This window comes from Prauserella shujinwangii (genome assembly GCF_003001955.1).
In the GTDB taxonomy this organism is placed as follows: domain Bacteria; phylum Actinomycetota; class Actinomycetes; order Mycobacteriales; family Pseudonocardiaceae; genus Qaidamihabitans; species Qaidamihabitans shujinwangii.
Genome location: NZ_PVNH01000008.1, coordinates 336,698 through 385,219, shown reverse-complemented (window position 1 = coordinate 385,219; position 48,522 = coordinate 336,698). Strand labels below are relative to the sequence as shown.

Below are 48,522 nucleotides of genomic sequence, written 5' to 3'. Positions count from 1 at the left end.
CCCGGACCCATCCCGAACCCGGAAGCTAAGCCCACCAGCGCCGATGGTACTGCACCCGAAGGGGTGTGGGAGAGTAGGACACCGCCGTACATAACTTCGCGGAGGCCCGTTAGGGTTGCCTGGTCGGCTTCCCTGACGGGCCTTTCGCATGCCCGGATCAAGAATGGTGACTGGAGGACAGGTGTCCGAGTTCGGCCGGCACGGCGCAGCGGACGATGAGGAGTCCGGCCGGCCGCGCGGCCAGGACCGGAACAGCAGCGGCCGGGGCCAACCGGACCGTGGCGGACGTCCCGAACGGCGCGGCCCCGACCACCGCGAGCACCGTGGCCACCGGAACGGTGGCTCCGGCGCGCGTCGCGACGACCGGCGGGGAGCACCCAGTCACGATCGCGGCGGCCGGTCCGGCCGGCGTGAAGACGAGCGCTCGCGAGACCGGCATCCCGGCCGCGACCGCAAGCCGTTCGAGCGGCGGGAGCGATCCGGTGATCGCGAGGGCAGGCCGTTCGAGCGGCGGGAACGATCCGGTGATCGCGAGGGCAGGCCGTTCGAGCGGCGGAAACGGCCCGGTGATCGCGAGGGCAGGCCGTTCGAGCGGAGAGAACGATCCGGTGGCCGTGAGGGCAGGCCGTTCGAGCGGAGAGAACGGCCCGGTGACCGCCAGGGACGCCCCGACCGTGACCGGGACGACCGCAGGGGCCACCAGGGCGGCCGGGACCGGCGCGAGCAGCGGGGTGACCGCCGTGGCGCGCCACAGGACCGGACAAACAGGCCGGACCGGCGCGACGAGCGTCCCCCGCGCCGCGACCCACGTCCGCCGCAGGCCGCCGAACAGCCGCAGGACGACGAGACCGCCGCGCGTGACCTGCTCGCCGCCCCCGAACTGCCGGAGGACATCGACTTCGCCGACCTCGACGCCGAGGCCCGGCGGGAGCTGCGCACCTTGCCGAGGGACCTGGCCGAGCGGGTCGGCAGGCATCTCGTGGCCGCGGGCTACCTGATCGACACCGACCCGGAGGCCGCGCTGGCGCACGCCCGCTACGCCAAGGCGAAGGCCTCCCGGGTGCCCATCGTCCGGGAAGCCCTCGGGCTGGCCGCCTACCACGCGGGCAACTGGTCGGAAGCCCTCTCGGAACTGCGCGCGATGCGCAGGATGGCCCGCACCGACAGCCACGTCGCCGTCATCGCCGACGCGGAACGCGCCCTCGGCAGGCCGGAACGCGCTCTCGACCTCGCCAAGGAGGTCGACACCGGAAGGCTGCCCAAGGAGGTCGCCGTGGAACTGCGGATCGTCGCCGCCGGTGCGCGCCGCGACCTCGGCCAGCTCGACGCGGCCGTCGTCGAACTGCAGGGCGACGACCTCCACCCCGCCCGGCGGGACCCGTGGAGCGCCCGCCTGTTCTACGCCTACGCGGACAACCTCCTCGCCGCGGGTCGCCGCGACGAGGCGCTCCGCTGGTTCCTGCACGCCGCCGAGGCCGACGAGGAGGAGGAGACCGACGCCGCGGAGCGGGCGGCGGCGCTGGGCGATGAGTGACCCTGCCCTGCTCGCCCGGCACGACGCGGTGCTCCTCGACCTCGACGGCACCGTCTACCACGGCGCGCGGCCGATCCCCTCGGCCGCGGAATCGATCGCCAGGGTGCGGGAACTCGGCACACCCGTCCGGTTCGTCACCAACAACGCGTCCAAGTCTCCCGGCGCGGTCGCCGCGCACCTGCGCGGGCTCGGCGTCGCCGCCGAGGCCGCCGAGGTCAGCACCAGCGCCCAGGCCGCCGCCCGGCTTCTCCGCGAACGGATCGCCCCCGGAGCGGCCGTGCTGGTGGTCGGCACCGAAGCGCTCGCGGCGGAGGTCGAGGCGGCCGGCCTGCGGCCCGTGCGGCAGGCGAGCGACGACGTGGCCGCCGTCGTCCAGGGACACTCCCCGGACACGGCGTGGGCCGACCTGGCCGAAGCCTGCCTGCGCATCCGCGCCGGTGCCGTCTGGGTCGCCTGCAACGCCGACGCCACCCTGCCCACCGAGCGCGGGCAGCTCCCCGGCAACGGCGCCATGGTGGCCGCCCTGCGCGCCGCCACCGGCCGCGAACCCGACGTGGCGGGCAAACCGAGGGCGCCGCTGTTCCGGACCGCCGCCGAGTCCGCGGGCGCGCGCGCCCCGCTCGTCGTCGGCGACCGGCTGGACACCGACATCGAGGGAGCCGCCGCCGCAGGCCTCGCCGCGCTCGCCGTGCTGACCGGCGTCGGCACGCCCGCCGCCCTGCTCGCCGCCGAGCCCGCGCAGCGGCCCCGGTATCTCGCCGCCGACCTGTCCGCGCTCACCGGGAAGAGCGGTGAGCTGGAGATCGGTCCCCGCCCCGGCTGGCGGGTCCGCGCCGACGGCCCGGAGCTCACCGCGACCAGCGACGGCGCCCGGGACGCCGTCGACCTGCTGCGCACGCTCTGCGCCGCCGCGTGGCGGCACGGCACGACCCGCGTCCGGCCGGGGGACGACCACGCCGGGGCGGCGCTCGCCGAGCTCGGCCTGGCCTGATCCGCCCGGACCGCCGGATCGGTTAGCGTGGGGACGTGCACGAAGAGACCACCCCGGCCGCGGCGGCACCGACGACACAGCCGCAGGACACCGACCCCCGCGCCGGCATCGACGAGGCCGTCGCCGCCCTGGACGACCTCGGCGACCTGCCCTTGAGCGAGCACGTGGACCGCTTCGAGGCGGTGCACACCGAACTGACGGTCGCCCTGTCGAGCATCGACAAGGTCTAGTGCGATGCCGCGCAAGGCGCGCCTGGACGCGGAGCTGGTGCGTCGTGGACTGGCCCGCTCGAGAGAACACGCCGGGAAGCTGATCAGCGACGGGCACGTCACCGTGCGCGGGCTCGTCGCGGCCAAGGCGGCCACCGGTGTCGACCCCGACACCCCGATCGCCGTCCGTGCCGGCGACGACCCCGGCTGGGCCTCCCGCGGCGCGTACAAGCTGCTCGGCGCGCTGCGCGCGTTCGAGAAGGACGGCCTCGCCGTCACGGGCAAGCGCTGTCTCGACGCGGGCGCGTCCACCGGCGGCTTCACCGACGTCCTGCTGCGCGAGGGGGCGAGCACGGTGGTCGCCGCCGACGTGGGCCGCGGGCTGCTCGACTGGCGGCTGCGCACCGATGACCGGGTGGTTGTGCTCGACCGGACCAACGTCCGGCACCTCACCCCCGAGCTGATCGGCGGGCAGGTGGACCTCGTGGTGGCGGACCTGTCGTTCATCTCGCTGCGGCTCGTGCTGCCCGCGCTCGCCGCCTGCTCCGCCGAGGGCGCCGACCTGCTGCCCATGGTGAAGCCCCAGTTCGAGGTCGGCAAGGACCGGCTGGGCAGCGGCGGCGTCGTCCGCGACCCCGAGCTGCGGGCACTCGCCGTGCTCGACGTGCTGACCGAGGCCGCCGGGCTCGGCCTGCACCCGCTCGGCGTCGTGGCCAGCCCGCTGCCGGGACCCTCCGGCAACGTCGAGTACTTCGCGTGGCTGCGCCGCGACACCGCCGACGCACCGCCAACGGACCTCGCGGAACTCGTCCGCACCGCCGTCCGGGAAGGGCCATCGTGAGCACAGGAACCGGCCAGCGCGAGGTGCTCCTCGTCGTGCATCCGGACCGGGACACCACCAAAGGCGCCGCCCAGGAGGTCGCCCGGCTGCTGTCGGCCGCGGGCGTCCAGCTCCGGGTGCTCGGCGAGGAGGTCCGCGACCTGATCGAGGGCGGCGGCGACGGGGTCTGCTGCACCGTCGTCGCGCCCGAGCGTGACCCCGCGGCGGGTACCGAGCTGGTGTTCGTGCTCGGCGGCGACGGCACCCTGCTGCGGGCCGCCGAGCTCGCCCGCCCCGCCGGGGTGCCGGTGCTCGGCGTCAACCTCGGCCGGGTCGGCTTCCTCACCGAGGCCGACTCCGACGCGGTCGCCGACACCGTGCGGCGCGTGGTCGACCGCCGCTACCGCATCGAGGAGCGGATGACCGTCGACGTCACGGTGACCCTCGCCGGGGAGACCGTCGCCCGCACCTGGGCGCTCAACGAGGCGAGCGTCGAGAAGGGCTCCCGGGAACGGATCCTCGACGCGATGATCGAGGTCGACGGCAGGCCCGTGTCGTCGTTCGGTTGTGACGGCGTGCTCTGCGCCACCCCGACCGGCTCCACGGCGTACGCGTTCTCGGCGGGCGGTCCGGTGATCTGGCCGGACGTCGAGGCGCTGCTCGTCGTGCCCAGCAACGCGCACGCCATGTTCTCCCGGCCGCTCGTCGTGTCCCGGTCCTCGGTGATCACCGTGCACGTGGACCCCGACGGCTTCCCCGGTGTGCTGACCTGCGACGGGCTGCGCCACATCGACCTGGACCGCGGGTGCCGGGTGGAGGTGGTCGCGGGCCGGGTGCCGGTCCGGCTCGCGCGGCTGTGGGACGACCCGTTCACCGACCGGCTCGTGCACAAGTTCTCCCTGCCGGTGAAGGGCTGGCGCGAGCGGCACGCCCGCACCGGCCCATGATGGGTGCGCCCACGTTGTCGGCCCGGGCCGCTACGGTGGTGTCGTGCTGGCCGAGATGCGAATCCAGGGCCTCGGCGTCATCGAGGACGCCCTGCTCGAACTGCACCGGGGACTCACCGTGGTCACGGGCGAGACCGGTGCGGGCAAGACCATGGTCGTCACCGGGCTCCACCTGCTTTCCGGCGGGCGGGCCGAGGCGTCGAAGGTGCGCACCGGCACCGCCAAGGCCACGGTGGAGGGCCGGTTCGAGGGCATCACCGCCGAGACCGCCGTGCGGATCGTCAACGACTCCGGAGCCGACGTCGACGAGGACGGCAGCGTCATCGCGCTGCGGTCGGTCGGCGGCGACGGCCGGTCCCGCGCCCACCTCGGCGGCCGGTCGGTGCCCGCCGGCGTGCTGGCCGAGCTGTCGGAGCAGCTGCTCGCCGTCCACGGGCAGAACGACCAGCTGCGCCTGCTGCGCCCCGCGGAGCAGCGCGCGGTCCTCGACCGCTTCGCGGGTGAGGTGGTCACCGCCCCGCTCGCCGACTACCGGCGGGTGCGGGACGAGTGGCTGGCCGTGGCCGCCGAGCTGGAGGAACGCACCAGCCGGTCCCGGGAGCTGGCCCAGCAGGCCGACCTCCTGCGGCACGGCCTCACCGAGATCGAGGCCGTGGACCCGCAGCCGGGCGAGGACGCCGAGCTCAGCGAGCAGATCAAGCGGCTCGCGGCGGTCGACGAGCTGCGGGAGACCGCGGGCGCCGCGCACGCCGCCGTCGCCGGGTCCGCCGAGGGCGACCCGGACGCCCCCGGGGCGCTCGGGCTGATCGCCGAGGCCAGGCGCCGCCTCTCCGGGGCGGACGACGCCGTCCTCAAGGAGCTGGAGCCACGCCTGGGCGAGGCCGCCGTGCTGCTCACCGACGTGGGCGGGGAGCTGGCCGCGTACCTGGAGTCGCTCGACGCCGACCCGGAGCGGCTGGAACAGGCGCTGGCCCGGCAGGCCGAGCTGAAGAAGCTGACCCGCAAGTACGCGGCCGACGTCGACGGCGTGCTCGCCTGGGCCGACGACGCGCGCGAGCGGCTGGCGAGCATGGACACCTCCGACGAGGCACTCGCCCAGCTCGCCGCCCGCCGCGACGAGCTCGCCGCCGAGCTGGCCGGGCACGCTGCCGCCGTGTCGGCCGCCCGCGCCACCGCGGCGGGCGAACTCGCGGGCGCGGTCACCGCCGAGCTGGCCGGGCTCGCGATGGGGCAGGCCGAGGTCGAGGTCACCGTGCGTGCCCGCGCCGCGGAGGCGGGGGACCCGCAGGCACTCGAGGTCGACGGCACGCGCGTGCACGCGGGCTCGGACGGCGTCGACGACGTCGAACTGCTGCTGCGCGCGCACCCGGGCGCGCCGCCGCTGCCCGTCCACAAGGGCGCCTCCGGCGGTGAGCTCTCCCGCGTGATGCTGGCGATCGAGGTGGTGCTGGCCCACGCTGACACCGTGTCGACCCTCGTGTTCGACGAGGTGGACGCCGGGGTGGGCGGCCGCGCCGCGGTCGAGATCGGCAGGCGGCTCGCCCGGCTCGCCCGCAGCCACCAGGTGCTCGTCGTCACCCACCTGCCTCAGGTGGCGGCCTTCGCCGACCGGCACCTCGTCGTCGACAAGGGCACGGCGGAAGGCGTCACCCGCAGCGACGTCCGCGTGCTCGCCCAGGCCGACCGGGTCGGCGAGCTCGCCAGGATGCTCGCCGGGCTGGACGGCACGGAGACCGGCCGCGCGCACGCCGAGGAACTGCTCGCCGCGGCCGCCGCCGACAAGGAACGGTTCGCCGCGGACGGTGACGGAACGGGCAAGCAGCCGAAGAAACGGGGTTCGACCAGGAAGACCGCGTGAGTCCAGGACGGACGGCGCGCGGAGAGAACTCCGGTGAGGACATACCACACAGCTGATTCGTCGGGCCGTTCCGGCGTGGCGGCCGGGAATTCCCGAAATCGTTTGTCACCATCGGCGCATGAAACTCACCGGCCTGCTCGCGCGCAACAAGGAGGAGCTGCCCGGGGTCACCGGCACGGCCCGGGTCGATCGCCGCACCCGGGAGCTGCTGCGCAGGGTGGGTCCCGGTGACATCGCCGTGCTCGACCAGGTGGACCTCGACCGCGCCACCGCCGACGCGCTCGTCCAGGCGGACGTGGCCGCCGTGGTCAACGCGTCTCCGTCCATTTCGGGCAGGTACCCGAACCTCGGACCGGAGATCCTGGTCCAGGCGGGAATCCCGTTGCTCGACCGCGTCGGCGCGGAGGTGCTGCACTCCGTCAAGGACGGCAGCCGCGTCCGCGTGCACGAGAACGCGGTGTACGCGGGCGACCGGCTCATCGGCACCGGCAACGTGCAGACCGCCGAGAGCATCGCCGACCAAATGATCGAGGCCAAGGCCGGGATGTCCACGCAGCTGGAGGCGTTCTCGGCGAACACGATCGAGTTCCTCCGCCGGGAGCGCACGCTGATCCTCGACGGCGTCGGCGTGCCCGAGCTGCGCGTTCCCATCCGCGACCGGCACGTGGTCGTCGTGGCGCCCGGCACCGGCCACATCGAGGACCTCCGGCGGCTCCGGAAATACATCGCCGAGCACCGGCCCGTGCTCGTCGGCGTGGACGGAGGCGCGGACACCCTGCGGGCGCACGGTTACCAGCCGGACATCATCGTCGGCGACCCGTTCGGGATCGAGGCGGGCACGCTGAAGGCGGGTGGCGAGGTGGTGGTGCCCGCGCAGCCCGACGGGTTCGCGCCGGGCATCGAACGCATCCAGGACCTGGGCATCGGCGCGGTGACGTTCCCCGCGTCGGGCAACCCGGAGGACCTCGCGCTGCTGCTCGCCGACGCGCACGACGCCGGGCTCGTCGTGACGGTCGGCTTCCAGGCCACCCTCCGGGAGTTCCTCGACCACGGCCGCTCCGGATCGAACCCGTCGACCTTCCTCACCCGCCTCAAGCTCGGTACCAAGCTGGTCGACGCGAAGGCCGTGGCGACGCTGCACCGCAACCGGGTCTCGATCGGCGCGATCGTGCTGCTCGTGGCCGCCGCGCTGGTGGTCGTGGCCGCCGCGCTGCTCGTCTCCGACGTGGGCGACGTCTACGTCGACACGGCCAGGGACGCCTGGCGGTCCTTCCTCGGCTGGGTCAAGGGGCTCTTCTCGTGATCTCTCTGCGTTACCACATTGTCTCGATCGCCGCGGCGTTCCTCGCCCTCGCGGTCGGTGTCGTCCTCGGCTCGACCGCGCTCAACGGCGCCCTGCTGTCCGGGCTCTCCGACGAGAAGAGCGAACTGGCGCGGCGGGTCACCGACCTGGAGGCCGAGCGGAACGCGCTGAGCGCCCGCCTCTCCGACGCCGACGCGTTCGCCGGCTCGGTCGGCGGCAAGGTGGTCAGCGGCATCCTCGACAAGCGTTCGGTGGTGCTGGTGACCACCGAGAGCGCCCGGCCCGCCGACCGCGACGCGATCAAGGACCTGATCGGCGAGTCCGGGGCCTCCGTCACCGGGGAGGTGCAGCTGACCTCCTCCTTCGCGGATCCGCGCAACGCCGACCAGCTGCGCGAGGTGGTGACCCGGCTGCAGCCCGCGGGCGCCCAGTTCCCGACCGCGGGTGACCCGGGCACCCTCGCCGGGGCCTTGCTCGGCTCGGTGCTGCTGCTCGACAAGGACACGGCCAAGCGGCAGTCCTCCCCGGAGGAGCTGGCCGCCGCGCTGTCCGGGCTGGCCGACGGCGGCTTCGTCAAACCGCCCGAAGACGTCGCCCCCGCCCAGCTCGCGGTGGTGCTGACCGGTGGCGACGAGACCGGCGACGGTGCCGGTGACCGGGCCGCGACGCTGGCCAGGTTCGCCACCCAGCTGGACCGCTCCGGCGCGGGCACGGTGCTGGCGGGCAACCCGGCGTCGGCCGACGGGACCGGCCCGCTCGGCTTCGCCCGCGCCGACACCGCCTCCACCTCGATCCTGTCCACTGTGGACAACGTGAACACGTCGGCGGGCAGGGTGGCGACCGTGCTCGCGCTCAGGGAGCAGCTGGAGGGCGGCTCGGGCCGCTACGGCGTCGCGGGCAACGCCGAGGGCCCGGCACCCGGCGTGCGCCAGGACCACGGCTGACCGGCGCACCGGGACGGCTCAGCGGCTGACCTCGGTCTCCCGCTCCAGGTGGGCCAGCTTCTCGGGGTTGCGCACCGAGTACAACCCGGTGACGAGGCCGCCCTCGACCCGCATCGCCACGACGGCGTCCAGCTCCCCGCGCCGGCGGAGCAGCAACGCGGGCCAGCCGTTGACCTGGACCGGCTCGGCCGAGAGCCCGGCACCGGCCCTGCTCAGGCCGAGGGTCAGCAGGCGGGAGACCTTCTCGGCGCCGACGACGGGCCGCGGCAGGGCCTGCTTGACCCCGCCGCCGTCGGTGAGGACCACGACGTCCGGCGCGAGGATGTCGAGCAGGCCCTGCAGGTCGCCCGTCTCGACCGCCCGCCGGAACGCGTCCAGGGCGGCGCGGGTCTCCGCAGGGGAGACGACGTCGCGTGGTCTGCGCGCGGCGACGTGCGCCCGCGCCCGGTGGGCGATCTGCCGCACGGCCGCGGCGCTCTTGCCGACGGCGTCCGCGATCTCGTCGTGCCCGAGGCCGAACACCTCGCGCAACACGAACACCGCCCGCTCGGTGGGTGCGAGCGTCTCCAGGACCAGCAGCATCGCCATCGAGAGGCTGTCGGCCAGCTCGACGTCCTCGGCCACGTCGGGAGTGGTCAGCAGCGGCTCGGGCAGCCAGGGGCCGACATAGGACTCCTTGCGCCTGCCGAGTGTGCGCAGCCGGTTGAGTGCCTGCCGGGTGGTGATCCGGACCAGGTACGCCCGCTGGTCCCGCACCGTGCCGAGGTCCACGTCCGCCCACCGCAGCCAGGTCTCCTGGAGGACGTCCTCCGCGTCGGTGGCCGAGCCGAGCAGCTCGTAGGCCACGGTGAAGAGGAGGTTGCGATGGGCGACGAACGCCGCGGTGGCGGGGTCCGGGCGGCCGTCCTCGCTCATGGGTGGCTCCTGTCTCGTTCGCCGGAGTCCGGAACACCCATCGGACACCGGGCGGCATCGTGGTGTGACAGCGGGACGGGGAGCCGCCGTCACCCGTCGCGGTCGCCGCGGACCAGCCGGTCCCAGGCCTCGACGAAGCCGGGGAACGTCTTGCCCACGGTGGCCGGGTCCGCCACGGCGATGCCGGGCACCCGCAGGCCCAGCACCGCGCCTGCCATCACCAGCCGGTGGTCGTCGTAGGTGTGGAAGGTGCCGCCGTGCAGTGGGGCGGGGCGGATGCGCAACCCGTCCTCGGTCTCGGTGACGTCCCCGCCGAGCGCGGTGAGCTCGGTCGCCAGCGCGGCGAGCCGGTCCGTCTCGTGCCCGCGCAGGTGCGCCACCCCGGAGATGCGGGAGGGACCGTCCGCGAAGCACAGCAGCGCGGCGACGACCGGGGTGAGCTCGCCGACCTCGTGCAGGTTCAGCTCGGCGCCCCGCACCGCCTCGCCGCCGGTGACGGTGAGGCCGGTGCCGTCGAGCACCGCCTTGCCGCCGAGCTCGCGCACCAGGCTGCGCAGCCAGTCACCCGGCTGGGTGGTCTCCACGGGCCAGCCCTCGATCCGCACCGTGCCGCCCGCCAGCAGCGGTGCCACCACGAACGGCGCCGCCGTCGACAGGTCCGGCTCCACCCGGTAGTCCGCGAGCGCCAGCGTGGCGGGCGGGACGTGGAACTCGTCCGCGTGCCGCTCGGGGGAGGCGCCGAAGCGGCGCAGCATGTCGAGGGTCATCGCGATGTGCGGCTCGCTCGGTGGCCTGCCCACCAGCCGGACGGTCACGCCCTCGGTGAACGCGGGAGCCGCCAGCAGCAGGGCGGAAAGGAACTGGCTGGACGCCGACGAGTCCAGCTCGACGGCACCGCCACGCAGGCCACCGTGCCCGCGGACGGTGAAGGGGGGCGCGCCCCGGTCGCCATCGTCGATGTCCGCGCCCAGCGCGGCCAGCGCGGTGAGCAGCGGGGCCACCGGACGCCTGCGGATCGCGGGGTCGCCGTCGAAGTGGACGGTCCGGGACCCCAGGGTCGCCAGCGGCGGCGTGAACCGCGCGACGGTGCCCGCGTTGCCGAGTGCGACCGACACCGAGCCGGCACCGTCGGTGAGCGGCTGGACGCGGACGCCGTCCGCGGTGTGCTCCGCGGGCGCGCCCAGCTCGGCCAGCGCCGCGAGCATCAGGCGGGCGTCGCGCGAGTCGAGCGGCTCCCGGACCAGCGTCGGGCCCGCCGACAGCGCGGCGAGCACGAAGGCGCGGTTGGTGATCGACTTGGAGCCCGGCACGCGGACGGACGCGTCGAGCGCGCCCTCGGCGACGGGTGCCTGCCAGCTGTTTCCGTCGGTCACGCCCTCACTCTCGCACAGGACACGCCGGGCGTCGCCGGTGAGGTCGGCGAGCGGTCCCGGCGCGGTGCGATAGGATGGAAGCCCGTGGGACTTCAGCCGCGGACAACCAAGTACGTCTTTGTCACCGGGGGCGTCGCCTCCTCCCTGGGTAAGGGGCTCACGGCGTCCAGCCTGGGACAGCTCCTCACCGCCCGGGGGCTCCGGGTCACGATGCAGAAGCTCGACCCGTACCTCAACGTGGACCCGGGCACCATGAACCCGTTCCAGCACGGCGAGGTCTTCGTCACCGAGGACGGCGCCGAGACCGACCTGGACATCGGGCACTACGAGCGCTTCCTCGACCGCAACCTGTCCGGGTCGGCCAACGTGACGACCGGGCAGGTGTACTCCTCGGTGATCGCCAAGGAGCGGCGCGGCGAGTACCTCGGCGACACCGTGCAGGTCATCCCGCACATCACCGACGAGATCAAGTCGCGGATCATGGGCGTCGCCGAGTCCGACGGCACCGGCACGCACGCCGACGTGGTCATCACGGAGGTCGGCGGCACGGTCGGCGACATCGAGTCGCTGCCGTTCCTGGAGGCCTGCCGGCAGGTGCGGCACGACGTCGGCAGGGACAACTGCTTCTTCCTGCACGTCTCCCTGGTGCCCTACCTGGCTCCGTCCGGCGAGCTGAAGACCAAGCCCACGCAGCACTCCGTCGCCGCGCTGCGCAACATCGGCATCCAGCCCGACGCGCTCGTGTGCCGGGCCGACCGGGAGCTCTCCGAGGACCTCAAGCGCAAGATCGGCCTGATGTGCGACGTGGAGACCGAGGCCGTGATCGCCTGCCCGGACGCGCCGTCGATCTACGACATCCCGAAGGTGCTGCACTCCGAGGCGCTCGACGCCTACGTCGTGCGCAGGCTCGGCCTGCCGTTCCGGGACGTCGACTGGACGGTGTGGGGCGACCTGCTCGACCGCGTGCACAACCCGGCGGAGACGGTGCGGGTGGCGGTGGTCGGCAAGTACATCGACCTGCCGGACGCCTACCTCTCCGTCACCGAGGCGCTGCGCGCGGGCGGGTTCGCCCACCGCGCCAAGGTGGAGATCGTCTGGGTGCCCTCGGACGAGGCGACCACCCCCGCGGGCGCCGCCGCCGCGCTGTCCGGTGTGGACGGCGTGCTGGTGCCGGGCGGGTTCGGCGTGCGCGGCATCGAGGGCAAGATCGGTGCCATCTCGTACGCGCGGAAGAGCAAGATCCCGGTACTGGGCCTGTGCCTGGGCATGCAGTGCATGGTCATCGAGGTCGCCAGGCACATCGCGGGGCTGAAGGACGCCAACTCGGCCGAGTTCGACGAGAACACCGCGCACCCGGTGATCTCCACGATGGCGGAGCAGAAGGATGTCGTCGCGGGCGAGCGGGACATGGGCGGCACCATGCGGCTCGGCGCCTACCCCGCGAAGCTGCTGCCCGGGTCGCAGGTCGCCAGGGCGTACGGCGAGAAGGAGGTCTCGGAGCGGCACCGGCACCGCTACGAGGTCAACAACGCCTACCGGCAGCGGCTGACCGAGGCCGGGCTGGTGTTCTCCGGGACCTCGCCCGACGACCGGCTGGTCGAGTTCGCCGAGCTGCCCGCCGACGTCCACCCGTTCTTCGTGGGCACCCAGGCGCATCCCGAGCTGAAGAGCCGCCCGACCCGGCCGCACCCGCTGTTCGACGCGTTCGTGCGCGCCGTCGTGGCCTACCGCAGCGCCGAGCGGCTGCCCGTCGAGCTGCCCGAGACACCGGTCGGCGCGCGGTGACGGAGCCCGGCAGCCACGAGTTCACGGTGGTGTCCTCCCGCGACGTCCACATCGGACGGGTCGTCGGCATGCGGATCGACGAGGTCGCCATGCCGGGCGGGGGCACCGCCCGCCGGGAGGTGGTCGAGCACCTTGGTGCGGTGGGCATCGCCGCGGTGGACGAGCAGGAGCGGGTGACGCTCGTGCACCAGTACCGGCATCCGGTGGGCCGCAGGCTGTGGGAGCTGCCCGCCGGGCTGCTGGACCAGGACGGCGAGGACCCGCTGGACTCGGCGCGCCGGGAGCTGGCCGAGGAGGCCGGGCTCGCCGCGCGGCGCTGGGAGACACTGGTGGACGTGGCCGCCTCGCCCGGGTTCACCGACGAGGTGATCCGGATCTTCCTCGCCCGCGATCTGTCCGCTGTGGACCGCGACGTGCACGGCGAGGAGGAGGCGGACCTGGTGATCCGGCGCTTCCCGCTCACCGAGGCCGTGCGGATGGTGCTCGCGGGGGAGATCGTCAACGGGGCGACGGTCGGCGGCCTGCTCGCCGCGCACGCCGTGCTCACCGGAGCGGCGCCCGCGCGGCCCGCCGACGCGCCCTGGCGGGACCGCCCGGTCGCGTTCGCCGCCCGCCGCCGCTGATTCGCCCCCCAGTCCACCTTGGTCGCCCCCAGCGCGACCAAGGTGGCCCTGGGGGCGGCGAACCGGGGGTGTCAGTCGCGGAGCGGGCGGCCGTACCGGTCGCGGCCGCCGTTGACGAGCAGCAGGATGCCGTCGATCAGCGGCCAGAGGGCGCCGACGCCCAGGGTGAACAGGGTCACCAGCAGCTGCGCCACCGCCATGCCGGTGTGTCCGGTGTAGAACCGGCCGATCCCGAACGGGAGCACGATCTGCAGTACCCCGGCGACGATCCGCGACCGGTCGGAGACGCCGGCGGGCGGCCCGGGCTGGTGGTACGCCGAGGGCGGGGACGACGGGGGTGACGCGTCCGGCGGGGGCGGCGCGTACGGGTACGCCCGTGCCGATGGGGGCGGAGCCAGGAACGCCGGGTGCGGCGCGGGCAGGTCCTCGAACAGCGGGCGCAGGTCGGCCCGCGTCTGCGCGGCGAACGCGGTCGCGACCCGCTCCTCGTACTCGGTCGGGGTGAGCCTGCCCTCGGCCAGGTGCTCCCCGAGGGCGCGGCCCGCCTCCTCCCGTTCGGCGGTGCCGATTCGGAGCGCCTCGGGATCCGGTTGGCTCGACATGGGTCCACGTTAGCCCGTGCGACGGGTGGTTTCGACGGGGATGTCCCGGTCAATGCCACGGGACATGAACCCCAGGATCAAGGAGCGCCGCAGCCCGCTGCCGCCCTCCGGCGAGCGCAAGGGCACCTGGCCCTCGGTCCTGGAGCAGGGCGCCAACCTGCTCCAGGACACCACCCCGCTCCGCGACTTCGACGTCTACGTCGTGGGGCTGCACTGCGCCCGGGACGACCCGGGCACGCAGATGGAGGCGCACCACTACTGCCGGATGGTGAACGAGGACCTGCTCCAGTGCGTGCTGTTCGACGGCAACACGCGGGACGCGAACCTGGTCGGCGTCGAGTACATCGTCTCCGAGCGGCTGTTCGGGTCGCTGCCCGAGGACGAGCGCGGGTACTGGCACCCGCACAACTACGAGATCCTGTCTGGCCAGCTCGCCGCGCCGGGCCTGCCCGCGGTGGCCGAGACGGCGCTCGCCGAACTGCTGCTGAACAGCTACGGCAAGACCTGGCACACCTGGCACACCGGGCGGCACGACGGGGAGCCCGGGCACGGCGTCCCGCTCGGCGAACCGACGCTCATGTGGTCGTTCAACCGCGACGGCGAGGCCGACGAGGCGTTGCTGCGCGACCGCGACGAGACGATGGAGCTGGACACGGCGCGCAGGCGTGCGCGGCGCGCGGGCCTGGCCTCGCGGGCGCACCCGCAGCACGGGGTCGACGCGCTGCGGGACCGGTTCCCCGGCAGCACGCCCGTCCCCGGCGTCGCGGACGTCCGCGAGGGAAACGGGACCGGCTGAGGCGCGCTGACCCGCGGAACGCGAACATCGTTGGGATCCGTGCGGTCGTCTCCTAGAGTGTCCGCGTGACCAGGGCCGGCGGCACCTCCGTGAGCAAGGTGGTCGCCGCCTATCTCGACCACCTGCTCGTCGAGCGCGGCACCGCGCGCAACACGCTGGACAGCTACGCGCGGGACCTGCGCCGGTACGTCGCGCACCTCGGACGGCAGGGGATCACCGACTTCACGCGGGTCGGGCCCGAGCACATCACGGCCTTCGGCGCGGCACTGCGCGAGGGGGACGGGGAGCACCAGCCGCTGGCGGCCTCGTCGGCGGCCCGTGCCCTCGTCGCGGTGCGCGGCCTGCACCGCTTCGCGCACGCCGACGGCATCACCGAGCACGACCCGGCGCGCGACGTGCGCCCGCCCGCCGCGGCGAAGCGGCTGCCGAAGGCGCTGCCCGTGCATGACGTGCTCCGGCTGCTCGACCTGCCACCGGCCGAGGGGGAGCGCCCGCTGCGCGACCGCGCGCTGCTGGAGCTGCTGTACTCCACGGGAGCCCGGATCTCCGAGGCCGTGGGGCTCGACCTGGACGACCTCGACGCGGGCGAGCGCACGGTCCTGCTCGACGGCAAGGGCGGCAAGCAGCGGCTCGTGCCCATCGGCAAACCCGCGCTCGACGCGCTGGACGCCTACCTCGTGCGGGCCAGGCCGGTGCTCGCGAGCCGGGGCCGCGGCACGGCGGCCGTGTTCCTCAACGCCCGCGGCGGGCGGCTGTCGCGGCAGAGCGCGTGGCAGGTGCTCAAGACCAATGCCGAGCGCGCCGGACTGGCCGCCACGGTGTCCCCGCACACCCTGCGCCACTCGTTCGCCACCCACCTGCTGGAGGGCGGCGCCGACGTCCGGGTGGTGCAGGAACTGCTCGGTCACGCGTCGGTCACCACCACTCAGGTGTACACCCTCGTCACCGTGAACACGCTGCGCGAGGTCTACGCGACCGCGCACCCGCGAGCCCTGGGCTGATCCGGCCGAAAAGTACTCCGGTCGTGCCCGGCGAGCCGCTTTGCCGGTGCTCTGCGTGCCCGCATACGCTGACCGGCGTCCATGCAGAACAAGGAGCTTTCGCCCCATGTCGACTTCCGAGCAACCGGCGAGCAGGGCCCCGGACAGCCTCAGCCGGCCGATCGCAACCGAGACTCGGGGCGATACCGGGGAGTTCGACGTGCCTGAGGTGACCGACCGCAGCGGCAAGCCCAAGCTGGGCCCGACCGGGAGGCCGATTCGCGAGATACCAGAGCCGCCGATGCTGGAGCGGCACGGGCCCGCGCGCGTGCTCGCGATGTGCAATCAGAAGGGCGGCGTCGGCAAGACCACGTCCACGATCAATCTCGGGGCCGCGCTCGCCGAGTACGGCAGGCGGGTACTGCTCGTCGACTTCGACCCGCAGGGTGCGCTGTCGGTCGGGCTCGGCATCCAGCCGCACGAGCTCGACCAGACGGTCTACAACGTGATCATGGAACGCTCGGTGGACATCTGCGACGTGATCCGCAAGACCTCCGTGGAGAACGTCGACCTGCTGCCGAGCAACATCGACCTCTCCGCCGCGGAGGTCCAGCTCGTCGCCGAGGTGGGGCGCGAGCACACGTTACTGAGGGTGCTTCGACCGGTCATGGACGACTACGACTATGTTCTGGTCGACTGCCAGCCGTCACTCGGGCTGCTCACCGTCAACGCGCTCACCGCGTCCGACGGTGTGATCATCCCGCTGGAGTGCGAGTTCTTCAGCCTGCGTGGCGTGGCGTTGCTGATCGACACCATCGAGAAGGTGCGCGAGCGGCTCAACCCCAAACTGGATATCACCGGGATTCTCGCCACCATGTTCGATCCGAGAACCCTGCATTCGAAGGAGGTCATGGCGCGCGTGGTGGAAGCATTCGGTGACACCGTGTTCGACACGGTGATCAACCGCACCGTGCGATTCCCCGAGACGACCGTGGCCGGCGAGCCGATCACTCGCTGGGCCCCGAGATCGGCCGGTGCGACGGCGTACCGCACGCTGGCTCGCGAGGTGATCGCCCGGTGAGCAGGAGGGCTTCCCTGCCCGGTGCGTCAGAGCTGTTCCGCCGGACGAGCAGTCCCGCGCTCGACCAGTCGCGCGGCTCCGGCGCGGGCGGAAACCCGGCGGGCCACACCGGGAACGGCTCCGCCGGGCACGACGCCGGTGGTGGCGCGGGCAACGGCGGCGGCGCTCAGGGCGGCGGCAACGGCAACGGCAACGGCGCCGCGGGCGGGCGCGCGGGTTCCACCGGCCCGGGCAGGCAGCTCGCGCGCACCGCCCCGACGCGCCGCGGCTCCGGCAGGCAGAAGCACGACGCCAAGATCACCGTGTACGTGTCGGGCGACGAGTTGCTCGCGATGGAGCACGCCCGGCTCACCCTGCGCGGCACCCACGACCTCGTGGTCGACCGGGGCCGCATCGTCCGGGAGGCGGTCGCGGTGCTGCTGGCCGACTTCGACCAGCACGGCGAGGATTCGGTGCTGGTGCAGCGGCTGCGGGGAGGGAACCTCGACGCCGCGGGCGATGACGGCGAGCATGATGACCGCGACGACCCGGCCACGGAAGCCACGAACTGATGGAGGACGGGGCACAGCCCCAGCCCGCCGAGGAGGCACCGGAGAGCGCGGCGACCGAGCAGGCCGGGGAAGGCGGCTCGGCGTCCCGCTTCCAGGTGCGCCTGGCGAACTTCGAGGGGCCCTTCGACCTGCTGCTGCAGCTCATCTCGCAGCACCAGCTCGATGTCACCGAGGTCGCCCTGCACCAGGTCACGGACGACTTCATCGCCTACACCCGCGCGCTGGGCGCCGAGTGGGACCTCGACGAGACCACGGAGTTCCTCGTCGTCGCGGCCACCCTGCTCGACCTCAAGGCAGCCCGGTTGCTGCCGTCGGCCGAGGTGGAGGACGAGGACGACCTGGCGCTGCTGGAGGCGCGGGACCTGCTGTTCGCCCGGGTGCTCCAGTACCGGGCCTACAAGCAGGTCGCCGCCCTGTTCGCGGAGCTGGAGGCCGGTGCGCTGCGGCGCTACCCGCGGTCGGTGGCGCTGGAGGAGCGTTACGTCGGGCTGCTGCCCGAGGTGATGCTCGGGGTGACGCCGGAGCGGTTCGCCGACATCGCGCAGTCGGTGTTCCAGCCCAAGCCGCCGCCCACGGTGTCGCTGGACCACCTGCACGCGGGCAAGGTGTCCGTGCGGGAGCACGCCGCCGTGCTGCGGGTCCGGCTGGCCAGCCACGGGCGGGCTTCGTTCGCCGAGCTCGTGTCCGACTGCGAGCACACGATCGAGGTGGTCGCCCGGTTCCTGGCCCTGCTGGAGCTGTACCGGGAGTCGACGGTGACCTTCGAGCAGACCGAGGCGCTGGGGGAGCTGCACGTGCGCTGGACGGGAGGTTCCGTCGAGGAGGCCACCGCCGAGGCCGAGCAGGAACGCACGCGCACCGAGGACGAGGAGTACGGGTGACCGACGACGCGCACGAGCCGCAGGGAGCCGAGCTGCCGCCGCTGCCGCCCGAGCCGGAACCGGAACCGGCCGGACCGGGCATGCCGGACACGCCCGCTGTGCCGGACGAGCCCGGGGACGGCCTGCGACCGGACCCGGCCACGGCGCTCGGCGCCGCGCTGGACCTGGACGAGCCGGAGGGCGGCCCCGCCGCCCACGCCGCCCACGACACCCGGGGCGGCGGGGAGGCCGGGGACACCCGGGCCGCTCAGGCCACCGAGGGCGGCGAGGCCACCGAGGACGGCGAAGGCACCGAAGGTACCGAGGTCAGCGAGGGCACCGAGGTCAGTGCGGCCACCGAGGGCGGCGAGGGTGTCCCGGGTGAGGCCGACGCCGACGACGACCTGGTCGCCGTGTCCGCGGAGCGGGCACTGCCCGACGTGTCGACCGACGCCGCACTGCAGTCGGCGCTGGAAGCGCTGCTGCTCGTGGTGGACTCCCCGGTCGGCGAGGAGTCGCTGGCCGAGGCCGTGGAGCAGCCCGTCGAGCGCGTCACCGAGACGCTGCGCACGATGGCGCTGGACCTCACCGACCGGGGCAGCGGCATCGACCTGCGCCGCGTGGCGGACGGCTGGCGGCTGTACACCCGCGACACCTACGCGCCCTTCGTGGAGAAGCTGCTGCTCGACGGGCAGCGCTCCAAGCTGACCAGGGCCGCGCTGGAGACACTCGCGGTGATCGCCTACCGGCAGCCGGTGACCCGCTCGCGGGTGGCCGCGGTGCGCGGCGTCAACGTGGACGGCGTGATCCGGACGTTGCTCGCCCGCGGGCTGGTCGAGGAGAGCGGCACCGACTCCGAGACGGGTGGCACCCTGTACGTGACGACGGAGCTGTTCCTGGAACGGCTCGGCCTCTCGTCGCTGAACGACCTGCCGCCGATCGCGCCGCTGCTGCCGGAAGTGGACTCCATCGATGACATCTGACCAGCGAGGACCCGGAGCCCCGGCCGAGGGCGTTCGCCTGCAGAAGGTGCTCGCCAGGGCCGGGGTGGCGTCCCGGCGGGCCGCCGAGGACCTCATCGCGCAGGGCCGGGTCAGCGTCGACGGCGAGGTGGTCCGGGAACTCGGCAGGAGGGTCGACCCGGACACCGCGATCCTGCACGTCGACGGCATGCGCGTGGTGCTGCGGGAGGACGTCGTCCACCTCGCGCTGAACAAACCGAAGGGCGTGCACAGCACGATGTCCGACGAGGCGGGCAGGCCCTGCGTCGGCGACTACGTGCGGCAGTTGAAGTCGAGCGCCAGCACCGGGCTCTTCCATGTCGGCAGGCTGGACGCCGACACCGAGGGCCTGCTGCTGCTGACCAACGACGGCGAGCTCGCGCACCGGCTCATGCACCCCTCCTTCGGGGTGCTCAAGACCTACCTCGCCGAGGTCGACGGCACGGTGTCGCGCGGGCTCGGCAAGCAGCTGCGCGCCGGGATCGAGCTGGAGGACGGGCCGGTCCGGGTCGACGCTTTCCGGGTCAAGGACACCCGCCCCGGCCGCACCCTCGTCGAGGTGGTGCTGCACGAGGGCCGCAAGCACATCGTGCGGCGGCTGCTCGCCGAGGTCGGTCACCCGGTGCGCAAGCTGGTCCGCACCGCCGTCGACGACGTCCGGCTGGGCACGATGAAGCCGGGGGCACTGCGGCCGCTCACCCGCGCCGAGGTGGGAGCCCTGTACCGCGCGGTCGGCCTTTAGCCGGGTGTCGTGAGTGACGAACGTGGTAAGAACAACGTTCTTCACTCACGACTCGGCGGGCGCCGCGCGGGGGAAACCGGGTCCGCGCTGCAGGGCGCGTGCCACCGGCTCGACGACGCGCGCGGCGATCGGTCCGAGGACGGCCATGAGCAGCACGTAAGTCGCCGCGAGCGCCGCCAGTTCGCCCTCCACGGCCCCCGCCGAGACGGCGAACCCGGCGATGATGATCGAGAACTCGCCGCGCGCCACGAGCGCCGCGCCCGTCCGGGCCTGGCCGAGCCTGCCGATGCCCGCGCGGCGGGCCGCCCACCAGCCCGTGCCGAGCTTCGTCGCGGTGGACGCCACGGCGAGCACCACCGCCCACAGCAGCACCGGGGGGATCGCGCGCGGGTCGGTGTTCAGGCCGAACACGACGAAGAACACCGCCGCGAACAGGTCCCGCAGCGGCTCCAGCAGCCGGGTGGCGTTGACCGCGGTCGACCCGGAGATCGCGATGCCGAGGAGAAACGCCCCCACCGCGGCCGACACCTGCATCGCCGACGCCACCCCCGCCACGAGCAGCGCGGCGCCGAACACCTTGAGCAGGAACACCTCGCGGTCCTGACTGTCCACGATCGCCGAGACGTAGCGGCCGTACTTCAGCGCCACCACCATCACCACGGTGATCACGCCCAGCGAGATGCCCACGGCCTCCAGCCCGCCGAGGAAGCTGATGCCGCCCAGGATCGTCGTCAGGATCGGCAGGTAGAGAGCCATCACGAGGTCCTCGAACACGAGGATCGACAGCACCACCGGTGTCTCCCGGTTACCCAGCCTGCCCAGGTCGCCGAGGACCTTCGCGATGATTCCGGAGGACGAGATGTAGGTGACGCCGCCCAGCACGAACGCCCCGATCGGCCCCCAGCCGAGGAGCAGCGCCACGGCCACGCCCGGCGCGGCGTTGAGCACGATGTCGAGCACCCCCGACATCCACGACCGCCGCAGCCCGGTGAACAGCTCCGCCGCGGAGTACTCGAGGCCCAGCGTGAGCAGCAGCAGCACGACGCCGATCTCGCTGGCGAGGTCGGTGAACGCGCTGATGTCGCCGAGCGGGATCAGCCCGCCCTGCCCGAACGCGAGCCCGCCGAGCAGGTAGAGCGGGATCGGGGACAGGCCGATCCGGCCGGCGAACCGGGCGAGCACCCCCAGGACGAAGAACACAGCGCCCAGCTCGATGAGGGACAGTGCGGTGTGCTCCACGCGGGTCCTCGCGTCAGCCGTGCTGCAGGATCTTGGCGGCCGACTCCAGTCCCTCGGACGTGCCCACGGCCACCAGCAGGTCGCCCTCGGTGAAGGTGAAGCCGGGCCCGGGGGAGGGGTGCACCTGTCCCGCGCGCATCACGGCGACGACGGACGCGCCCGTCCGGGTGCGCATCGCGGTGTCCCCGAGCGTGCGGCCGTCGTAGGGCGAGCCGCCCTTGATCGGCAGCTGCCGGGTGTTGATCCCCGGCAGCTCCCGGTGCTCCTCGGTCAGCTGGGCGACGAGCTGCGGGGCGCCGAGCAGGTTCGCCAGCGCGCCCGCCTCCTCGGAGGTGAGGGGCAGCGAGGCCAGGCACGCGTCGGGATCGTCCGACTTCGACACGATGAGCTCGATCTTGCCGTCGCGATGGGTCACGACGCCCACCCGGCGGCCGCTGTCCAGCACGAAGTCCTTCCGGACGCCGATCCCCGGTAGCGGAGTCACTTCGACGTTCACGCCGTACACGGTAGCTCAGCCCCGGCAGTCCTGTTTGCGCACGTGGTGCTGGGGGTAAGCGGCGGAGCGCAGTTCGGCGTGGCAAGGGGCGGTGAGAGACGTGCTGATCGCGATCGCGGCGCATTTCGCCGTGGCCGCGATGCTGCCGCTCGCCGCCCGCCGCTGCGGACGCGCCGCGTTCGCGATCGGCGCGCTGGTGCCCGCGGGGTCGCTCGCCCTCGCGCTCACCTACCTGCCGGGGGTGCTCCGTGGGACACCGCACGGGGAGTCGGTGCACTGGGCCGAGCGGATCGGGTTGCTGTTCACCGTCCGGCTCGACGCGCTCGCCATGCTGATGACGCTGCTGGTGACCGGGGTCGGCGCGGTCGTGCTGTGCTACTTCGGCCGCTACGCCGACCGGGACGAGCCGGGGCACGGCAGGCAGGCGGGGCTGATGGTCGCCTTCGCCGGCGCGATGCTGGGCCTGGTGCTCGCCGACGACGTGCTCTCGCTGTACGTCTACTGGGAGATCACCACGATCGCCTCGTTCCTGCTCGTCGGCGGTGCGGGCCGGGACGAGGAGTCCCGCCGCTCGGCCAAGCAGGCACTGGTGGTCACGGTGTTCGGCGGGCTGGCGCTGCTGCTCGGGCTGATCGTGCTCGCGGTCGCGGCGGGTACGTTCCGCCTCTCCGGCATCCTCGCCGACCCGCCGGACGGCGCCGCGGTCACCGCGGCCGTCGCGCTGCTGCTCGTCGGCGTGGCCACGAAGTCGGCGCAGGTGCCGTTCCACCCGTGGCTGCCCGCCGCCATGGTCGCCCCGACCCCGGTCAGCGCGTACCTGCACGCCGCGGCCATGGTGAAGGCGGGTGTCTACCTCGCGGCCCGGCTCGCTCCGGCGTTCGCCGACCGGCCGGTGTTCTGGGTGCCGCTCGTCGTGCTCGGCCTGTGGACCATGGTGCTCGGCGGGTTCCGTGCGCTGCGCCAGCACGACCTGAAGCTGCTGCTCGCCTTCGGCACGGTGAGCCAGCTCGGCTTCCTGCTGGTGCTCGTCGCGGTGGGCACCTACACGGCGGCGCTGGCCGGCGCGGCGATGCTGCTGGCACACGGCCTGTTCAAGTCCACCCTCTTCCTCACCGCCGGCGCCGTCGACAAGGGCACCGGCACCAGGGACATCCGCGAGCTCTCCGGGCTCGGGCGGCAGTGGCCCCAGCTGGCCACGCTCGCCGGGCTGGCCGCCGCGTCGATGGCCGGGCTCCCGCCGTTGCTGGGTTTCGTGGGCAAGGAGGCGGCGCTGAAGGCGTTCCTCCACGCCACCCCGAAGGACGTCGCCGTGCTGTGCGGCATCACCGCCGGGTCCGTGTTCACGGTGGCGTACACGCTGCGGTTCCTGGTGGGCGCGTTCGGCACCCGGCCGGGCGCGGCACCGAGCCGGGCGAAGCCACCCGGCGCCGTGTTCACGGCGGCGATCGCGGTCCCGGCGCTGGCGGGGCTGGTCGTGGGGCCAGGGGTCGGCTGGCTGGCGCCGCTCGCGGCCGGTTACGCGGAGGCCCTGCCCGGCGCCCACGACTACCACCTGGCGCTGTGGCACGGGCTGACCCCGCCCCTGCTGCTGTCCGTCCTGGTCCTCGCCACCGGGTACGCCGTGTACCGCGCGGGCCGGGCCGTGGCGGTGGTGTCCGGCCGCGTCCCGGAACCGCTGCGGGCCCAGCGCGGCTACGACACCGCCGTGTCCGGCCTGATCAGGCTGGCGCACGGCGGCACCGGACGCATCCAGACCGGGTCGCTGCCGGTGTACCTGGCCGTCATCCTGCTGACCGTGGTGGCCGCTCCGGGCACGATGCTGCTGCTCCGCGGCCTGCCTGCGATCGAGGCACCGTGGTCGCGGTCGTGGCTGCAGCTGCCGCTCGCGGCGATCGTGCTCGCCGCGGCGGGCGCGGTGCTGCGCGCCCGCCGCAGGCTCACCGCCGTCCTGCTCACCGGGATGATCGGCTACGGCGTCGGCGGGTTGTTCCTCGTGCGTGGCGCGATCGACCTGGCACTCGCCCAGTTCCTGGTCGAGACGCTGACCCTGGTCGTGTTCGTGCTGGTGCTGCGGCGGCTGCCCCCGCCGTTCGCGCGGCCGGGCCGGGAGCGGACCGGTGGCCAGGCCCGCTCGGGGCAGCCCGCGCTGCGCCGGGCCGAATGGCGCAAGGCGCTGGTCGCCGCGCTCGGCGGGACGTTCGTCGCGGTGCTGGCCACGGCCTACTCGGCCGGCCGGGAGCGGCTGCCCCCGGCCAGTGCGTGGTACGTCGACAACGCCAAGCCCGAGGCCGGGGCGACCAACGTGGTCAACGCGATCCTCGTCGACTTCCGGGCACTGGACACCATCGGCGAGATCACCGTCCTGCTGGTCGCGGCCACCGGTGCGGCCAGTCTCGCACTCGGCGCGGGCCGGGCGCGGCGGCGCACGATGCCGAGGCCAGGGCGGGACGAGCGAACGGAGGTGCGCCGGTGACCGACGATTCGACCGGCTCCATCGGGCCCGCGGAGCCCACCGACGAGCCCGTCGACTGGGAGAGCTGGGACGTTCCCACGGAACGCTGGCTGCGCGCCGAGCACGGCGCTCCCGGCTGGCCGCGGTCCCTGCTGCTGGAGATCGCCGTCCGGATCGCGTTCCCCACCGTGCTCGTGCTGTCGGTGTACCTGCTCTTCGCCGGGCACTACGACGTCGGTGGCGGCTTCCCCGGCGGGCTCGTGGCCGGGTTCGCCTTTGTCATGCGCTACGTCGCGGGCGGCAGCGTCGAGCTGGCCGCGGCGGTGCGGATCAAGCCGCCCGCGCTCATCGGCGCGGGGCTCGGGATCGCGGTGCTGACGGCGCTGGTGCCGCTGGGGTTCGGCCTGCCCGCGCTGACCAGCGTGCAGTGGCACCCGCACGTACCGGTGCTCGGCGAGCTGAGCATCGCCTCCAGCCTGCTCCTGGACGTGGGTGTCTACCTGCTCATCGTCGGCCTCGTGCTCGACCTGCTCCGCACCCTCGGCGCCGGTATCGAGACCAGGGACCTGGAAGGGGAGGCACGGTGAGCATCGATCTCGTCACCACCGTCCTGCTGGGCGTGCTCTACGCGACGGGGTTCTACCTGCTCATGCAGCGTTCGCTGATGCAGGTGATCCTCGGGTTCCTCGTCGTCGGGCACGCCGCCAACCTGTTCCTGCAGGCGGCGGGCGGGCCGCCGGGGGCTCCGCCGTTCGTCGGCGTCGTGCCCCAGGAGGACATGGCGGACCCGCTGCCCCAGGCGCTCGCGCTGACCGCGATCGTGATCACCTTCGGCCTGACCACGTTCCTGCTCGCGCTGGCCTACCGCGCGTGGGTGCTGCTGGGCCACGACGAGGTGCAGGACGACCTCGAGGACCGCAGGGTGCGGCGTGCGGAGATCGCCGCGGAGCGGGAGGAGGCGGGGTGAGCGCGCTCGTCCCGCTGCCCGTTCTGCTGCCGCTGCTCGCGGCGGCGTTCTCGCTGGCGGTCGGGCACTTCGCCACCGTGCAACGGGTGCTCAACCTGCTGGTGCTCAGCGGCATCGTGGTCGTGGCGGCGCTGCTGCTGGCCCGGGCCGACGGCAGCGGCCCGGTGGTGCTGCAGCTCGGTGGCTACGCGCCGCCGTTCGGCATCACGCTGGTCGCCGACCGGCTGTCCGCGCTGCTGCTGCTGGTGTCGATCTCGGTCATGCTCGCGGTGCTGGTGTTCGCCATCGGCCAGCGGATCACCGACCAGGGGCGCGCGTCCACGTCGACCGCGTTCCACCCGATGTACCTCGTGCTCTCCGCCGGGGTGTCGCTGGCCTACCTCACCGGGGACCTGTTCAACCTGTTCGTCGCGTTCGAGGTGATGCTGTCGGCGTCGTACGTGCTGATCGCGCGCCGGACCAACGCCGAGCGGGTGCGGCCGAGCATGACCTACGTCATCGTCAGCCTCACCTCGTCGCTGCTGTTCCTCACCATGGTCGCGGTCGTGTACACGGCCACGGGCACCGTGAACCTCGCCGATCTCGCGGGCCGGATCGCGCTCCTGCCGGACGGCGCGCGGGCCGGTCTCGCCCTGCTCATGGCCGTGGTCTTCGGGATCAAGTCGGCGGTGGTGCCGCTGCACTTCTGGCTGCCGGACAGCTATCCCACCGCGCCCGCGCCGGTGACCGCCGTGTTCGCCGCCCTGCTCACCAAGGTGGCGGTGTACGCGCTGATCCGCACGCAGACCCTCCTGTTCGGCGACGCCACCAGCGGCACGTTCCTGCTCGTCGTCGCCCTGCTGACGATGCTGGTCGGGGCGCTCGGCGCCATCGCGCAGAACGACCTCAACCGGTTGCTGTCGTTCCTGCTGGTGAGCCACATCGGCTACATGGTGTTCGGGCTCGGGCTGTTCACCGAGATCGGGCTCAGCGGCGTCATCCTGTACGTGGTGCACCACATCGCGGTGCAGGGCGCGCTGTTCCTCGTCGGCGGGCTCGTCATCCGGCACGCGGGCACCCCGTCGCTGCGGCACATGCGCGGGTTGGCACGGAGCTATCCGCTCGTCGCCGTGCTGTTCGCGATACCCGCGCTGAACCTCGCGGGGATCCCCCCGTTCTCCGGGTTCGTCGCGAAGGTGGTGCTGCTCAGGGCGGGCGCGGAGGCGGCGACGCCGCTCGCCTACGTGGTGACCGCGGCCGCGGTGGCGACGAGCTTCCTCACCCTGTTCGCGCTGAGCAAGGTGTGGGTCGGCTCGTTCTGGGGGGAGCCGGCGCCCGCCGTGCCCGACGTGGATCCGACCGACGACGTCACCGTGGGCACGGGCGAGTCGTCGCGGCCGATGCTCGCCGCGACCGGTGGCCTCGTGCTGGCCGGGCTCGTGTTCGCGGCGCTCGCCGGGCCGCTGTCGGGGGTGAGCGAACGCGCCGCGCACGACCTGCTCGACCAGGGGCCCTACCGGGCGGCGGTGCTGGGCGAGGCGAGGGCGGCGCCATGACCGGATCGACCGGATCGACCGGAACGGGTGGCGGCCGTTTCTCGCTGACGCTGTTCTGCTGGCTCGTGATCGTGTGGCTGCTGCTCTGGGGTGGTCTCCGGCCCGTCGTGCTGCTGTCGGCGCCGCTGGTCGCGCTCGGGGTGCTGCTGCTGTTCCCGATGCCCACGCGCAGGGTGCCGGTGCTGCGCCCGCTGCGGTTGCTGCGGCTCGCCGGTTTCGTGCTGCTGGACCTGGTGGTCTCCGCGGTGCGGAACTCCCGGGAGGTGGTCCAGTACGGGCGCGACGTGCGGGCCGCGGTGGTGGCGGTGCCGGTGCTGTCCGATGTGGACCATGTGGTCGCGACGGCGGCGAACCTGGTGTCGCTGACCCCGGACAAGTTCGTCCTGCACATCGACCGCAGAGGTGGCGTGTACTACGTGTACTGCCTCGGCGTGCGGTCGGACGAGCAGGTCGCGCGCGCCCACGACCAGGTGATCGACCTGCAGGTGCGGGCCGTGCGGGCGCTCGCGCCCTCCGCCGAGGCGAGGGACGCCGGGCGGCGCGCCGACCGCTGTCACCGCCGGGGTCCCGTCTCACCCGAGAAATCACCCGAGGAGGAACCGTGACCTGTCCGGAACCGATCGCGGCAAGCTCCCCAATGTGGCATTGGGTGCGTTGGACGCACCGAATGCCGCATTGGGTGCGTGGGACGCACCGGGTGCCGCTTTGGGTGCGGGGGATGCACCGGGTGCCGCTTTGGGTGCGGGGGATGCACCGAACGCCACATTGGGTGCGCCGGACGCACCGAACGCCACATTGGGTACGCCGGACGGGAGGGAGCCCGCCGTGACCGCCGTCTACGTCGCCACGTTCGGCATGCTGTCGGTGGCCGGGTTGCTGACCGTGGTCCGGCTCGTCCGGGGCCCGCGCACGCTGGACCGTGTCCTCGCGCTGGACGTGCTGCTGGTGCTCATCGTCGCCGGGGCGGCGGCGAGCATCGCGGTGACCGGCCGCGGGCTCGTCGTCGCGGTGCTGCTCTCGGTCGCGCTGCTCAGCTTCATCGGCTCGATCAGCGCCATCCGGCTCGTCGAGCGCTGGGAGGGGCACCGGTGATCGTCCGGGACGTCGTCACCGCCGTGCTGCTGCTGTCCGGGGCGGGCTTCTCGCTGCTGGGCGCGCTGGGCCTGCTGCGGTTCCCCGACGTGCCCACGCGCCTGCAGGCGGCCACGAAACCACAGACCCTCGGCCTGCTGCTCGTGCTCGCCGGTGCCGCGCTGCGGGCGGACGCCGAGCACATCCCCGCGCTCGTGCTCGCCGGGCTGTTCCAGGTGATCACCGCCCCCGTGCTGGCCCAGCTGTTCGGCCGCGCGGCCTACCGGACCGGCGACTACCTGCCCTCCGTGCTGGTCGCCGACGAGCTGGCCGAGCGGTTGCGCGACGAGGGTGGGCGGCCGACTGATCCACCCGGGTGATGGGCAGGCAGAATGGAGCCCCGCAGGTGTCGGACGACGGGACGAGGAGAACGGTCCGTGGCGGGAGCCCTACACGGCGTGGTCGCACTGGACGGCCCATCGGGAACCGGGAAGACCACCGTGGCGCGCACGCTCGCCGCCCGGCTGGGCGCGGGTTACCTGGACACCGGTGCCATGTACCGGCTCGTGACGCTGGCGGTGCTGCGCGCGGGCGTCGACCCGGCCGACGCGACGGCGGTCGCGGAGCTGGCCCGCCGGGTGGAGATCGGGGTCGGCACGAGCCCCGAGCTGCCGAGGGCCCTGCTCGCGGGCGAGGACGTGGGGGAGGAGATCCGCACGGAGCCCGTCAACCGCGCCGTCTCCGCGGTGTCCGCGGTACCCGAGGTGCGCGCACTGCTGGTGGCGAGCCAGCGGAGCATCATCGCCCAGGTGCTGGAGGGCACGGGCGGGATCGTGGTGGAGGGCCGCGACATCGGCACCACCGTCGCTCCCGACGCTCCGCTCAAGGTGTTCCTCACCGCCTCGGAGGAGGTCCGGGCCGCGCGCCGCAGCGCACAGGACACGGCCGCGGGCCGGGAGTCCTCGCCGGACGAGGCCAGGGAGTCGGTCGTGCGGCGCGACCGGCTCGACTCGACCCGCGCGGCGTCCCCGCTGCGCGCGGCCGACGACGCGGTCGTGTTCGACACCTCCGAGCTGAAGATCGACCAGGTGATCGTCGCCCTCAGTGAGCTGGCCAGCCAGCGGGGGCTGCTGGGGTGCGCGGTCGAGGCACCGAAGTGACCGGAACGGGCCTGCCCGACGGTGCCGTGCCCTGGCTGCACGACGTCGCCAGGCTCATCGCGCGATGCCTCTACCGCCCCGCCTTCCGGATCCGCGTCGACGGGCTGGAGCGGGTGCCGCGCACCGGTCCGGTGGTGCTCGTCGCCAACCACAGCTCGCTGGTGGAACCGCAGCTCATCTTCGGAATGCTGCCGCGCCGCTCGGTGTTCCTGGTCAAGAGCGAGTTGTTCGCCGGACCCGCGGGCCCGGCACTGCACCGGATCGGCCAGGTCCGGGTCACCCGGGGCGCTCCGGACCGTGAGGCGCTGGCGACCGCCGTGCGCGTGCTGCGGGACGGCGGGCTGGTGGCCGTGTTCCCCGAGGGCACCCGGGGCGCGGGCGACGTGGCGAGCGCGCAGCAGGGGGCGGCCTGGCTGGTCCGGGTCACGGGCGCGGTGGTGCTGCCCGTGGCGGTCCGCGGCACGCTGCGCCCTCCGGGGACGCGGCGGCGCTTCCGGCCCCGGGTGGACCTGCTCGTCGGCGAGCCGTTCGCCCCGGACGTCCCGAGGGGACGCGCGGGGCTGGCCGAGGGCACCGAGCGCATCCGCGCCACGCTCGCCGCCCTCGTGGAGAGACTTGACACGCGAAGAAGAGAGAGACGATGACCGAGGCTGATGGCACGTGGTCCGACGAGGCCGAGTTCACCACGCTCGACGAGCAGGTGGGCGGCGCGGACGCCGGCGAGGAGACCGCGCTCGCGCAGCCGGTGCTCGCCGTCGTCGGCAGGCCGAACGTCGGTAAGTCCACTTTGGTCAACCGCATCCTGGGCCGCCGGGAGGCGGTCGTGCAGGACGTGCCGGGCGTGACCCGGGACCGGGTGGCGTACGACGCGCTGTGGAACGGCAGGCGGTTCACCGTCGTGGACACCGGCGGCTGGGAACCCGGCGCGACCGGGCTGCAGGGTGCCGTGGCCGCGCAGGCGGAACTGGCGATGTCCACAGCGGACGCCGTGTTGCTCGTGGTGGACGCCACCGTCGGCGCCACGGCCACCGAGGAGGCCGTGGCGAGGGTGCTCCGCAGGTCCGACCGCCCGGTGCTGCTCGCGGCGAACAAGGTGGACGACGAGCGCCTGTTCGCCGAGACGGCGTCGCTGTGGTCGCTGGGACTCGGCGAGCCCTATCCGGTGAGCGCGCTGCACGGCCGCGGCTCCGGCGACCTGCTCGACGCGATCGTCACGGCGCTGCCCGAGGCGCCGAGGGACGGCGAGCGAGTGGCCGGTCCCCGGCGCGTCGCGCTGGTCGGCAAGCCCAACGTGGGCAAGTCGAGCCTGCTGAACAAGCTCTCGGGCGAGGAGCGGGCCGTGGTTGACTCGGTCGCGGGCACGACCGTGGACCCGGTCGACTCGCTCGTGGAACTCGACGGGGAGACGTGGCGGTTCGTGGACACCGCGGGCCTGCGCAAGCGTGTGCAGACGGCCAGCGGTGCCGAGTACTACGCCGCGCTGCGCACCCGCACCGCGATCGAGGCCGCCGAGGTGGCGATCGTGCTGCTGGACGCCAGCGAACCACTGTCCGAACAGGATCTCCGGGTGGTGTCGATGGTCGTCGACGCCGGCCGGGCGCTGGTGCTCGCCTTCAACAAGTGGGACCTCGTGGACGAGGACCGGCGGCACCAGCTGGCGAAGGAGATCGACCGCGGGCTGGTGCGCGTGCCGTGGGCGGAGCGGGTCAACGTCTCCGCCCTCACCGGCCGGTCCGTGCGCAAGCTGGCGCCCGCGCTGCGGACGGCGCTCCGGTCGTGGGACCAGCGGGTGCCGACCGGTCAGCTCAACGGCTGGCTGTCCGAGCTCATCGCGGCCACGCCGCCGCCGGTGCGCGGCGGCAAACAGCCCAAGGTGCTCTTCGCCACGCAGGCGGGAATCCGCCCGCCGACGCTGGTGCTGTTCACGACCGGGTTCCTGGAGGCGGGCTACCGCCGTTTCATCGAGCGGAAGTTCCGCGAGCGTTTCGGCTTCCAGGGCAGCCCCGTGCGCATCAACGTCCGCGTGCGGGAGAAGAAACCCCGCAAGGGCCGCTGACCGGGACGCGATGGCATCCTGATGGCCGCGCGGTATGCCGAGCGCACTCGTCGTCCATCCCCCGCGCGATGGTGGTGTACCTCGCCGACGGCGGCGGTACCGGGACTGGTCATCCCGGGTGCGGGGGCCCACCGGTTCGGTGCAGCACGTACCCGGCGTGGTGCAGGATTCCGCCCACCTGCTGACCGAAGGCCCAGAAACCCTGGTCGTCGAGGTAGGTGATCCGGTCCTCGTGCACCCAGTAGCGTCCGGTGTACGCGTCGGCGCGACCCCCGCGTGTCTCGGAGTAGCGGCCACGGGCTGTGAGGTACTGGGTCATTCCCCGGTCGCGGTCGGTCCACGCGCCGCGCCAGGCGGACCCGGGGTCGGCGGGCGGCCGGGCCGGGGTGCCGTGCCGGGCTTCGACCCGCTCGCCGACGACGACGGCGAGCAGGTCGCGGGGGCTGACGACGAGCATGTGACGGATGCGGTCCTCCCGGACGGAACCTCGGATCACGGCGAAGGCGGCGCGGTTGCCGGGTGCCAGGTCGTCGCGGTTGCGCTCGTGCGGGGCGCGGGCCCGGACGGCACTGTCGACGAGCAGCGGAACCGCGGAGGCGCCCGCCGCCTCGATGGTCACGGCGTCCGGTGCCGCCGGCCGGCGGCTGGATCCGACGTGTGTCACCGTCCCGTCCGTCACGACGATGTCGCCCCTGGTCTTGCGCGAGGGGGTGATGTGCACGACCGCATCGCGGACGACGAGCAGGCCGGAGCGCGAGGTCATCGGGCGATCGCCTCCTGCCGGTCCGGGCCGGGCAGCCGCGCGGCGATCGACTCGACGGACGCGTGCACCTGGTCGCGGAGGTCGGCGATGTCGACGCCGACGAGCCGGCGGTCCCACTTGCGCAGCCGCCCGGCGACCCAGACGGCGGTGATGTTGCTGCGGTCGGCACCGAGCACGAGGGTCCCGACCGGGTCGTGTAAGGGCATGGTGTTGAGGTCTTCGGCATCCACGACGATCAGATCCGCCTGCTTGCCGGGAGTGAGGGATCCGGTGACGGCGTCGAGTCCCAGTGTGCGGGCTCCGGAGAGAGTCGCGAAGTCGAGCACGTCGCTGGTCGTGATCCGCGCCGGTGCGGTCCCGGTGCCGTAGGCAGAGTGGACGGCTCGCATGCGCTGGACGCTGAGCAGGGTGCGCATCTGGGTGAACATGTCCGAAGCGAGAGCGACCTCGACGTCGATGGACAGTCCGGGCCGGATTCCGTGGGAGAGTGCTTCGTCGACCGGTGGAACGGCGTCCTCGAGACCGATCTGGGTGTCGGAGGTGGGTGCGAGCGAGACGGTCACCCCGGCGTCGCGCAGGGCCGACCACGCGTCCGCCGACAGGGCGGTCGAGTGGATGGATTCCAGGTGCGGTCCGAGCAGGCCCGCGCGCTGCCAGCGCAGGATCGCTTCGGAGGCCGCGGGCCCGAACATCACGTCGAGGCTGACGCCGATGTCGAGGTCGGCCGCGACGCGCGCGAGGTCCGGACCGTAGGCGAGGTGTGGGCCGGCGATGTCCGGTGTGGCGAGGGCGGCGAGCCGCAGCGTGACGAGCTGGTCGCCGGCGGAGAAGTAGGTGTTCTTCAGCCGGGTGAGGTCGGCTGGCCACTGCCGGTCCCAGCTGCCGAAGTGAGGGCCCATAGCGGCGTGTACCCCGCGGATTCCGCTGTCGATCAGCGCGGTGACCGCGGCGTCGGAGTGCGCGCCGGTACGGGAGTTGTGCGAGAAGTCGAGCATCGTGGTGATGCCGCAGTCCAGCGCCGTCAGCGCGGCCAGCCGGGTGCCGACGTACATGTCGTGCGGCCGATAGGCCGGTGCGACCCGGGCGAGCGTGGACGTCAGGTAGCCGGCGAGGTCGTCGACGTCGGGAATGGTCCGCCGCATCTGCGCCTGCCAGGCGTGGCGGTGGGTGTCCACGAAACCCGGAGCCACCACGGATCCGGTCAGGTCGACCACGACGGCGTCCGTGGCGTGCAGGCGGTGGCCGACGTCGGCGATGCGGTCGCCCTGGATCAGGACGTCGGCGCCGTGGAGAATGCCGAGCGCCGGGTCCATGGTGACCACCGTCGCGCCCGTGAGCAGGATCGTGCGGCGCGGGTCGGCCTCGGCGGCGAGGAGAGTGGTGGACAGCGCTGCGGAACGCTGCCGGGGGCGGGAGGTCATCGGTTCTCCTTGCTCATGATGCTCATGATGTGACTGGCGTGGTGCGGTCGCCGTCGATCCGCTGGCGACCCTGAGAAGGGGTGTGGTCAGACGGTGCGCACGGCGGCGCCGGGGACCGCGGGCACCGCGGAGGTGCCGGTGGTCAGGCCGGGTCCGCCGCCCGGGGTGCGCGCCGGGACATCGGTCAGGATGGCCGGAAGACCGGCCCCGGTCGGGACGGCTTCCGGATCGGTCCGGGTGAGGGTGAGGTGCTCGTGCATGGGTTCACCCTCCGCGGTCACCGTGGCGCCGGGAAGGGACCGGACCTCCTGGGAGTGTCAGGACCTGGTTCCCGGGTTCGGCGCCGGTCAGACTGCGGACGGGGTGCGTGACCAGCCGGTGGGGAAGGCGATCATGCGATGGCCTGCCGACCGCGCGCCGGGACGCTCGCGGCGGCATGGCCGAGCCGGGCGGCCGGTGTGCCGAGTGCCGGCTCCCGCGCCTCGCGTGCGCGCGTACGCTCCGTGATCCGTGCACCGGAAACGGCCCGGCGGGATCGGCCGGACCGCACGGGAGCGTCCCGCACTCCGGCCTGGCGGCATCGCGGGACCTGGGTGAGCACCCCGGGGGCCGCTCGGTGGGTCACCGTGCCGCGGCGCGCCGACTCAGCGGGATGTCGACGAGCCGCGGTTCACCCGCGGGCGAACCCGCGTCGACCCAGTGCGCGAGACGCTCGGGCGCGAACAGCTCGTCGATCGCCATGAACGCGGCACCGACGAGACCCGCGCGGTCGCTCAGAGTGGACCGGGTGATCCGGAGCTCCCGGGTCGCCAGCGGCAGCGAGCGCCGGTACACCGACTCCCGGACCGCCGCCAGCAGCAGGTCACCGGCGCCCGCGACCCCGCCGCCGATGATCACGAGCGCCGGGTTGTAGAAGCTCACGAGCGTGGCCAGCAGGCTGCCGATCAGCCTGCCCGCCCGGGTGAGCAGCTCCACCGACGTCCGGTCCCCGCTCTGCGCGGCGCGCGAGATGTCGGCGGCCCGGATCGTGCCCGTGGTGGCCAGGACGTCGGCGAGGAAGGGGCTCCGGCCCTCCCGGGCGGCGACCAGGCCGTCCCGCGCCAGCGCCGCGCCACCCGCGTACGCCTCGAGGCAGCCGGTGTTGCCGCAGCGGCAGACGACGGCCTGGTCGTCGGCGACCGCCGCGTGCCCGATGTCGCCCGCGCAACCCTGGCTGCCCCGGTGCAGCTGGCCGCCGGAGACCAGCCCGGCGCCGATGCCCGTGCCGATCTTGACGTAGAGGATGTCGCGCTGTCCCTTGGCCGACCCGGCGCGCAGCTCGCCGAGCGCCATCGTGTTGACCTCGTTGTCCACCCACACCGGCGCGTCGAACCGGGTCGCGAGCCGGTCGCGCACGGGGTAGCCGTCCCAGCCGGGCATGATCGGTGGGGCACTGGGGCGGCCGGTGGCGAACTCGACCGGGCCCGGCAGGCCGATCCCGATCCCCCACACGGCGAGGTCCTCGTCCGGGTACGTGGCGCGGACCTCGGCGATCAGCTCGTCGAACAGGTTCTCCACGCGCTCCAGGACCGGCTCGGGGCCCTGTGCGATGTCGGTGGGCTCCTCGCGCTCGGCCAGGACGTGGCCGGCCAGATCGGTGACGCCGGTGCCGACGCTCGTCGCCCCGAGCTCCGCGGCCAGGATCACCCCCGCCCGCGCCCGGAACCGCAGCTCCCGTGGCGCGCGGCCGCCGCTGGACGGACCCAGCGCGCCCTCCTCGACGAGACCGCACGCGGCGAGCTGGTTGACCCGTTGCGTCACCACGGTGCGGCCGAGACCGGAGTGACGCCCGATCTCCGGCCGGGTGCGCGCGGCACCCGTGCGGATGAGGTCGAGCACGGTGGCCAGGCTGTCCACGTGCTCGGTCGTGTGCGCGCCCGGGTTCGGTCCTGTCTGCTGCACCTGCACCCGCATATCTTCCACTACGCGCCCGGCTACAGCAGACTCACTCCGGCGGCGTGCCGGGATGGAACACGGGTACCCGGGCGTTGGAAGGTGCTGAGCTACCGCCAAGGCGACCCAGGAGGTTTCGTGCCGGACCCGGAAGAGCTGTACGAGGTGGACTCCGACGTCCCGGTGCTGGACGGCGCGGTGCTGCTGCACCATCTCGACGGTTTCGTCGACGCCGGTTCGGCCGGGAACGCGGTCGCCGAGCACCTGACCTCCGAGCTCGGTGGCCGGGTGGTGGCGCGCTTCGACGTGGACCGGCTGATCGACTACCGCTCCCGCAGGCCGCCGATGATCTTCGCCACGGACCACTGGGCCTCCTACCAGGCGCCCGAGCTGGTGATCCGGTTGCTGCACGACCACGAGCACACGCCGTTCCTGCTGCTGACCGGACCGGAACCGGACCGCGAGTGGGAGCTGACCGTCGCCGCGGTGCGCAGCCTGGTCGAACGCTGGGGCGTCCGGCTGACGGTCGGCTTCCAGGGGATCCCGATGGGCGTGCCGCACACGCGGCCGCTCGGGGTCACCGCGCACGCGACCCGCTCGGAGCTGGTGGGCGGTTTCCGGCCACTGTTCAACCGGATGCAGATCCCGGGCAGCCTCTCGGCGCTGCTGGAGCTGCGGCTCGGGGAGGCGGGGCACGACGCGATGGGCTTCGCCGCACACGTGCCGCACTACCTGGCGCAGGCGACGTACCCCGCCGCCGCGTTGACCCTGCTCGACTCGATCGAGCGTTCCACCGGGCTGGACCTGCCGAAGGACGCGCTGCGGGATGCCGCGCGCCACACCGACGCCGAGGTCGAGCGGCAGGTGGCCGATTCGGAAGAGGTCGCCGACGTCGTGCGGGCACTCGAGCAGCAGTACGACGCGTTCGCCGCCGCGTCCGGCCGGGAGAGCCTGCTGGCCGATCCGGAACAGCTGCCGACCGCCGAGGAGCTGGGCAGCGAGTTCGAGCGGTTCCTCGCCGAACAGCAGGGCCGTCCCGACCCGGGCGAGTCGTAGCGGCCGCGGCGCCGGGTCAGCCGCTCGTGGCCGCCCCGACCGCCTCGGCCTCGGGCTCGCGTTCCTGGCCAGCCCGCGGCCTGCCCGCCAGCAGCACCGGCTCCGGTGAGCGCTTGGTGACCAGCGTCGCCACGCTGCCGAGCAGGCGCGGGGAAAGGCCGCTGCCGCGCCTGCCGAGGACGACGAGGTCCGCGTGCTCGGTGCGGGCGCGTTCGAGGAGCACCCGTGCGGGCTGACCCGCGACCACCTCGGTGACGACCGTGACGTGCCGTGGCAACCAGGCCGCCCGGTCGGCGAGCAGGTCGTGGCAGCGCTGCTGCGGCTCGGCCAGGTCGAACTCCCCGACATCGGGGTCGGCGGCCGCCACGAGCACGACGCGGCCCGCCGTGCCGCCGAACAGGCGGGCGGTGTCGCGCACGGCCTCGTCGGACTCCGCCGAGCCGTCCACGCCGACGAGCACGGTGACGCCCTCGCCTTCGGTCCCGCCGTCGCTGGGGGAGCGTTCGAGCACGGTGGTGCGCCGGGTCGCGCGTTCCACGGCGATCGGGACGAACAGCAGGCCGAGCACCCCGCCGACGACGTACCAGCGCCAGTCGCGGTGGCCCTGCCTGCCCAGGATGAAGGCGACGGACGTGAGGCCGACCAGTACCCAGAGGGCGGCCAGCAGGATGACTTGCGCAACGATGGGCATCGCGGGCTCCAGACGTACGGGTGCGATACCACCAGGGTGCGCCGTGGCGGCCCTCGCCGCCCAGGGGCGAACGCACCGCGGCGCCGGGACCTTCGGCCCGCCCGGTGCGCCGGTGCGGTCGTGACCGCTTCAGGGCCGCGTCAGGACAGCGACTTCCGCATCACCGTGCAGGTCGTCTCGTACCGCCGGACGATGCCGTCCGGACCTTCCACGTCCCAGGAGTCCGGTTCCCGGCCGTAGCCGACGTAGCCGAGCCGCTCGTAGAGGGCGCGGGCGCGGGGGTTGTTCTCCTCCACGCTCAGTTCGGCCCTGCGCAGGTTCCTGGCGAGAATCCGCCGCTCCGCGGCCTGGATCAGCAGGGTGCCGATACCGCACGACCGCAGCGCGGGATGCACGGCCAGCTGCCACAGCGTGCCCGCACCCGGGCGGACCTGGTAGTCGATGCCGCCGATCGCCACCGGTATGCCGGAAGGGGGACACACGGCCAGGTAGTCGACCTCACCGCGCCGGGCACGCACGAGCTCCCGCGCCACCTGCTCCAGGTGCAGCCCGGTGCCGGACCAGGAACACCACCGCAGGTCCTGGTCGGTCAGCTCACGGACCGACAGGCTGACGATCACCTCGGCCACCCAGGAGCACCTCCGGCTCGCCGGCGGGAAAACACCGGTGGAAAAGGCGCGGACTTGACAAGAAATGGACAATAAAAAATTGGCGTGTCTTCCCATAAGAAAGGAAAACCCGCCGAATCTAATGTCAGTTTAGGCGCTGTGAGGGGCATGTGTCAACTCAGGGGTACGAAGACGAATTGCGGGCCGAGCGGGGTTATGTGGCCGGGCTCTACGCGCGACTCGACGGCGAGCGCGTGCGGGTGCGGGCCGCTTACAACGCGGCGTTGCGGGGGACCGGTGGGACGCCCATGGAACGGGACGTCGAGGTGCGCGCGCTGGCCAGGGAGATGAGGCGGCTGGACGTCGCGGACAACGGGTTGTGCTTCGGCCGGCTGGACGCACGCTCCGGCGAGCGTTCGTATGTCGGCCGGATCGGGCTTTTCGACGAGGAGAACGGCCACGAGCCGGTTCTGCTGGACTGGCGGGCGCCCGCGGCGCGGCCCTTCTACACCGCCACCGCCGTGAACCCGGAGAACATGCGACGACGCAGGCAGTTTCACACCCGGGGACGCCGGGTGCTCGATTTCACCGACGAGGTGTTCGGCCGCCCGGGCGACGCGGAGCGCGGCGGCCGGGGAGACGCGGCGCTGCTCGCGGCGGTCAACGCGCCGCGCGGGGAGGGCATGCGCGACATCGTGGCGACGATCCAGGCCGAGCAGGACGAGATCATCCGGCTCGATCACCCCGGGGTGCTGGTGATCGAGGGTGGGCCGGGCACCGGCAAGACGGTGGTCGCATTGCACCGGGTGGCGTACCTGCTCTACATCCAGCGGGAGCGGATGGAACGCCACGGTGTGCTCGTGGTCGGGCCCAACCCGGCGTTCCTGCACCACATCAGCCGCGTGCTGCCGTCGCTGGGCGAGACGGACGTGGTGTTCATGACCCCCGGCGACCTGGTGCCCGGGCTGCGTGTCACCGCCGAGGACACCGCGGAGGCCGCGCGGCTCAAGGGCTCGTGCGCGATCCTGGACGTGCTCGCCGCGGCGATCGCCGACCGGCAGCGGGTGCCCGAGCAGCCGCTGCCGGTCGCACTCGGCGGCGTCCCGATGCGGATCGACGCCGAGACCGCGGAGTGGGCCAGGGAGGAGGCACGCGCGAGCGGGCTGCCGCACAACGAGGCGCGCGCGGTGTTCGCCGAGATCATCACCTACGTGCTCACCGAACGGGCGATCGCCCGGATCGGCCGGGGCTGGCTGACCCGCGAGGACCGGGAGGCGTGGGAGCGGATGCGGGCTGATCTGCTCACCGAGCTCGCGAACGACGACGCGTTCACCGCCGCGCTCGACGAGCTGTGGCCGGTCCTGACCCCGCAAGCGCTGTTGGCGCGGCTGTACGAGTCCCCCGAGCGGCTGCGGGCGGCCGGTGCGGACCCGGCGCTGTGGCGCGCCGACGGCGCGGCCTGGACGGTGTCGGACGTGCCGCTGCTCGACGAGCTGATCGACCTGCTGGGCGGGGACAAGCAGGCGGACCACATCGCCGAGCGGGAACGCAAGGCCGAGGCCGAGTACGCCGAAGGCGTGCTGGCCCAGCTCGTCGACCGCCAGGACTCGATGGACGACGAGGACCACCTGTTCGCCACGGACCTGCTCTACGCCGAGGACCTGGCCGACCGGTTCGTCGAGCGGGACACCCGTGACCTCGCCGAGCGCGCCGCCGCGGACCGGGAGTGGACCTACCGGCACATCGTGGTGGACGAGGCCCAGGAACTGTCCGCGATGGACTGGCGGGTGCTGATGCGGCGCTGCCCGAGCCGATCGTTCACCGTGGTCGGTGACCTCGCCCAGCGCCGGTCGCCCGCCGGAGCCACCTCGTGGGCGGAGATGCTGGAGCCCTACGTTCCCGGCCGCTGGGTCTACCGGTCGCTGTCGGTGAACTACCGGACCCCGGCGGAGATCATGACGGTCGCGGCCGACCTGCTCACCGAGTTCGCCCCCGAGGCGCGGCCGCCGGAGTCGGTGCGCGCGTGCGGCGTCCGGCCCTGGGCGCGACAGGTCACCATGGACGAACTGCCCGCCGCCATCGAGGAGTTCGTGCGGCAGGAAGCGGGTCGCGAAGGCACCAGTGTCGTGATCGGACCCGCGGACGTGCCCGGAGCGGTGCCGCCTGCGGGGACCAAGGGCCTGGAGTTCGACGCCGTCCTGGTCGTCGAACCGGAACGGATCCTCGCCGGGGGCCCGCGTGGCGCGGCGGAACTCTATGTCGCGCTCACCCGCGCCACCCAGCGCCTCGGCGTCCTGCACCGCGAGCCGCTGCCGCGGGCACTGGCCGGACTCGCCGGCACCGGGACACCGGCCCGCGCGGGGAACTCGCGGACCGGCTAGCGGCTCGCGGACGCGCACGGGAGAGTCCCCGGTCCCGGTGGCCCGGGACGGGGGGGGGCTCCCGTGCGCGATACCGGAGCCGGAAGGGGAGACAGCGGGCGGTCCCCTCGGCTCCGCCGGTTCAGGCTGCGGCCTGGAACAGCGCTTCCGCCTCGGTGACCGCCCGGTGGAGGGCCCCGGGTTCCGGCCTCAGCCCGGCGGTGATCGCGTCGACGTCGCGCAGACCCGCCCGCCGCAGCAGCCTCTTCTCGTTGGTGGCCCACTCACCACGGGCTGCCAGCACCGCGTGCGCTGTCTGCATGGCGGCGGTGGCGAGCGCGCCCGCGACCTCGGTGGCCTGCCCGCGCGGGGCGTACGCGCCCCGGGCGTAGTGCAGGGTCAGGGCCGCCCGGCCGTGCCACACCGGTGGGGCCGACTCGCGCAGCGCCTCCGGGTAGGCAGGGCGGGGCAGGTCGCCGTGCAGCACCCGGTTGACGGCGAGTTCGGCGACCACCAGGTAGCTGGGGATGCCCGCGAGGTGGAACATCAGCGGTTCCCAGCGGAAGCGGCCTTGCCGGGCCTCGGCGAGCTCGTGCTCCACGGTGTCGAGGTCGCGGTAGTGGACGTCGACGTGCCGGCCGTCGATCGTGAGCCAGGCGCCACCGTTGAAGACACCGCCGCCCCAGCCGCCGACCTCGGACACCTCGCCGTCCCAGCCGATCGCGCGCAGGTGCGCGGGGTCGAAACCCTCGCGGTAGTAGACGGCGAAGTCCCAGTCGCTGTCGGGGGTGTGGGTGCCCTGAGCACGCGACCCGCCGAGGGTGACGGCGTGCACGGCAGGCAACGCGGCCAACCGGTCGGCGACATGGCGGAGGAACGTCTCGTCGGTCATCAGTGATCCGATCAGGCGAAGTGGACGGTGAATAAGGACGCGGCCGACGCCGCACCGACGCGGGAGCAGGGGCTCGGACAGCGTCGTGCGGGTCGGTGCGCGGAAGCCGTGTTGTCACTTCACGGAAGAGATCCTACGACTCCGGCGTGCTCCACCCCGGCCTGGGTGCCGCCGGTATGGACCGGCGTGGCCGCGGGTGATCCCCGCCCCCGCGGACGCGGTCGTCAACGCTGATGGACAGTGATCCGGTGTGTCAGCAATGCCGCTCGGCGACGTCCCGGCGGCGCGAGACGCTCGCCTCGATCAGCGCGCATCGTGCCGGGTTGCCGGGCTGCCCGCGTCGGCCGCGCCGCTGCGGCGGACTCCCGCGTTGTGGCCGCGGGGCATGAACTCCCTAGGGTGACAGCCTCGAACGGCTCCTCGCGCAAGCGCGAGGGGTGCGGCTCACGCGGCCCCGTACCGGCTCGGGTGGGACGCCGCTCGTGCTGGGACCGACGGATCATGAGGCTTCAGGGGCGAAGCTCACCATGTTCCAGGACAGGGCCGGTAGCACGACGGTGACCGTTCCGTCGGTGACCTGCACGTCGGCCAGCCGGGTCGGGGTGACCCGGTCGGGCCGGTCGGCGGTGTTCGTCGCATCGGGGTCGTCGTCGAACAGTGCTCTGTGCTCGCCGATCTCCAGGTTCGGCAGAGACCGTACGTCGACGCTGAGTGCCAGTGGCTGGTGCTGGTCGCGGTTGACCGCGAACAGCGTGACCGTGCCGGTTTCCTCATCGTGGACGGCCGTTGCGTCCATGACGGGAACTTCACCCATCCACGAAGTCTCGTAGGTGGGCCCGGCAGGTTCGACCCGCAGGACGCTGCCTCGCCCATGGCGCGACGTCAACGCGTACGGGTAGTAGGTGGTCTGCCGCCAGGCCGGGCCACCTGGTTCGGACCGGATCGGCGCGATGACGTTGACGAGCTGGGCGAGACAGGCGATCTTCACCCGGTCGGCGTGACGCAGCAGGGAGATCAGCAGGCTGCCGACCACGACCGCGTCGACCATCGAGTACTCCTGCTCGATGAGGCGCGGGTGCTCGGCCCAGTCGAGAGCCTCCTCACCGGAGAACTTGCTTTGATACCAGACGTTCCACTCGTCGAACGACAGATTGATGCGCTTCGTGCGCTGCAGCAGGCCACGTACATGGTCGCAGGTGGCGACGACGGACTCGATGAACCGGTCCATGTTGGCCGCGCTGGCGAGGAAGCTGGCCCTGTCGTCACCACGCTGTTCGTAGTAGCTGTGCAGGGAGACGTAGTCGACCAGATCGTAGGTCTCGCGGAGCACGGTCGCCTCCCAGGTGCCGAACGTCGGCATCCGCTGGTGCGAGCTGCCACAGGCGACCAGCTCGATCGAAGGGTCGACCCGCCGCATCGCCTTCGCTGTCTCGGCCGCCAGCCGCGCGTACTCCTCCGCGGTCTTGCGGCCGATCTGCCACGGCCCGTCCATCTCGTTGCCCAGGCACCACAGCCTGATGCCGTGCGGCTCGGCGGTTCCGTTGCGGCGGCGCAGGTCGGACCAGTAGGTGCCACCCGGGTGGTTGGCGTACTCGAGGAGGTTGCATGCCGCGTCGATACCGCGGGTGCCGAGATTGACCGCCATCAGGGGCTCACTCCCCATCCGGCGGGCCCACCTCGTGAACTCGTCGACGCCCACGTAGTTGGTCTCGTACGAGCGCCAGGCGAGGTCGAGCCTTCTTGGCCGGTTCTCCCGAGCGCCGATGCCGTCCTCCCAGGTGTAGCCGGACACGAAGTTCCCACCCGGGTACCTCAGGATCGGCGGGGCGAGTTCCCTGACCAGCTCGGCGACGTCGCCACGGAACCCGTCGCCGTCCGCGGTGGCGTGGTGCGGTTCATAGATACCGGTGTAGACACACCGGCCCATATGTTCCACAAAGGACCCGTAGAGGCGAGGGTCCACGTCGGCGATACGGAACGCGAGGTCGATGGTCAAGGACGCGCGCTGCATCTGTCATCCCTTCAGGCCGGTGCCTGCGATTCCTTCCACGATGCGGCGCTGGAACAGCAGGAACACCAGCACCAGCGGCAGTGCGCCGAGGATGGCCGAGGCCATCGTGTCGGCGTAGCGGATCCCGTACGTGCCCTGCACGGTCGCGAGACCGACCGGGATCGTCATGATCTCCGGGTTGCTGAGCGCGATAAGCGGCCACAGAAGGTCGTTCCACGCCCAGACAAAGCTGAAGATCGTCACCGCCGACACGGCCGGACGTGCGAGAGGCAGCACGATCCGCCGGTAGATGTGGAAGAAGCCCGCCCCGTCGATACGCGCCGCCTCGTCGAGCTCTTTCGGGATCCCGTCGAAGAACTGCTTGAAGACGAACACCGCGATCGCGATCGGGATCGCCGGCAGGATCACCGCCCAGTACGTGTTCAACAGGTTGATGCTTCCGAGCTCCTGAAACTGGGGCACGACCAGCACCTGGCGGGGAACCATGATGCCCATCAGAATGATCCAGAACGTCAGCCAGCGGTACCGGAACCGCATGCGGGACAGCGCGTAGGCGGCCAAGCTGGCGGTGACCACGGTCCCGGCCGCCGATAGTGCCGAGATGATGAAGCTCGCGGCGTACCAGTTGATGATGTCACCTTGGGCGAGCAGTGTTTGGAACGACGCGAGAGTGGGGTTCTCGATGACCCAGGTCGGGTTGACGGTCTCGCCGTTGGGTTTGAGGGACGTATCAAGGGCCCAGGCCAACGGCACGAGCCACAGGAGAGCGAACGCGATGAGCACCCCGGTGCAACACCGGTTGAACAGGCGCGTGCGACGGTCGGCGGTGGCGGCGTGGTGTCGTGCCTGCGCGGCAGTCAGCGGCTGGACGTCCTTGTTCGCGAGGATCGCCATGTCTAGAGCTCCGGTTCCTGACGGCGGGTCATGACAAGCCAGAAGGCCGACACCGCGAGCACCACGATGAAGAACAACGTGGACGCGGCCGCGGCGGCGCCGCTGCGGAAGTCGGTGAAACCAATGTCGAAGATGTACTGCAGGACGGAGCGGGTCGCGAAGTTCGGACCGCCCTGAGTCATGATGTACATCTGGTCGAACACCTTCAGCGATGCGATGATCTGCAGGACCACCACCAGCGAGGTGGTGCGGGCCAGCAGCGGCACGGTGATCAGGCGGATCTGCTGCCACGGTCCGGCGCCGTCGATGGCCGAGGCCTCGTACAGCTCACGCGGGACCTCCTGCAGGCCAGCGAGGTACAGTACGAAGTTGAAGCCGAGCGTCCACCACACGGTGGTGACGGCCAGTGACACCATCGCGAAGTCGGGATCGCCGAGCCAGTCGGGTTCGGCGAAACCCAGCGACGTCACCGCGCGGCTGAGCAAGCCGAGCTCCGGCGTGTACATCCAGATCCAGATCAGCGCGACGACCGCTGACGGCAGGATGTAGGGCAGGAAGAACGCGAGGCGGAAGAACCACCGTCCTCGGCGGGCCCGCTCGGCGAGCAGGGCGAACACCAGGGCGAGCACGATGAGCGGCGGTGTGGTGAGGATCGTGAACCAGATCGTGTGCCACAGCGACGCCCAGAAGTCACTGCTGGAAAGGACCTCGGCGTAGTTGCCGAAGCCGGCGAACTCGCCGAGGCCAGGGTTGACCATGCTGGTGTGGAAGAAGCTCATCACCAGGCCGTAGATGGCCGGCCCGATGATGAACAGCAGGTACAGCAGGAGGAACGGGGCGAGAAACAGCAGCGCGGGTTTTCCGTGCCCGGACCACCGTCTCTCCCGCTCCGCGCCGCTGGGCGAACGCCCGGAGCGAGTGGTGTGCGATTCCGTCCTCGCCGGTGCGACTGTTCCGGCCTGGCCGGTGACTTCGGTGCTGGCCACAGCCAACCTCCTCGTGCGGGGTCATACCGGAGACGCGGTCGCGGCCAGGACCGCCAGCTTCGAACGGATCTGCGCGATCGCGTCCGCTGGAGACAGGTCGCCGGCCTCGACGGCGCCGACGGCCGAGCCCATGATGTTCACGAAGTTCGACCCCGAGCCGGAGTACCAGGCAGGCGGGTCATAGACAGCGGAGGCGGCTGCCGCCGCGTACTGGGACTGCGGAGTGAGCGTCTGGTACGCCTCGCCGTTGGCGACCGGCAGCCACGTCGGCACGTGACCGCCCTTCGCCCAGGTGAGGCTCTGGTCGAGCATCGAACGGACGAAGCCGAGTGCACGGTCGAGCGCGGCCCGGTCCTTCTCGGGCCGCACCGGTAGCACGAGGGTGTGCGAGTCGGCCTGCACCTTGTACGGACCACCGAAGATGTTCGGCACCAAGGCCATGCTGAACGGCATCTTGGCCTCCTGGAACGTGGTGATCTCCCATCCGCCGTTGAGATGGAACCCGGCCGCACCGCTGGCGAACAGCGCGATCGCGCCCTGATAGTCCACGCTGCCCGGCATGAGTCGTTTCTCGACGGTGAGCATGCGCAGATAGTCGAGCACCTGCTTCGCCTTGGCGTCGTCGAGCACGATCCGGGCGCCGTCGTCGGCCAGTACCTCGCCGCCCAGTTGGGCGTACAGGGTCTGGAACAGCTGCCATGGCGGGGAGGAAGGTGAGGTGATGCCGTGCGTCGCGCCGTACTGTCCGGTGACCTGCTTGGCCTTGCTCAGGGCGTCCTGGAACGCGTCCGGGCCCTCGATCGGCTTGAGATCGCCGTCGGCGTCGAGCAGGCCGGCTCGCGCGCAGATGTCGGTGTTGTAGTACAGCACGAACGGGTGGGTGTCGATCGGGATCGCGTAGATCTTCCCGTCGACCAGGCTCGCCTCCCATGCCCGGGAAGTGAACTTCTCGGCCGTGATGCCGTGCCGTTCCAGATCCTCGGGGTGCAACTCCTGCAGCAGGTTGCCCTGTACCAGCGTCTTCATCCGGGTCAGGTGCGACGCCGCGACGTCGGGCGGCCGGTCACCGACGGTGGAAAGCGCCAGTTTCGTGTAGTAAGGATTGCCCCACGTCAGGGTGACCGACCGCAGCGCGATGTTCGGATTCGCCTTGCGGTACCCGTTCTCCATCTGCCGCATGCGAACACCGTCGCCGCCGCCGAAGAGATTCCAGTACGCGACCGAGCGGGGGTCGGGGGGCGTGCTGAGCAGCCCGGCGCTGACCGAGGAACAGCCGGTGAGGGCCGCCGCACCGGCCCCCAGCAGGCTGGCGCGGAGCAGGCCGCGCCGGGTCAGCGCGGATCGGGGTGGGGGAGGACCGGTCATTCTTCACCGTCCTTAGGGGACGTGGTTGACTCACGGACGACGAGTTCGACGGGCAGCAGGTCGCGTGCGGGAATGTCCTGCCCGGCAATGCGGTCCAGGAGCAGGGTCGCCGCACGTTCGCCGGTCTCCTGGAACGGGATTCGCACAGTGGTCAACGGCGGGACCAGGTATCCGGTGAAGGACAGGTCGTCGCAGCCCACCACGGAACAGTCGGCGGGTAGCCGCAGGCCGCGCTCGTGCAGCGCCTTGAGCGCACCCATGGCCATGACGTCGTTGTGCACGAAGACGGCCGTGACCGTCGGATCGGCGTCCAGCAGCTGGTGGGTCGCGGCCCAGCCGCCGTCGTAGGTCCAGTCCGCCTCGACGACCCGCCGTTCGGGCAGCGGCCGGCCGGCGGCACGCAGCGCCTCCCGGAATCCCCGCATCCGGCGCTGCGTCACCTGCCTTCGGCGGGGGCCGGTGACCGTGCCGATCCGCCGGTGGCCGAGGCCGAGCAGATGCTCAGCTGCCAGAGCCCCGGTGACCGCGTGGTCGGACCCGATCGTCGGCACACCGCCGCCATGAATCCGATTGATGCTCACCACGGGCAACGGACCGCGCAGTGCGTCGCCGAGCCTCGGGTCATCCTCCAACGACGGTGCCGCTACGAGGATGCCGTCGACCCGGTACTCCAACAGTTTCCGAACGGCCAGTTCGGCGTCGACGTCGGCGTGCACACTGCTGATGAGTGCCCCGTGGCCACGACTGGCCGCGGCGCGCTGTGCGGCCAGCACGAACTGCGAGACGGCGAGATCGGAGAAGTCATCCGCGAGCACTCCGACCGTGACGGACGCCTGCCGTACCAGACCACGGGCCATCGCGTTGGGCACGTAGCCGAGCTCGGCGGCGGCTCGCAGAATGCGCTCCCGGGTGCTGGGTGAGACCACCCCGGAGCGGCCGTTGAGCACCTTGCTCGCCGTCTGAAAGCTCACGCCTGATCGCGCCGCGACATCCTTGAGCGACACGTACACGGCCGGCCCTCCCCAGTGAAAGCGAACGTTCGCCTAACTCTGGTCCCGACCGATGTCGCGTGTCAAGCACCGGCTGATCCTTCCCCGCCGGCCGACCGCGGAAGCCACCCGATTCACGCAGTGCCGTGGGCAGCCGCGTCGGATGTGCGGCACGGTGAGGCCGGAAGCCGGCGCGCAGGCGAGCCGGACCTTGTCCGGAGAGCCAGGAGTACGTGTCACTCAGCGATGTGGTCCAGACCATTCCAGGCGACCGGATCGAACACCGATGCCGTGAACAGTAAGACAAGATCCACTGCTCTCGTGTACTCCCAGGAATGACGAAACCCCCGCCGGTGGTGACCACCGACGGGGGTTGACCTGGAAACCAGGGTGGTGCGCGATACTGGGATCGAACCAGTGACCTCTACCGTGTCAAGGTAGCGCTCTCCCGCTGAGCTAATCGCGCGAGGCGGAGACGGGAATCGAACCCGTGTACAGGGCTTTGCAGGCCCTTGCCTGAACCACTCGGCCACTCCGCCGTAGCGGATCCGGACTCCGAGAGTCGCCTCTCGGCACCCGATCCAACTGCGGGGGTGCCGCCGCAGTCGAGCGGACGACGGGACTCGAACCCGCGACCCTCACCTTGGCAAGGTGATGCGCTACCAACTGCGCTACGTCCGCATTCCGCGACCCCGTGCCTCGCGGCCCGTTGTCGTTGTGTGTGGGAGAACTGTATCGGACCGAGAAGACGGCGCGTGCACGGGGGGTGCCTCTCGGTCCGCCCTGCCGCTCATCAGCTCAGATCGTGCGGGATGAGGCGGGTCAGCGCGTCGTCCACGTCGACCCACAGGTGCTCGTTGCCCGGCAGCACGACGTCGTAGGTCCGGTCGAGGAAGTCGGCCAGCTCCTGCGCCGAGGCCTCGAACATCGCGTGGCCCGACGGGGAGTTCAGCTCGATCAGCACCGACTCGGGGTCCTCCACCGAAGGCCGGATCCGCACGTCGCCGTCGCCCGCCTCCGCGAGCAGGCCGTCGGCGAGCAGGTCGCGGGCGTAGACCCACTCGACCCAGCCCGCGCGGCCGGTGCGGAAGGCGGCCACCACCGCGTACGGGTCGCGCGTGTCGTAGCGCAGCTCCACCTTCACCGGAACGGCCGGTGTCCTGGGCGCCAGCAGGTCGAACACCGCCGTGGACCGGAGCGTCACGTGATCGTTTCGCATCGTCTTACCCTTCTGCTCCCTTCCCGGCCGGGTTGGCCGAGTCCGACACTGAGACGTGCCCGGGTGCCTGCTCGCTCGCGGTTTCCCGCGATATCACCCTGACGAGTGCCCGTTGCTCACCCGTACGTCTCATCATCGTCCTCGGTTCGCCGGCCTCCGCGCGCGACCGTGCTGATCGTCCACGCGGTACATACTGCTCGGTTTGGCGCGTGCGCGATAGGACCGTCGCGGGAATGTCCGAGGTGACCTCCGTCCCCTGGCCGTCCCCCGGCGCCGCGCGGGCCCCGGCAGAGCCTCGTCTAGCTCGTTGTTCTCCACTGCGTGCCTGCACGTATGCGGACCGTGCCCGGTTTCGAACCACCCGTTTGCAGGCGGGCGAAAGGCGTCCGGTACAGTCTGTTCTCACAACGCCACGGGCGATTAGCTCAGCGGGAGAGCGCTTCG

General features: G+C 72.5%; 47 protein-coding genes, 4 tRNA genes and 1 rRNA gene (1 of these 52 running past the window's edge). 31 read left to right on the top strand and 21 right to left on the bottom strand.

The window, feature by feature from the left end; all coding sequences use genetic code 11:
* The 9 genes from rrf to B0I33_RS20935 form a co-directional block, all read left to right on the top strand.
* A 5S ribosomal RNA gene (gene rrf / locus B0I33_RS20975) occupies positions 1–90 on the top strand; the annotation flags it as partial.
* Between the two features lie 91 nt (positions 91–181).
* On the top strand, positions 182–1,534 hold the full coding sequence (locus B0I33_RS30510; protein ID WP_245900877.1) for a hypothetical protein: 1,353 nt from the start codon (positions 182–184) through the stop codon (positions 1,532–1,534).
* On the top strand, positions 1,527–2,525 hold the full coding sequence (locus tag B0I33_RS20965) for an HAD-IIA family hydrolase (protein WP_106180517.1): 999 nt from the start codon (positions 1,527–1,529) through the stop codon (positions 2,523–2,525). Before B0I33_RS30510 ends, B0I33_RS20965 begins: the two co-directional genes overlap by 8 nt.
* A gap of 35 nt (positions 2,526–2,560) precedes the next feature.
* The gene (locus tag B0I33_RS20960; protein WP_106180516.1) at positions 2,561–2,755 is read left to right on the top strand and encodes a hypothetical protein; all 195 of its coding nucleotides are present in this window, start codon (positions 2,561–2,563) and stop codon (positions 2,753–2,755) included.
* 4 nt (positions 2,756–2,759) lie between these two features.
* Positions 2,760–3,575 (top strand): TlyA family RNA methyltransferase, encoded by an 816-nt coding sequence (locus tag B0I33_RS20955; protein ID WP_106180515.1) that lies wholly within the window; start codon positions 2,760–2,762, stop codon positions 3,573–3,575.
* Positions 3,572–4,501 carry an NAD kinase gene (locus B0I33_RS20950; protein ID WP_106180514.1) on the top strand — a complete coding sequence of 310 codons (930 nt, stop codon included), beginning with the start codon at positions 3,572–3,574 and terminating at the stop codon, positions 4,499–4,501. Before B0I33_RS20955 ends, B0I33_RS20950 begins: the two co-directional genes overlap by 4 nt.
* Before the next feature lie 43 nt (positions 4,502–4,544).
* Positions 4,545–6,359: a DNA repair protein RecN gene (gene recN, locus B0I33_RS20945; protein ID WP_181193387.1), complete on the top strand. Its 1,815-nt coding sequence runs from the start codon at positions 4,545–4,547 to the stop codon at positions 6,357–6,359.
* Positions 6,360–6,477: 118 nt separating this feature from the next.
* Positions 6,478–7,662, top strand: a complete 1,185-nt coding sequence (steA, locus tag B0I33_RS20940; RefSeq protein ID WP_106180513.1) for a putative cytokinetic ring protein SteA — start codon at positions 6,478–6,480, stop codon at positions 7,660–7,662.
* Complete coding sequence (locus B0I33_RS20935) at positions 7,659–8,606, top strand: copper transporter (RefSeq protein WP_106180512.1); 948 nt, start codon at positions 7,659–7,661, stop codon at positions 8,604–8,606. Before steA ends, B0I33_RS20935 begins: the two co-directional genes overlap by 4 nt.
* An 18-nt stretch (positions 8,607–8,624) precedes the next feature.
* Here B0I33_RS20935 and B0I33_RS20930 read toward each other — a convergent pair whose 3' ends face one another.
* Together B0I33_RS20930 and aroA are read right to left on the bottom strand one after the other, a co-directional pair.
* Positions 8,625–9,521 carry an RNA polymerase sigma-70 factor gene (locus B0I33_RS20930; protein ID WP_106180511.1) on the bottom strand — a complete coding sequence of 299 codons (897 nt, stop codon included), beginning with the start codon at positions 9,519–9,521 and terminating at the stop codon, positions 8,625–8,627.
* 89 nt (positions 9,522–9,610) lie between these two features.
* Positions 9,611–10,894, bottom strand: a complete 1,284-nt coding sequence (gene aroA, locus B0I33_RS20925) for a 3-phosphoshikimate 1-carboxyvinyltransferase (RefSeq protein ID WP_106180510.1) — start codon at positions 10,892–10,894, stop codon at positions 9,611–9,613.
* 84 nt (positions 10,895–10,978) lie between these two features.
* Here aroA and B0I33_RS20920 point away from each other — a divergent pair, with 84 nt between their 5' ends.
* Both B0I33_RS20920 and B0I33_RS20915 read left to right on the top strand, forming a co-directional pair.
* Positions 10,979–12,679 carry a CTP synthase gene (locus tag B0I33_RS20920; RefSeq protein WP_106180509.1) on the top strand — a complete coding sequence of 567 codons (1,701 nt, stop codon included), beginning with the start codon at positions 10,979–10,981 and terminating at the stop codon, positions 12,677–12,679.
* Positions 12,676–13,302, top strand: coding sequence for an NUDIX domain-containing protein (locus tag B0I33_RS20915; protein WP_106180508.1), 627 nt, complete (start codon positions 12,676–12,678; stop codon positions 13,300–13,302). Before B0I33_RS20920 ends, B0I33_RS20915 begins: the two co-directional genes overlap by 4 nt.
* Positions 13,303–13,373: 71 nt before the next feature.
* Here the strand turns inward: B0I33_RS20915 and B0I33_RS20910 are convergent, their stop codons facing one another.
* Positions 13,374–13,904, bottom strand: a complete 531-nt coding sequence (locus B0I33_RS20910; protein WP_106180507.1) for a DUF1707 domain-containing protein — start codon at positions 13,902–13,904, stop codon at positions 13,374–13,376.
* 64 nt (positions 13,905–13,968) lie between these two features.
* On the opposite strand from B0I33_RS20910, the gene B0I33_RS20905 reads away from it, so the two are divergent.
* From B0I33_RS20905 to B0I33_RS20875, 7 genes are all read left to right on the top strand, one after another.
* The gene (locus tag B0I33_RS20905; protein ID WP_106180506.1) at positions 13,969–14,700 is read left to right on the top strand and encodes an OBAP family protein; all 732 of its coding nucleotides are present in this window, start codon (positions 13,969–13,971) and stop codon (positions 14,698–14,700) included.
* A 98-nt stretch (positions 14,701–14,798) separates the two neighbouring features.
* Entirely contained in the window at positions 14,799–15,701 is a 903-nt protein-coding gene (gene xerD, locus B0I33_RS20900; RefSeq protein ID WP_106180562.1) for a site-specific tyrosine recombinase XerD, read from the top strand.
* A gap of 106 nt (positions 15,702–15,807) precedes the next feature.
* Positions 15,808–16,761, top strand: a complete 954-nt coding sequence (locus B0I33_RS20895) for a ParA family protein (protein ID WP_106180505.1) — start codon at positions 15,808–15,810, stop codon at positions 16,759–16,761.
* Positions 16,758–17,312, top strand: a complete 555-nt coding sequence (locus tag B0I33_RS20890) for a cobyrinic acid a,c-diamide synthase (RefSeq protein ID WP_106180504.1) — start codon at positions 16,758–16,760, stop codon at positions 17,310–17,312. The genes B0I33_RS20895 and B0I33_RS20890 overlap by 4 nt, the downstream gene beginning before the upstream one ends.
* On the top strand, positions 17,312–18,193 hold the full coding sequence (locus tag B0I33_RS20885) for a segregation and condensation protein A (RefSeq protein WP_106180503.1): 882 nt from the start codon (positions 17,312–17,314) through the stop codon (positions 18,191–18,193). Before B0I33_RS20890 ends, B0I33_RS20885 begins: the two co-directional genes overlap by 1 nt.
* A gap of 80 nt (positions 18,194–18,273) precedes the next feature.
* Positions 18,274–19,155: an SMC-Scp complex subunit ScpB gene (scpB, locus tag B0I33_RS30505; protein ID WP_425440506.1), complete on the top strand. Its 882-nt coding sequence runs from the start codon at positions 18,274–18,276 to the stop codon at positions 19,153–19,155.
* A complete protein-coding gene (locus B0I33_RS20875; protein WP_106180502.1) occupies positions 19,145–19,915 on the top strand; it encodes a pseudouridine synthase in 771 nt (256 codons plus the stop codon). The genes scpB and B0I33_RS20875 overlap by 11 nt, the downstream gene beginning before the upstream one ends.
* 45 nt (positions 19,916–19,960) lie before the next feature.
* On the opposite strand, the gene B0I33_RS20870 is transcribed toward B0I33_RS20875, so the two are convergent.
* Together B0I33_RS20870 and B0I33_RS20865 are read right to left on the bottom strand one after the other, a co-directional pair.
* A complete protein-coding gene (locus B0I33_RS20870) occupies positions 19,961–21,154 on the bottom strand; it encodes a cation:proton antiporter (RefSeq protein ID WP_106180501.1) in 1,194 nt (397 codons plus the stop codon).
* A 13-nt stretch (positions 21,155–21,167) separates the two neighbouring features.
* Positions 21,168–21,650 (bottom strand): cation:proton antiporter regulatory subunit, encoded by a 483-nt coding sequence (locus B0I33_RS20865; protein ID WP_106180560.1) that lies wholly within the window; start codon positions 21,648–21,650, stop codon positions 21,168–21,170.
* Positions 21,651–21,750: 100 nt separating this feature from the next.
* Here B0I33_RS20865 and mbhE point away from each other — a divergent pair, with 100 nt between their 5' ends.
* The 10 genes from mbhE (at position 21,751) to der (ending at position 30,891) form a co-directional block, all read left to right on the top strand.
* Entirely contained in the window at positions 21,751–24,123 is a 2,373-nt protein-coding gene (gene mbhE / locus B0I33_RS30500) for a hydrogen gas-evolving membrane-bound hydrogenase subunit E (protein ID WP_106180500.1), read from the top strand.
* Positions 24,120–24,689: an MnhB domain-containing protein gene (locus B0I33_RS30495; RefSeq protein WP_245900872.1), complete on the top strand. Its 570-nt coding sequence runs from the start codon at positions 24,120–24,122 to the stop codon at positions 24,687–24,689. Before mbhE ends, B0I33_RS30495 begins: the two co-directional genes overlap by 4 nt.
* Positions 24,686–25,069 carry a Na(+)/H(+) antiporter subunit C gene (locus tag B0I33_RS20850; protein WP_106180498.1) on the top strand — a complete coding sequence of 128 codons (384 nt, stop codon included), beginning with the start codon at positions 24,686–24,688 and terminating at the stop codon, positions 25,067–25,069. Before B0I33_RS30495 ends, B0I33_RS20850 begins: the two co-directional genes overlap by 4 nt.
* Positions 25,066–26,604: a Na+/H+ antiporter subunit D gene (locus B0I33_RS20845; RefSeq protein ID WP_106180497.1), complete on the top strand. Its 1,539-nt coding sequence runs from the start codon at positions 25,066–25,068 to the stop codon at positions 26,602–26,604. The genes B0I33_RS20850 and B0I33_RS20845 overlap by 4 nt, the downstream gene beginning before the upstream one ends.
* Positions 26,601–27,209: a Na+/H+ antiporter subunit E gene (locus tag B0I33_RS20840; RefSeq protein ID WP_106180496.1), complete on the top strand. Its 609-nt coding sequence runs from the start codon at positions 26,601–26,603 to the stop codon at positions 27,207–27,209. Before B0I33_RS20845 ends, B0I33_RS20840 begins: the two co-directional genes overlap by 4 nt.
* 220 nt (positions 27,210–27,429) lie before the next feature.
* A complete protein-coding gene (locus tag B0I33_RS20835) occupies positions 27,430–27,696 on the top strand; it encodes an MrpF/PhaF family protein (protein ID WP_106180495.1) in 267 nt (88 codons plus the stop codon).
* Entirely contained in the window at positions 27,693–28,055 is a 363-nt protein-coding gene (mnhG, locus tag B0I33_RS20830; RefSeq protein WP_181193386.1) for a monovalent cation/H(+) antiporter subunit G, read from the top strand. Before B0I33_RS20835 ends, mnhG begins: the two co-directional genes overlap by 4 nt.
* A gap of 78 nt (positions 28,056–28,133) precedes the next feature.
* A complete protein-coding gene (gene cmk / locus B0I33_RS20825; RefSeq protein ID WP_106180494.1) occupies positions 28,134–28,835 on the top strand; it encodes a (d)CMP kinase in 702 nt (233 codons plus the stop codon).
* Positions 28,832–29,479: a lysophospholipid acyltransferase family protein gene (locus B0I33_RS20820; RefSeq protein ID WP_106180493.1), complete on the top strand. Its 648-nt coding sequence runs from the start codon at positions 28,832–28,834 to the stop codon at positions 29,477–29,479. The genes cmk and B0I33_RS20820 overlap by 4 nt, the downstream gene beginning before the upstream one ends.
* Positions 29,476–30,891, top strand: a complete 1,416-nt coding sequence (gene der / locus B0I33_RS20815) for a ribosome biogenesis GTPase Der (protein ID WP_106180492.1) — start codon at positions 29,476–29,478, stop codon at positions 30,889–30,891. Before B0I33_RS20820 ends, der begins: the two co-directional genes overlap by 4 nt.
* A gap of 109 nt (positions 30,892–31,000) precedes the next feature.
* Here der and B0I33_RS30490 read toward each other — a convergent pair whose 3' ends face one another.
* The 4 genes from B0I33_RS30490 to B0I33_RS20795 form a co-directional block, all read right to left on the bottom strand.
* Positions 31,001–31,654 carry an Atu4866 domain-containing protein gene (locus B0I33_RS30490; protein ID WP_106180491.1) on the bottom strand — a complete coding sequence of 218 codons (654 nt, stop codon included), beginning with the start codon at positions 31,652–31,654 and terminating at the stop codon, positions 31,001–31,003.
* Entirely contained in the window at positions 31,651–33,075 is a 1,425-nt protein-coding gene (locus B0I33_RS20805; protein WP_106180490.1) for an amidohydrolase family protein, read from the bottom strand. Before B0I33_RS20805 ends, B0I33_RS30490 begins: the two co-directional genes overlap by 4 nt.
* 86 nt (positions 33,076–33,161) lie before the next feature.
* A complete protein-coding gene (locus B0I33_RS30040) occupies positions 33,162–33,335 on the bottom strand; it encodes a hypothetical protein (protein ID WP_181193385.1) in 174 nt (57 codons plus the stop codon).
* Positions 33,336–33,696: 361 nt separating this feature from the next.
* Positions 33,697–35,028 (bottom strand): ROK family protein, encoded by a 1,332-nt coding sequence (locus B0I33_RS20795; protein WP_106180488.1) that lies wholly within the window; start codon positions 35,026–35,028, stop codon positions 33,697–33,699.
* Positions 35,029–35,145: 117 nt separating this feature from the next.
* Between B0I33_RS20795 and B0I33_RS20790 the strand changes: the two genes are divergently transcribed.
* A complete protein-coding gene (locus tag B0I33_RS20790) occupies positions 35,146–36,063 on the top strand; it encodes a proteasome assembly chaperone family protein (RefSeq protein ID WP_106180487.1) in 918 nt (305 codons plus the stop codon).
* A gap of 16 nt (positions 36,064–36,079) precedes the next feature.
* Here B0I33_RS20790 and B0I33_RS20785 read toward each other — a convergent pair whose 3' ends face one another.
* Both B0I33_RS20785 and B0I33_RS20780 read right to left on the bottom strand, forming a co-directional pair.
* Complete coding sequence (locus tag B0I33_RS20785) at positions 36,080–36,754, bottom strand: universal stress protein (RefSeq protein WP_106180486.1); 675 nt, start codon at positions 36,752–36,754, stop codon at positions 36,080–36,082.
* Between the two features lie 140 nt (positions 36,755–36,894).
* Complete coding sequence (locus B0I33_RS20780) at positions 36,895–37,383, bottom strand: GNAT family N-acetyltransferase (protein WP_106180485.1); 489 nt, start codon at positions 37,381–37,383, stop codon at positions 36,895–36,897.
* Between the two features lie 149 nt (positions 37,384–37,532).
* On the opposite strand from B0I33_RS20780, the gene helR reads away from it, so the two are divergent.
* Positions 37,533–39,743, top strand: a complete 2,211-nt coding sequence (helR, locus tag B0I33_RS20775) for an RNA polymerase recycling motor ATPase HelR (RefSeq protein ID WP_181193383.1) — start codon at positions 37,533–37,535, stop codon at positions 39,741–39,743.
* A 121-nt stretch (positions 39,744–39,864) separates the two neighbouring features.
* On the opposite strand, the gene B0I33_RS20770 is transcribed toward helR, so the two are convergent.
* The 10 genes from B0I33_RS20770 to B0I33_RS20725 all read right to left on the bottom strand — a co-directional run bounded on the left by B0I33_RS20770 (position 39,865) and on the right by B0I33_RS20725 (position 48,078).
* Complete coding sequence (locus B0I33_RS20770; protein WP_106180483.1) at positions 39,865–40,614, bottom strand: nucleotidyltransferase domain-containing protein; 750 nt, start codon at positions 40,612–40,614, stop codon at positions 39,865–39,867.
* Between the two features lie 499 nt (positions 40,615–41,113).
* Positions 41,114–42,625 carry an arabinosylfuranosidase ArfA gene (gene arfA, locus B0I33_RS20765; RefSeq protein ID WP_106180482.1) on the bottom strand — a complete coding sequence of 504 codons (1,512 nt, stop codon included), beginning with the start codon at positions 42,623–42,625 and terminating at the stop codon, positions 41,114–41,116.
* A gap of 3 nt (positions 42,626–42,628) precedes the next feature.
* Positions 42,629–43,519, bottom strand: a complete 891-nt coding sequence (locus B0I33_RS20760; protein WP_106180481.1) for a carbohydrate ABC transporter permease — start codon at positions 43,517–43,519, stop codon at positions 42,629–42,631.
* A gap of 2 nt (positions 43,520–43,521) precedes the next feature.
* Positions 43,522–44,505, bottom strand: coding sequence for a carbohydrate ABC transporter permease (locus tag B0I33_RS20755; protein WP_181193382.1), 984 nt, complete (start codon positions 44,503–44,505; stop codon positions 43,522–43,524).
* A 21-nt stretch (positions 44,506–44,526) separates the two neighbouring features.
* Positions 44,527–45,870, bottom strand: coding sequence for an extracellular solute-binding protein (locus B0I33_RS20750; RefSeq protein WP_106180480.1), 1,344 nt, complete (start codon positions 45,868–45,870; stop codon positions 44,527–44,529).
* The gene (locus B0I33_RS20745; protein ID WP_281259451.1) at positions 45,867–46,874 is read right to left on the bottom strand and encodes a LacI family DNA-binding transcriptional regulator; all 1,008 of its coding nucleotides are present in this window, start codon (positions 46,872–46,874) and stop codon (positions 45,867–45,869) included. Before B0I33_RS20745 ends, B0I33_RS20750 begins: the two co-directional genes overlap by 4 nt.
* A 376-nt stretch (positions 46,875–47,250) precedes the next feature.
* Positions 47,251–47,325: transfer RNA gene (locus B0I33_RS20740), tRNA-Val, on the bottom strand.
* A 1-nt stretch (position 47,326) separates the two neighbouring features.
* Positions 47,327–47,398 (bottom strand) — tRNA-Cys (locus tag B0I33_RS20735).
* Positions 47,399–47,467: 69 nt separating this feature from the next.
* A tRNA-Gly gene (locus B0I33_RS20730) sits at positions 47,468–47,540 on the bottom strand.
* Positions 47,541–47,652: 112 nt separating this feature from the next.
* Positions 47,653–48,078 carry an SsgA family sporulation/cell division regulator gene (locus tag B0I33_RS20725; protein WP_106180478.1) on the bottom strand — a complete coding sequence of 142 codons (426 nt, stop codon included), beginning with the start codon at positions 48,076–48,078 and terminating at the stop codon, positions 47,653–47,655.
* A gap of 414 nt (positions 48,079–48,492) precedes the next feature.
* Here B0I33_RS20725 and B0I33_RS20720 point away from each other — a divergent pair.
* Positions 48,493–48,522, top strand: a tRNA-Val gene (locus tag B0I33_RS20720); it runs 45 nt beyond the window's last position.

What these genes read in the sequence shown, in the direction of transcription:
- B0I33_RS20965 (WP_106180517.1), top strand. Translation starts at nt 1,527, where the DNA reads ATGAGTGACCCTGCCCTGCTCGCCCGGCACGACGCGGTGCTCCTCGAC.
- B0I33_RS20955 (WP_106180515.1), top strand. Translation starts at nt 2,760, where the DNA reads ATGCCGCGCAAGGCGCGCCTGGACGCGGAGCTGGTGCGTCGTGGACTG.
- steA (WP_106180513.1), top strand. Translation starts at nt 6,478, where the DNA reads ATGAAACTCACCGGCCTGCTCGCGCGCAACAAGGAGGAGCTGCCCGGG.
- B0I33_RS20930 (WP_106180511.1), bottom strand. Translation starts at nt 9,521, where the DNA reads ATGAGCGAGGACGGCCGCCCGGACCCCGCCACCGCGGCGTTCGTCGCC.
- B0I33_RS20910 (WP_106180507.1), bottom strand. Translation starts at nt 13,904, where the DNA reads ATGTCGAGCCAACCGGATCCCGAGGCGCTCCGAATCGGCACCGCCGAA.
- B0I33_RS20905 (WP_106180506.1), top strand. Translation starts at nt 13,969, where the DNA reads ATGAACCCCAGGATCAAGGAGCGCCGCAGCCCGCTGCCGCCCTCCGGC.
- B0I33_RS20895 (WP_106180505.1), top strand. Translation starts at nt 15,808, where the DNA reads ATGTCGACTTCCGAGCAACCGGCGAGCAGGGCCCCGGACAGCCTCAGC.
- B0I33_RS20885 (WP_106180503.1), top strand. Translation starts at nt 17,312, where the DNA reads ATGGAGGACGGGGCACAGCCCCAGCCCGCCGAGGAGGCACCGGAGAGC.
- scpB (WP_425440506.1), top strand. Translation starts at nt 18,274, where the DNA reads ATGCCGGACACGCCCGCTGTGCCGGACGAGCCCGGGGACGGCCTGCGA.
- B0I33_RS20875 (WP_106180502.1), top strand. Translation starts at nt 19,145, where the DNA reads ATGACATCTGACCAGCGAGGACCCGGAGCCCCGGCCGAGGGCGTTCGC.
- B0I33_RS20840 (WP_106180496.1), top strand. Translation starts at nt 26,601, where the DNA reads ATGACCGGATCGACCGGATCGACCGGAACGGGTGGCGGCCGTTTCTCG.
- der (WP_106180492.1), top strand. Translation starts at nt 29,476, where the DNA reads ATGACCGAGGCTGATGGCACGTGGTCCGACGAGGCCGAGTTCACCACG.
- B0I33_RS30490 (WP_106180491.1), bottom strand. Translation starts at nt 31,654, where the DNA reads ATGACCTCGCGCTCCGGCCTGCTCGTCGTCCGCGATGCGGTCGTGCAC.
- B0I33_RS20805 (WP_106180490.1), bottom strand. Translation starts at nt 33,075, where the DNA reads ATGACCTCCCGCCCCCGGCAGCGTTCCGCAGCGCTGTCCACCACTCTC.
- B0I33_RS30040 (WP_181193385.1), bottom strand. Translation starts at nt 33,335, where the DNA reads ATGCACGAGCACCTCACCCTCACCCGGACCGATCCGGAAGCCGTCCCG.
- B0I33_RS20795 (WP_106180488.1), bottom strand. Translation starts at nt 35,028, where the DNA reads ATGCGGGTGCAGGTGCAGCAGACAGGACCGAACCCGGGCGCGCACACG.
- B0I33_RS20785 (WP_106180486.1), bottom strand. Translation starts at nt 36,754, where the DNA reads ATGCCCATCGTTGCGCAAGTCATCCTGCTGGCCGCCCTCTGGGTACTG.
- B0I33_RS20770 (WP_106180483.1), bottom strand. Translation starts at nt 40,614, where the DNA reads ATGACCGACGAGACGTTCCTCCGCCATGTCGCCGACCGGTTGGCCGCG.
- arfA (WP_106180482.1), bottom strand. Translation starts at nt 42,625, where the DNA reads ATGCAGCGCGCGTCCTTGACCATCGACCTCGCGTTCCGTATCGCCGAC.
- B0I33_RS20760 (WP_106180481.1), bottom strand. Translation starts at nt 43,519, where the DNA reads ATGGCGATCCTCGCGAACAAGGACGTCCAGCCGCTGACTGCCGCGCAG.
- B0I33_RS20750 (WP_106180480.1), bottom strand. Translation starts at nt 45,870, where the DNA reads ATGACCGGTCCTCCCCCACCCCGATCCGCGCTGACCCGGCGCGGCCTG.
- B0I33_RS20725 (WP_106180478.1), bottom strand. Translation starts at nt 48,078, where the DNA reads ATGCGAAACGATCACGTGACGCTCCGGTCCACGGCGGTGTTCGACCTG.